Genomic DNA, 57,671 nt, shown 5'->3' with positions numbered 1-57,671 from the left:
GGCCGCGTTGGCGGGAAGCCATGAGATCGTTCGCCTTTTTTTCTATCAAGACGGCGTATACAACGCGTCCGGGGCAATCGTGACGTCTCAGGATGAGACCAATCTTGGCCATGAGTGGACGCGATTCATCGAGTCTAATTCGCTCGACGCCGTCGTCTGTATTGCTGCGGCGCTGAAACGGGGCGTGCTGGATGAAACGGAAGCGCGGCGATATCAGCGCCCCGGTGACGGTGTTGTGAATGTGCCTTGGGCGTTGTCCGGCCTAGGGCAGCTCCACGAAGCCGCCCAGCAAGCAGATCGATTTATCGCATTCGGAGGGTCGTGATGAAATCCATGTTGATCATCAGCCGCCAGTCGCCATGGAGTGGACCAACTGCCCGCGAAGCACTCGATATCGCATTGGCCGGAGGCGCTTTCGATATTCCAATGGCAATCCTTTTCATGGATGACGGTGTTTTCCAGCTTTGCGCTGGGCAACACGCCGCGACGTTGCAGCAAAAGGATCTAACCGCCAACTTGCAAGCGCTGAGCCTGTTCGGCATCGACGATCTTTACGTCGCTCAATCCAGCCTGGCGGCGCGAGCCGTACAGCCTGTAGAAACGCTGTCCGTGAAAAGGGTCAGCGATAGCGAGATTGCGACATTGATAAATCGCTACGACCACACGATTACGCTCTGATGGCTACCCTACATCTACACAGCTTTTCGCCCTTCACCGACACCCGCCTCGCCAGCGGTTTGCGTATCCTGTCCAGCGGTGATGGCGTTCTACTGTGCGGAGATGCGGTGTACGCGCTCCAGCCTGGTTGCGCCATACGTGAGCAACTCGTTGAATTGACGTCAACGTGTGAGGTGATTGCACTTGCCGAGGACCTCGAGTCGCGCGGCATCGACAGCCTGCCTGCGACTATACGCTCGATCGATTACGCTCAATTCGTCGAGGCCTGTGCGCGCTACGACAGGACGAACACCTGGTTATGAGCAATCTAAACGTGCAAGGCCAAGCGATTCCCGTCGATGCTGACGGCTATTTGCTGGACATCAACGATTGGTCCGAAGGTGTTGCCGCAAGTCTGGCCGAGCGTGAAGGCATCTCCCTGAGTCCCGCCCATTGGGACGTCTTGCAGGTGTTGCGTGCATTCTATGACGAATACCAGCTTTCGCCGTCGACCCGGCCTTTGGTCAAGTACGCCGCGCTCAAGCTAGGGGCCGACAAAGGCAACAGCGCGCATCTAAACCGGCTGTTTAACGGTGCCCCGGCGAAGTTGGGCGCCAAACTGGCCGGGCTTCCCAAGCCTGCCAATTGCATCTGACTACGGAGCCCGAAGCAGCCATGAAACTCGTGGTACCCGACGAACATCCCTTTGCGCAGTACATCCGTATTCTCGGCAAAGGCAAACGCGGTGCGCGTGGACTGACCCGCGAGGAAGCGCGTGACGCCATGGGCATGCTCCTTGATGGTGAGACAGAAGAAGCCCAGCTGGGCGCTTTCCTCATGTTGCTCCGGCACAAGGAGGAAACGGCCGAAGAGCTCGCGGGCTTCACTGACGCGGTCAGAGCGCGACTCGCGGTACCCGCAATGTCGGTAGACCTCGACTGGCCGAGCTATGCGGGAAAGAAACGCCACCTCCCCTGGTACCTCCTGGCGATACGCTGCCTGGCACAAAACGGTGTCCGAATTCTCATTCATGGGGGTGGCCCTCACACCCCAGGAAGGCTCTACACCGAGCAGCTGTTGACGCACCTCGACATCCCCTATTGCCAGGATTGGCAGAGCGTAGCCGCGGCTCTGGAGCAACATAGCCACGCGTTCATTCCCCTCGAGGCCTGGATGCCGCGGCTGCAGCACATGATCGATATGCGCAGCGTGCTCGGACTACGCTCCCCTATTCACTCGCTGGCACGCCTATTGAACCCAGCCTCAGCTACCTGCGGGCTGCAGAGCATTTTTCACCCAGGCTACCAGGACGTTCACCGCCAGGCGTCGTCGTTGCTGGGCGACACGGCGGTCGTCGTCAAGGGCGAAGGTGGCGAGATCGAGATCAATCCCGATGCCAACGGCCACCTCTACGGAACGGCGAACGGCCAGAACTGGGATGAGCACTGGCCGAGCCTGACAGAGCAACGCCATGTAAAGCCCTCTACGCTCGACCCCGACTACCTTTTGAAGATATGGCAAGGCAACACCCAGGACAGCTATGGCGAACTGGCCACCGTCGCGACCATGGCCCTGGCGCTCAGAAGCTTGGGCGATGATCGGGAGAACGCTTTCACGCGCGCGCGCTCTTATTGGGACACCCGCCGAATCTGAACGTGGAGCTATCGTGGGACTACTCGTTAAAGGGCAATGGCAGGACCGCTGGTATGAAAATGACGACCGGGGCAGCTTTCAGCGCGAACAGTCCCAACGTCGCCACGCGATCTCCCGCTCAGAAGGCGCGCTCTTTCTCCCAGAGCGTGACCGCTATCACCTCTACGTTTCGCTTGCCTGCCCGTGGGCCCATCGGACACTGATTGCCAGGCGTCTCAAGAACCTCGAATCGATCGTATCGGTATCCGTCGTGAGCTGGCTGATGGCCGAAAACGGCTGGACGTTCGACACCCGCGACGGCTCGACGGAAGATACGTTGGAAGGCGCACACTTTCTGTACGAGCGCTACACCGCTGACGACCCCGAATACACTGGCCGAGTCACAGTCCCAGTGCTTTGGGATCGCAAGGAGCAGCGAATCGTCAATAACGAATCGTCTGACATACTGCGCATCTTCAATGAGGCATTCGATGACCTGACAGGCTCTGACATCGACCTGTACCCCGAGCCGTTGCGCGCGACCATCGATGCGCTAAACGAACGGATCTATCCAACGGTGAACAATGGCGTATACCGGGCGGGATTCGCGACGAGCCAAACGGCTTACGAAGAAGCTTTCGACCAACTTTTCGAAACACTCGATTGGCTGGAGGACCACCTAAGCACGAATCGCTATCTGGCGGGTACGGTCCTGACCGAGGCGGATATACGGCTTTTCACTACCGCCATACGATTCGACCCGGTCTACCACGGGCATTTCAAATGCAATCTCCGGCAGATTGCGGACTACCCTCATCTGGCAAATTGGATGCGCGAGATCTACCAGTGGCCAGGAATAGCCGACACTGTCGATTTCGTGCACATCAAGAACCACTACTACATGAGTCATCGCAATATCAATCCAACCGGCATCGTGCCCAAAGGGCCGGACACCGGGCTGGAGCAACCTCATGATCGTGCTGCCCTTCCAGGCTCCGGCTTGTTCGTGAAAACCGGGCGCTAGGCTCCAGCTATGCCTGGGACTCACTCATGCCCTCGAACCACGCAAGTTTTTCTCGTAGCGTTACGACTTCTCCCACGATCACCAAGGTAGGCGCGTGCACCTCGTGTTGCTCTACCAGAGCAGGCAGATTGGCGAGTGTGCCGCAAAAAACACGCTGATTCGCCGTCGTACCCTGCTGGATCAGTGCTGCCGGGGTGTCAGCCGCCCGGCCATGACGAATGAGCGCCTGGCATATCGTCGGTAGCCCAACCAGCCCCATGTAGAACACGACTGTCTGGCCCTTCGCGACCAGTTCGGACCATGGCAGGTCGAAGCTATTGTTCTTCAGGTGGCCAGTGACGAACCGAACCGATTGCGCGTGATCGCGGTGAGTCAACGGGATGCCTGCGTACGATGCGCAGCCCGACGCTGCCGTGATCCCTGGGACGACCTGAAACGGAATACCCTGTGCCGCGAGCTGTTCGATCTCCTCGCCACCCCGTCCGAAGATGAAAGGATCGCCACCTTTCAGGCGCAGCACGCGCTTGCCTTCGAGCGCAAGTTTTACGAGCAGCGCATTGATCTGTTCTTGCGGTACAGCATGATCCGCACGCCGCTTCCCGACATAGATCCGATCGGCGTCACGACGACACAAATCGACGATAGCCGGCGCCACCAAGCGGTCATAGAGCACAACGTCAGCCTGTTGCATCAGGCGCAAGGCACGGAACGTGAGCAGATCGGGATCACCGGGCCCCGCGCCCACAAGATAAACCTCGCCCCCCGAAAGCGGAGCGGTGCCTGCAAGCGCCGCCTCGAGCAAGCGCTCGGCTTCATCCTGCCGACCGGCAAACACTCGCTCTGCCACGCTCCCCTGAAAGACGCCCTCCCAGAAGATCCGACGCTCACGTACATCTGGGAATCGATTCTTCACGCGGCTACGGAATCGCTGCCCCAATTGCGCCAGGCGGCCGTACGTGGCGGGTAGCCAAGTCTCGATCTTTGCCCGAACCAGGCGGGCCAGAACCGGCGCGTCACCTCCACTGGAGACCGCAACGATCAGTGGTGAACGGTCCACGATGGCGGGGAAAATGACACTACACAACGCAGGCGCATCCACGACGTTCACCGGAATGCCCGACGCCTGAGCCTGCGCCGACACTGCTGAGTTGATCGACTCATCATCGGTCGCGGCAATCGCAAGACAAGTCGATTGCAGGTCTTCGGGCTGATAGCCGCGACGTATGACCTGCCCACCCCCTGCCAACACCAAACCTTCCAATTCCTCTTCGATCTCAGGAGACACGACTGTCAGCACGGCTCCGGCCTCAGCTAACAAGCGCCCTTTGCGAAGGGCAATGTCGCCACCGCCGACCAGCAGCACCTTGCGCCCGCTCAGCTTATGAAAAAGGGGAAGGAATTCCATCGCACTCACCAAACGCCTGATCGAAAAAAGACGAGTCGGCTCCAGGCCGACTCGCATTGACTACCTTGTGACACCTTGTCGCGACTCTCAACCGATCCGGTCGATTCCCGCCATGTAGGGCTTCAACACTTCGGGCACGAGAATCGAACCATCCGCTTGCTGATAATTTTCCAGTACCGCGACCAGCGTTCGGCCTACCGCCAAACCCGAGCCATTGAGTGTGTGCACGAGTTCGGGTTTTCCGGTTTCCGGGTTGCGGTATCGGGCTTGCATCCTGCGCGCCTGGAAATCGCCGCAATTGGAGCAAGACGAAATTTCCCTGTATTTGTCTTGACTGGGGACCCATACCTCGAGGTCGTAAGTTTTCGTGGCGCTAAAGCCCATATCCCCCGTACACAGCGTCAGTACGCGATACGGCAATTCCAGCAATTGCAGAATACGCTCTGCATGGGAGGTCAACTCTTCCAGTGCTTCGAACGATTTACCGGCTTCGACGACCTGTACCATTTCGACCTTATCGAATTGATGCTGGCGAATCATTCCACGCGTATCGCGCCCGGAGGCGCCCGCTTCACTGCGGAAACAAGGCGTGTGAGCGACGAGTTTCATAGGGAGCTGCTTGGCGTCGAGTATGTGCCCCGCTGCGAGATTCGTCAGAGACACTTCAGCGGTAGGAATCAGATAGAAATCCGCTTCGCCTTCGCGGGTGATCTTGAACAAGTCTTCCTCGAATTTCGGAAGTTGTCCGGTCCCCTGCAATGCCGGTGCTTGTACCAGATAAGGTGTATACGTCTCCTCATACCCGTGCTCGGCGGTATGAAGGTTGATCATGAATTGGGCAAGCGCTCGGTGCAGTCGCGCGATAGGCCCGCGCATCACAGCGAAGCGGGCGCCGGACAACTTCGCAGCCGATTCGAAATCCAACCAGCCAAATTGCTCGCCTAGGCTTACATGATCGCGTACGTCGAAATCGAACTGCCGCGGCGTGCCCCACTGACGGACCTCGACGTTTTCTTCTTCGCCTGCGCCTAGCGGAACGCTCTCATCGGGAAGGTTAGGCAAGCTCAGCAGAATGCTGTCGAGTTCGACTTGAATGTCATCAAGCTCACGCTTCCCCGTTTCGAGTTCAGCTGCAAGGCGATCGACATCTGCCATCAGCGGCGCAATGTCCTCGCCCCGCTGTTTCGCCTGCCCGATCGACTTGGAGCGCGCATTGCGTTCGGCCTGTAGCTGCTCCGTCCTGGTTTGAACGGATTTACGCCGCGCTTCAAGCGATTCGATACGCGAAACATCCAGCTCGTAACCCCGAGTGCCTAGTCGAGTGGCTACATCCTGTAATTGGTTGCGTATCAGTTTGGGGTCAAGCATTTTAATTCTCGTATCTAGAGTTTAGTCAGGGACAGACCGATCCAAGTGGCAAGTAAACCGCCTACGACACTCGTTCCAGCGTAAAGCATGGCCAATGGCAGCTGTCCGGTTTCAAGCAAGCGCAGCGTATCTAGGGAAAACGATGAGAAGGTGGTCAAGCCGCCGAGAAAGCCTACCATCATGGCGGACCTGACGATCAGTGGGATTTCGGGACGCAGCATGAATATCCCGTACACGTATCCGATCAACAAGCAGCCGACGATGTTAACGGCCAGCGTTGCGGTGTAGAAATGCTGTGGCCAGTGAGCGTTGACCAAATGGCTGGTCGCAAAACGCAGCAGGGTCCCTAGTGCACCGCCCGCAGCGACGGCGGCGATCATCGCGATCATCTGGGTCGCCTTTGTACAGGGCTGGCTTGGTCTAGTGCGTCGAGATGCCGGAGTTTTTCGCCGATCTTCAACTCAAGGCCCCTCGGAACCGGGCGGTAGTATTGCTGTGGCGCCATTTCTTCAGGGAAATAATCTTCGCCTGCGGCATAGGCGTCCGGCTCATCATGGGCGTAGCGGTATTCGTCGCCGTAACCAAGGGACTTCATCAACTTCGTAGGCGCATTGCGCAGATGCAGCGGGACATCCAGCGAGCCATTGTCAGCTGCATCTCTCATGGCCGTCTTGAAGGCGGTGTACACCGCATTGCTTTTCGGCGCACACGCCAAATAGACGATGGCCTGGGCAACGGCGAGCTCCCCTTCAGGGCTACCGAGACGTTCCTGGACATCCCACGCGGAAATGCACACGGCCAGTGCCCTGGGGTCTGCGTTGCCAATATCTTCACTGGCCATGCGAACGACACGGCGTGCAATGTAAAGAGGGTCGCATCCTCCATCGAGCATTCTTGCGAACCAATATAGAGCGCCGTCTGGATTGGAGCCTCGTACCGATTTATGGAGCGCCGATATCTGGTCGTAGAAGGCTTCGCCTCCTTTGTCGAAACGTCTGCGCGCATCGCCAAGCAGATTACCGAGCAACTCTGCGGAGATGACCCCGCCGTCATCAACGAGGTCAGCCGCGTTTTCCAGTAGATTCAATAGCCGCCGCCCGTCCCCATCGGCCGCAGCGCGAAGCATCTGAAAACTCGCCTCCGGCAACTCCAAGTGACGATCACCTAGCCCTTTCGCCTCCGTCAGCGCTCGCTGCACCAGTTTGCGCATCGCCTCTTCCGTCAGGCTTTTCAACACGTACACCCGGGCGCGTGAGAGCAAGGCGTTGTTCAATTCGAACGACGGGTTTTCCGTGGTCGCACCGATGAAGATCAGCGTTCCGTCTTCGACATAGGGAAGAAAGGCATCTTGCTGGCTCTTGTTGAAGCGATGGACCTCATCCACGAAAAGGATCGTACGGCGCCCATACTGCGCGGCTTGCTGCCGAGCCATTTCCACTGACTGGCGAATTTCCTTTACCCCGGAAAGAACCGCGGAAATCGTCTCGAAATGGGCGTCCGTTACTTGCGCGAGCAAGCGGGCCAGCGTGGTTTTTCCAACCCCCGGCGGCCCCCAGAAAATCATCGAATGCAATGCGCCCTGCTCAAGGGCGTCGCGAAGCGGTTTGCCAGGTGCCAGCACATGCTCCTGTCCGACATATTCGTCCAATGTCGTCGCACGAAGCCTTGCAGCCAGCGGCTGGGCAATTGGACGAGAACCGAACAGGTCCAATGCTAGCCCTCGTTACTCTTGGATAACGTCGGCACCCTCGGGCACCTTGAAGGTGAACTGGGACTGTTCCACAGGCGTGTTGACCTTGAGCCCGCTGAACAGAATGTTCGTGCGTTGCCCAGCGCTGTCGATCAGTTGCATGTCGTTGATCACGCCCTGGCGGAACGACATTCTCAGGCTGTCGAACAAGGTGTCGCGCGCTTTGGGCTTGAGCTCGAAATCCACGACGCCGCTGGACTCCTTATAGGAGATATCGAAGCTGTTGCTTATTTGGGAAACATCACCCGATAGCAACAGCGCTGGAGTATGCGTGAGCCGCTGATCGAGGGCGCGAACGGTTACCTGCTCAAGGTCCGGATCGTAAAGCCACACTTGCTTGCCATCGGAAACAAGTAATTGCTCCATCGGCGCGTCCGTGTGCCAGCGAAACAGCCCCGGTCTTTTCAGCGTCATTTCCCCCGCATTTTCCTGAAGGCTGGTACCCGAGCCATCTAGGGTTAGCTGGGAGAACCGCCCATTCAACGTCTCGACCTTGCCGAGCAATTGCGTGAGGCGTTTGACCGCCGCTTCATCCGCATGCGCGGGCATCAATCCCAAACCCAGGAGACAAAACAAGAGTGTGCGAATCGTACGCATCAAAGATAGCCTCATCGGTTCAATCGCGGATAGGCGCTGGCGCGATAACCTCGCGCGAGCCATTGGTATTCATCGACGTCACGACACCCGCCATTTCCATGGCCTCGATCATGCGTGCGGCCCTGTTATAGCCGATCTTGAGCTTGCGCTGGACAGAGGAAATAGACGCTCGCCGACTCTCTGTCACGAAACGGACCGCTTCATCGTAGAGAGGATCTTCTTCACTCCCTTCGCTGCCCTCACCGCCGCCTTCGGCGCTACCGCCCCCAGAGCCTTCGTCTGCTCCAGCTAAGATATCTTCGATGTAATCAGGCGCCCCACGAAGCTTCCAGGCTTCCACCGTGCGATGCACTTCATCGTCGGAAACGAAGGCGCCATGCACGCGGATGGGCAAGCCTGTGCCGGGCGGCAAGTAAAGCATGTCACCGTGCCCAAGAAGTTGCTCAGCGCCGCCCTGGTCAAGAATCGTTCGAGAGTCAATCTTGCTGGACACCTGAAACGCCATGCGCGTCGGAATGTTCGCTTTAATCAGGCCAGTGATCACGTCCACCGATGGACGCTGCGTCGCGAGAATGAGATGGATGCCTGCCGCCCGCGCTTTCTGCGCGATACGTGCGATCAGCTCTTCTACCTTCTTGCCGACAATCATCATCATGTCGGCGAATTCATCGACGACCACAACGATTGTGGGCAAGGTCTTCAGCAGCGGCGCTTCGTCTTCCATGCTTTCGCGACGATAGAGTGGATCGGTAAGGGGGGTGCCCGCCTCTTCCGCGTCCTTGACCTTGCGGTTGAACCCTGCAAGGTTCCTGACACCCATGGCAGCCATCAGCTTATAGCGTCGCTCCATCTCGGCAACGCTCCAACGTAGAGCATTGGCCGCTTCCTTCATGTCGGTCACAACCGGACATAGCAGGTGCGGAATACCCTCGTAGATAGACAATTCCAGCATCTTCGGGTCGATCATGATCAAACGCGCTTCTTCGGGCGTCGACTTGAAGAGGATCGATAGCAACATTGCGTTCACGCCGACGGATTTACCGGAACCGGTAGTACCCGCCACCAGCAAGTGGGGCATCTTCGCCAGGTCGGCGATGATGGGATTACCCCCGATATCATGGCCCAACGCCAAGGTGACCGGCGACTTCGCGTCATCATAGGCCGACGACTCCAGCACCTCGGAGAACCTGACCATCTGGCGGTCTTCGTTAGGAATCTCGATACCCACCGTCGTTTTACCCGGAATGACTTCAACGACACGAACGCTGATCACCGCGAGCGAGCGAGCGAGGTCTTTCGCCAGATTAGAGATTCGGCTGACCTTTACACCCGCTGCGGGCTGAATCTCGAAACGCGTGATCACTGGCCCTGGGTAAACGCCCTCTACGGTAACCTCGACCCCAAACTCTTTGAGCTTGATCTCGAGCAGGCGGGACATCGACTCCAGAGATTCGGGCGAGTAACTCTTTTGTTTCTTTTCCGCGGGGTCGAGCAAGGAAATGGGTGGGACCGTTCCGTCAATAGCGGCATCCACGAACAGCGGCGTTTGCTTTTCCTTAATCGCACGCTTACTGGGCTCAGCGAGTTTGCTGGGCACAGGGGCGGAAATGACTGGCGCGCTGCGTTTCTCCTTCTCCTTTTCTCGCTCCACAACGGGAAAGGACTCGATCGGTGGCTCCGCCCGCTCGAGGACGGGTTCCTTGGCTCTAGCCGGCTCGTGTTTGGAGGGCTTCGCCGGCATGGGCGGCACATCATCTTCACGCAATTGTGCAAGCATCTGCTTGCGCTCTGAACGCGCACTCCACCAGCGACTAAAGCCGGTCTGGACGAGCTCAACAAGGTCCAACGCGATCTTTCCGGTGAGATCCATTACGCGGAACCAGGAAAGGTCGGCGAAGACCGTCAAGCCAAAGAGGAAAACAGCAAGAAAGACGAGCGTGCTGCCCTGAACGTTAAGCGCGTTGATTGCCACTTGGCCAAGGCTTTGGCCAAGTGCGCCACCTGCCGAGGCAGGCATGCCCGACGCAGAGTGGAAATGAATGAACGCGAGTGCCGAGCCAGACAGAATCAGAAAAACGAGCCCGATCAAGCGCCACGAAAACAGCCAACCGCTCCACTGCCAAGGTTCATGGCGCGCACGGAATACCTGCAGGGTCTTGATCGCCAGTAGCAGCGGGAACACATATGCGAAGTAGCCCAGCACCATGAACAAAATATCGGCGGACCACGCCCCTGCCCTACCGGCTGCGTTGTGCACGTCCTGCACGGCACTGGTGTGTGTCCAGCCGGGATCAGAAGGATTGTAGGTGAGCAGCGCCATCCATAAGTACACACAGAATGCGCCCAGCGCGATCAGAGCGCCTTCTTTCAAACGAACGGTCAGCTGATCGCGCCAGTCCGGCTTACGAGCAGATGCGGTAGAGTTTTTCAAAACGCGGCTTTTCCTGCGCCATAGGCGCTTTCAATTTCATGTGTCTATCGGCGATCGCTATTGTACGGCTTTGACCAAGCGCTGCCCATGTCTGAGCGGATCGGTGAACACAGTAGACCTCTATGCGCCCACTTAGCGATTGCGCCAGGTTCCGTGTAGCATACGTGCCAACCGAAAGTGCTGAATTTGAGCATGCAACCCCTTTAATGACAAAGACTTATGGAGTCTTTCTATGAGCGACGTCAAGCATTCGCAACTGATCATCCTCGGCTCGGGCCCTGCGGGCTACACCGCAGCGGTCTACGCCGCGCGGGCCAACCTCAAGCCGACCATCATCACAGGTATCCAGCCGGGCGGTCAGCTGACCACGACGACCGAAGTCGATAACTGGCCCGGCGACCCAGAAGGGCTGACGGGCCCTTTGCTAATGGAGCGCATGCAAAAACATGCGGAGCGCTTCGATACGGCGATGGTGTACGACCATATCCATACGGCCGAGTTGCAGAAGAGGCCCTTTACACTGAAAGGCGATAGCGGCACCTACACCTGCGACGCGCTGATCATCGCAACGGGTGCATCGGCACAGTACCTCGGCCTCCCCTCCGAGGAGGCGTTCGCAGGCAAAGGTGTGTCGGCCTGCGCAACCTGCGATGGTTTCTTTTATCGCAATCAGGTCGTGTGCGTGATCGGGGGCGGAAACACTGCAGTCGAGGAAGCGCTGTACTTGTCGAATATTGCCCGTGAAGTGCATCTCATCCATCGGCGCGACAAGCTTCGGGCCGAGAAGATTCTCCAGGACAAGCTGTTCGACAAAGCCGCCAACGGCAACGTACGCCTGCACTGGAATCACTCACTGGACGAGGTGTTAGGCGACCAGACTGGCGTCACTGGCGCGCGCATTCGCAATGTGCTGGATAATACGACCACGGATCTTCCGCTCGCGGGCGTCTTCATTGCTATTGGTCACAAGCCGAACACGGATCTGTTCAAAGGTCAGCTGGAGATGCGCGACGGTTACGTAATCGTCAGAGGCGGCGGCGAAGGCGATGCGACAACCACGAGTATTGAAGGCGTCTTTGCCGCGGGCGATGTCGCTGACCATGTCTATCGTCAGGCCATTACGTCGGCGGCAGCAGGCTGCATGGCGGCCCTCGATGCCGAGAAGTTTCTCGATAGCTGATCCCTGTCTCATATGCTCACCTGGCTGAAACGCGATTCACTGGATTTCCCTCCTCTGGAAAGCGCACTACGCGAGCCCAACGGCCTACTGGCCGCGGGCGGGGATCTCTCGCCCGAACGTTTGCTGGAAGCGTATCGCCACGGGTGCTTTCCCTGGTATCAGGACGGCCAACCCATTTTATGGTGGTCTCCTGATCCGCGGACGGTGTTGCTGCCGCATGAGCTTCACGTCTCGAGAAGCCTTAGCAAAGCGTTACGCAAGCATTCCTTTACGCTCTCCTTCGATCGTGATTTCCAAGGTGTCATTCAAGGATGCGCCGCGCCACGTGATTATACGGATGGCACCTGGATCACCACGCCGATGCAGCGTGCGTATCTTTCATTGCATGAGCGCGGCATCGCGCATTCTGTCGAGGTATGGCGAGACGACGAATTGGTTGGTGGTCTCTACGGCCTTGCCATGGGACGACTGTTCTTTGGCGAGTCGATGTTCAGCCGAACGGACAATGCTTCCAAAATCGCGTTCGTGACACTGGTCACCAAACTGCAGGCCTGGGGATTCAGCCTCATCGACTGCCAAATGCCCACCGATCACCTGCAAAGCTTCGGCGCCCGCCCCATTACTCGCCGCGAGTTCGCCGGCTACTTGGGAAAAGACCTCGACGAGCCGACCAGCGCGGACTGGCTGATCTAGGCGATCACTCGACAGCTGGCTACACTGACGGCAGTCGACCCGAGACCTCATCATGACCGAGCTGGCACGCCTTAGGTTTTACGCCACCCAGCCTCATCCATGCAGCTACTTGCCGGACGAACAAGCGACCACGCTGTTCCTGGATCCAAGCCAGCCGATGGATGTGAAGGTCTATGCCGACCTATCGGAAGTCGGCTTTCGCCGCAGCGGCGACCACCTCTATCGTCCTCACTGCCAGCAGTGCAATGGCTGCATTCCGGCACGAATACCCAGCGCGGACTTCCAACCGAACAGGCAACAAAAGCGGATCCTGAAGCGCAACGTAAGCGTTCAGGTGGCGGCAATGAAGCCACGCTTTACCGAAGAGTATTACGCGCTCTATTCCCGCTACATCGAAGAACGCCATGCCGACGGTGATATGTACCCACCCAGCCGAGAACAGTTCTCCACGTTCCTGGTCAGGGATCTGTCTTTTTGCCGCTTCTTCGAGTTCAGGCTCGAGGGACGGCTCATTGCCGTTGCGGTTACGGACGTGTTGCCCAATGGTCTTTCGGCGGTATACACCTTCTACGACCCAGATGAAGAACGTCGCAGCCTGGGGCGCTTCGCAATACTTTGGCAGATCGCGGAAGCCAGACGGCTTGGGCTGAATGCCGTCTACCTGGGCTACTGGATCAAGAACTGCCGGAAAATGAACTATAAGACTGAATATCGCCCCATTGAGCTTCACGTCAATCAGCGTTGGGTCACCCTGACCTGAGGCACTGGCAGCTCTGCGGCTTTTCGGGCACAATATTTGCCGTTTTTGCCCGCGGACATTTACCGCGTGGCCATCCATAAAGATCGAGGGTTTTACTGCATGTCGAAAGAAGACAGCTTCGAAATGGAAGGCACTGTCGTCGACACCCTGCCTAACACCATGTTTCGTGTGGAGTTGGAAAATGGGCACGTCGTTACCGCGCATATCTCCGGAAAAATGCGCAAGAACTACATTCGTATTCTCACTGGCGACAAGGTTCGTGTGGAATTGACGCCGTATGACCTGAGCAAGGGCCGCATTACTTACCGCGCCCGCTGAAGTAGCCGTCAGCCCATACGAAAACGCCCGGAATCCACCGGGCGTTTTGCTTACTACGCAGCGCTAACGATCAGGCCGGCTCGGCAGCCGTGATCTCATAGTCGAATGTCAGCTCGTCGCCTTCGAGATCAATGTGTACCACCCCACCGTGCTCAGCCAATTCCCCGAACAGAATCTGCTCTGCAAGCGGACGCTTGATCTTGTCCTGAATCAAGCGTGACATTGGGCGCGCGCCCATTTGCACATCGTAGCCACGCTCACCCAACCAGCCGCGCGCCGCATCGCTGACCTCGAGCTGCACGTGCTTGTCCTCCAGTTGAGCTTGAAGCTCAACTAGGAACTTGTCCACGATGCTCTTGATCACTTCATGGCTCAGACGACCGAACTGAATGATGGTATCCAAACGGTTGCGGAATTCCGGTGTGAAGCTCTTCTTGATGACTTCCATTGCATCAGTGGAATGGTCCTGATGCGTGAACCCGATTGATGCGCGAGCCGCCGTCTCAGCCCCAGCGTTGGTCGTCATGATGAGGATGACATTGCGGAAATCAGCTTTGCGGCCGTTGTTGTCCGTCAATGTACCGTGATCCATCACCTGCAACAGAAGGTTGAACACCTCTGGGTGCGCCTTCTCGATTTCATCAAGTAGCAAAACGCAGTGCGGAGTTTTGGTGATCGCTTCGGTCAGCAACCCGCCTTGATCGAAGCCAACATACCCCGGCGGCGCACCGATCAAGCGGGACACCGTATGCCGCTCCATGTACTCAGACATGTCAAAGCGCACCAGATCGATACCCAATGCTTTCGAAAGCTGCCTGGCCACTTCGGTCTTGCCGACCCCGGTTGGACCGGCGAACAGGAACGACCCTACAGGTTTGTCGGGCTGCTTCAGGCCCGCTCGGGACAACTTGATGGCCGTCGAAAGCGAATCGATAGCATCGTTCTGCCCGAAGACTGTCAGCTTCAGATCGCGCTCAAGATTGCGCAGAAGCTCTTTATCGGAGCTGCTAACGCTCTTAGGTGGGATGCGCGCGATTTTCGCTACGATGTCCTCCACCTGCTCGACTTCGATACGCTTGACACGCTTGCTTTCTGGCTGAAGCTGTTGGTAAGCGCCCGCTTCGTCAATTACATCAATTGCCTTGTCGGGCATATGACGATCATTGATATAACGAGCTGCCAGCTCTGCCGCGACGCGGAGCGCTTCATCGCTGTATTCGATGTGGTGATGCTGCTCGAAGCGCCCTTTCAAGCCCTTGAGAATTCCGATCGTGTCTTCGACGGAAGGCTCGACGACATCTACCTTTTGGAAGCGTCGTGCGAGCGCGCGGTCCTTTTCGAAAATCCCGCGGAATTCCTGGAACGTCGTGGACCCGATGCAGCGGATTTCCCCAGACGATAGCAATGGTTTGAGCAGGTTGGACGCATCCATCACGCCGCCCGACGCTGCGCCAGCGCCAATGATCGTGTGGATTTCATCAATGAACAGAATTGCGTGAGGCCGCTTGCGCAGCTCGTTCAGTAACGCCTTGAAGCGCTTCTCGAAGTCGCCGCGATATTTCGTTCCCGCGAGCAATGCACCTAAGTCAAGGGAATAAACGACGCTATCGGAAAGGATATCCGGCACCATCCCATCGACGATTCGCTTGGCCAAGCCTTCGGCAATCGCCGTTTTACCAACACCCGCTTCGCCTACTAGCAGCGGGTTGTTCTTGCGCCGACGCGCTAGGATCTGCGCAACACGCTCTACCTCGGACTCACGACCGACCAGCGGGTCGATACGGCCTTGCCGAGCGGCCTCATTCAAATTCGACGCGTATGCCTCCAGAGGCTGGCCAGCTGCCGCGGTCTCACCGCCTTCGTCATCTTGAGCCTCTGGCTCGCTATCGCCTTGCTCGCCGTGGCCCGGCACCTTGGAAATGCCATGCGCGATGAAATTCACGACATCTATACGCGCTACGCTCTGCTGCTTGAGGAGAAATACGGCCTGACTCTCCTGCTCGCTGAAAATTGCCACGAGGACATTAGCCCCTGTGACTTCACGCTTGCCGGAACTTTGGACGTGAAACACGGCGCGCTGCAATACGCGCTGGAACCCCAACGTTGGCTGGGTTTCGCGATCTTCGTCGTGTTGAGGAATGAGAGGAGTCGTCGAGTCGATGAACTCCTGCAGCTCATGCCTCAACTTGTCCAGGCTTGCACCACAGGCGCGAAGCACCGTAGCCGCAGCCTCGTTATCAAGCAGCGCCAATAATAAATGCTCAACCGTCATGAACTCGTGCCGCTTGGCTCGAGCCTCTTTGAAAGCGAGATTGAGAGTGACTTCTAGCTCACGGTTCAACATGCTTCACCTCTTACCAAGCGGTCGCCGCTTTGGAACCTGATCTGGATGGCAACGCCTTGCCACCGAACGCGTCGAGCGACGCACACCTGATCGTACTCGACGAAAACACAAATGCCCGGCGCAACTCAACACTTTGTGGGGGCTCTGCGCTCGAGAATCAAGCGCGTTGTTTAGCCTTCTTTCTCAATTTCGCAGAGCAATGGATGATGGCTTTCCCTAGCATATTGATTGACTTGCTCAGCCTTGGTTTCAGCCACATCTCGAGTAAATGTGCCACACACCGCTTTTCCTTCGGAATGGACCGTCAGCATGACTCGCGTGGCTTGCTCGCGATTCATCGCGAAAATCGACTCCAGCACCTCGACGACGAAATCCATCGGCGTGTAATCATCGTTGAACATTACCACTCTATACATCGGTGGCGCCTTCAACTCTGGCTTGGCTTCCTGGATCGCCAGACCGCTGGAATCGTCTTCGTAGCCATCAGGATGACTCTGATTGGAGATTAGCCGAATCTGGGTAGTAGAGCGCATAAGGTAAAGTCGTTCGCAGGTGGCTATAGATGGAAAATTGTATGGACCCTGGCGAGATACTGCCGAGCGGTCCTTCACATGGCCTTGACACCCGACAAAAGGGTGATAAAACCAATGAACACCCATTGAGGGTTTCGGGTCCCGGCGAAGGCACGGCTTCGTACGGCGACGAAACGGATCATACTCCAGTGATGGGGTCCTTTGCAGAGGGAAGTCGGTATGCTTAGCGGCAAGGTCAAGTGGTTCAACAATGCCAAAGGCTACGGATTCGTGTTGGCTGAAGGTCGGGATGAGGATTTGTTCGCTCATTACTCCGCCATTCAAATGGAGGGCTACAAAACATTGAAAGCCGGCCAACCGGTGAAATTCGAAATCGTGCAAGGCCCTAAGGGCCTACATGCCATCAATATCAGCCCAGTCGTGACAGAAGACACCGTTCCCGCCCAGACTACATCCATTCCACAGGCAGCTACGGCGGAAGCCTGATCTCTCTTTGATGCCAGCCGATCCTCCGCGTGCTGTCTTGTTTTCGACGAGACAGCACGCTCGGGATATCCCGCGCGCACCCACCCGTTCTTTGTTCTCCCCCTACCCTTCGCCGCCATTCGGGTCAATGCGAAACGCTAATGGCGCTGCTATACTCCGCCGCGATCACCAGGCCGGCAGGTTAAGAGATTGCCTCTGACCGGATGGTCCTATTCGGTGCTTCTATGGAGATCGATACCTAGGCGACGAGCCTGCCCAATTGAATTCCGCCGATGAATCTCGAGTTTCACCTGCGCTCATGATGCTCGCCACGCACACCAGCCAAAGCGAGCCGATCAAGATTCGTGCAAATGCTGTGATAAAAGAGGGGTAAACGAAAAACATGTCCACCACGCCGAAAATCATCTATACGCTGACCGACGAAGCGCCTGCTCTCGCGACCTATTCGCTGCTGCCCATCATCAAAGCGTTCACTCGCTCGTCAGGTATCGCTGTAGAGACCCGCGACATCTCCCTGGCAGGTCGCATCATTGCCACCTTCCCAGAACATCTCAGCGAAGATCAAAAGATTTCCGATCACCTTGCCGAACTTGGCGAGCTGGCTACAACCCCCGAAGCGAACATCATCAAGCTTCCAAACATCAGCGCTTCCGTGCCCCAGCTGAAAGCTGCGATCAAGGAGCTACAAGCGCAGGGATACAAGTTGCCGGATTATCCGGATGCCCCGCAAAACGACTCCGAGAAAGACATCAAGGCCCGCTACGACAAGATCAAGGGTAGCGCCGTAAACCCTGTATTGCGCGAAGGTAACTCTGACCGTCGTGCGCCGCTGTCCGTCAAGAATTATGCACGCAAGCATCCACACCGCATGGGTGCCTGGAGTACCGACTCGAAGTCCCACGTCGCGCACATGAGCGATGGCGACTTCTACGGCAGCGAGAAATCCGCCACCGTCGCCAATGCTGGCAATGTGAAGATCGAGCTGATCGGTAAAGACGGCAGCGCTAAGGTTCTCAAGGAAAAAACAGCGGTCAAGGCCGGCGAAATCATCGACGCCGCGGTAATGAGCCGCAAGGCACTGGCCGCGTTCGTTCGCAGCGAAATCGAAGATGCCAAAGCCAAGGACGTGCTGTTCTCCTTGCACCTGAAGGCCACCATGATGAAGGTGTCCGACCCCATCATGTTCGGCATCGTCGTAGACGAGTTCTACAAGGACGTACTGGCCAAGCACGAGCAAACGCTCAAGGGTGCCGGTTTCGACCGCAACAACGGTATCGGCGACCTCTACGCACGACTGCCGGATCTCCCTGAAGCCGTCCAGTCCGAAATCAAGGCGGACATCGACGCGCAATACCAGTCGCGTCCGAAGCTTGCGATGGTGAACTCTGATAAAGGCATCACCAACCTTCACGTACCGAGCGATGTGATCGTCGACGCTTCGATGCCCGCCATGATCCGCGACTCCGGCAAGATGTGGAACGCGCAAGGCGACCTGCAAGATACCAAGGCCATCATTCCGGATCGCTGCTACGCCGGCATCTATCAAGCCGTTATTGACGACTGCAAGAAAAATGGCGCCTTCGACCCTTCGACGATGGGCAGCGTGCCGAACGTTGGCCTCATGGCTCAGAAAGCGGAGGAATACGGCTCGCACGACAAGACGTTCCAGATTCCAATGGACGGTACTGTTCGTGTCACCAACGACAACGGCGACGTGATCTTCGAACAACCCGTCGAAGCGGGCGACATCTGGCGCATGTGCCAGACCAAGGACGCCCCGATTCAGGATTGGGTGAAATTGGCTGTCAATCGCGCTCGCGCCAGCGGCACGCCCGCAGTGTTCTGGCTCGACGCTAACCGTGCGCACGATGCCCAGGTGATCGCCAAGGTTGAAAAGTACCTGAAGGATCACGACACCAACGGCCTCGATATTCGTACGCTGTCGCCTGTAGAGGCAACTCGCTTCTCGCTCGAGCGCATCCGCCAGGGACAAGACACCATTTCCGTCACCGGCAACGTTCTGCGCGATTACCTGACCGACCTGTTCCCGATCATGGAACTGGGCACCAGCGCGAAAATGCTGTCGATCGTACCGCTCATGAACGGCGGCGGCCTGTTCGAAACCGGCGCTGGCGGCTCTGCCCCGAAGCACGTTCAACAGTTCGTTCAGGAAAACCATCTGCGCTGGGATTCACTCGGCGAGTTCCTCGCGCTGGCGGCGTCGCTCGAACACCTGGGTTCGACCTACGACAACGCCAAAGCCAAGGTGCTGGCCGCGACACTGGATAAAGCCAATGGCAGCTTCCTCGACAGCAACAAGTCGCCGTCGCGCAAAGTGGGTGAGCTGGACAACCGCGGCAGCCACTTCTACCTGGCTCTGTATTGGGCTCAGGCGCTGGCTGAGCAATCCGAGGATACAAACCTTCAGAATGAATTCCGCGATATCGCGAAATTCCTGACCGAGAACGAAGGCAAGATCATCGATGAGCTGAACAACGCGCAGGGCAAGCCTGTTGAGATCGGCGGGTATTACCACCCGAACGGCGAACTCGCCAGCAAGGCCATGTGCCCAAGCAACACTTTGAACGACGCGCTAGCGAAGCTCGCTTGATGCGTTCGTAAGCTTGCGGGCCCAACCCGCTATAGCATGATGAAACCCCGGCATCCGCCGGGGTTTCGTTTTTACGCAGCCAACGGAGCGTTTATACTTCTCCACTTTTCGCCACAGGCTCAACGATGAATTGGCATGCACACGTAACCGTCGCCACGGTTATCGAACAGGCCGGCCGCTTTTTGCTCGTCGAGGAAACCAAAGCCGGTCGAAAAGTACTCAATCAACCCGCGGGCCATCTGGAGCCAGATGAGGCGCTAGTGGATGCTGCGGTACGCGAGACCCTGGAAGAAACAGGCTGGCACGTACGCATCGACGGTATCGTCGGGATCGGACTGTACAAGGCACCTTCCAACGGCGTGACCTATTACCGTACGACGTTCCACGCGACGCCCCTCGCGCACGACCCCGCGTACGAACTCGACGCCGATATCGATCGTGCGCTCTGGCTAAGCCTGGACGAGATTCGTGCCGAGTCATCCCGCTTACGCAGCCCCATGGTGCTCGAAGCAATCGAACAGTATCTGACAGGGCATCGCTATCCCCTGTCGATGATCATGAAATGAAGAGGCGCTACCCTTGAACGGCAAACACGTCATTGTCGGAATGTCCGGCGGTGTGGACTCCTCAGTCTCGGCCTTGCTTCTGCAACAGCAGGGCTACCACGTCGAAGGCCTGTTCATGAAGAACTGGGAAGAGGACGACGGCACCGAATATTGCACTGCGAAAGAGGACTTAGCGGACGCTCAGGCGGTCGCCGACCGACTCGGAATCAAGCTACACACCGCCAACTTCGCAGCCGAGTACTGGGACAACGTCTTCGAACACTTCCTCGAGGAATATCGGGCCGGGCGTACACCTAACCCCGACATCCTTTGCAATCGCGAAATCAAGTTCAAGGCCTTTCTAGACTACGCACTTGGTCTGGGCGCCGACCTTATCGCCACCGGGCATTATGTTCGTCGTCGAGACAGCGAAGGCGTGAGCCAACTACTCAAAGGGCTCGACGCCAATAAAGATCAAAGCTATTTCCTGCACGCAGTGGGCGGACAGCAAATTGCGCGGACGCTTTTTCCAGTAGGTGAGCTGGAGAAGCCAGCCGTCCGAACGCTGGCAGAACAGCACGGCCTCGCCACTGCAAGAAAGAAGGATTCCACTGGCATCTGCTTTATCGGAGAGCGACGTTTTAGCGATTTCCTGAAGCAATATCTGCCGTCCCAACCAGGCGACATCATCGATACGGATGGCGAGATCATCGGCCGCCACCACGGCTTGATGTACCACACGATCGGCCAACGTCAGGGTCTGGGTATTGGCGGCATGAAGGATGCTGGCGACGAACCATGGTATGTGCTGGAAAAGGACCTGAGCCGCAACGTACTCATCGTCGGCCAGGGGAATGAACATCCGTGGCTTTACTCGAGCGCCCTGTCGGTCTCCGAAGTGCTCTGGGTCAACCCACAATCGATCACGACCCCCAGAGCACTTACGGCCAAAGTCCGCTATCGCCAGAGCGATCAAACCTGCACGCTGCATCAGACCGATAAAGGCTATCGCGTCGAATTCGACGAACCGCAGCGCGCCGTTACCCCTGGACAATCCGTCGTGTTCTACGACGGTGAGGTTTGCTTGGGCGGCGGCGTCATTGAGAAAGCTGAACGCGAAGGCATGAAGGAGTCTGCCGCATGAACCGGACGCAGGAGCAATTAGTCGCACTAGGCGGCGTTTTTCAAGCAGCCGTGCTGGTCGACCTTGTCGCAAGGACTGGACAGGTAAATGAACGGGCCCTTTCATGCATGATTTCCAGCCTGCTCATACGCGACCCCGGCGCAACGCTCGACGTCTATGGCGGTGATGACACCGAGCTTCAGGAGGGCTACAAGGCGCTTGCCGGAGCACTCGAGCGCGAGCCCGGCGGTGTCCAGCGTGAACCCCTGCGCTATGCGCTATCTCTCGTCGGGCTGGAACGCCAGCTTTCGAAACGAGGCGACATGCTTGACACCATTGGCAACCGGTTGGGCCAAATTCAGTCGCAGGCCGAGCATTTCGGTATCACCCACGAAAACGTGCTTGCGTCCTGCGGTGGCCTGTACGAAGACACCATCAGCACGTTTCGCCAGCGTATTCAGGTACAAGGCGACATGCGCTTTTTGCAACAGAGCGCCAATGCCGCGAAAATCCGCGCCCTTCTGCTTTCCGGCATCCGCTCCGCTCTCCTTTGGCGACAGCTTGGCGGACACCGCTGGCAGCTGGTGTTCAGCCGTCGCAAGCTTTTGAAAGAACTCTATCCACGCATGCGCAGGTGAGCGGACGGTCCGTTCGACGCTTCATACAGCACCGGTAGGCTGTGTATAATCTGCGCCCTTTTTAACGCCCGATCGCCAGAGAACGCCCTCATGCAGCTTTCCTCGCTCACCGCGGTTTCCCCCGTCGATGGCCGCTACGCCAGCAAAACGAGCGCTCTGCGCACCATCTTCAGTGAATACGGCTTGATCCGCTTCCGCGTTCAGGTCGAAGTTCGTTGGCTGCAGCGGCTCGCTAATCACGCTGGCATTCCCGAGGTACCCGCTTTTTCCACTGAGGCGAATGCGCTGTTAAATCGTTTGGCGGAAAATTTCGAGCTCGCCCACGCCGAACGGGTAAAAGAATTCGAGCGCACGACCAACCACGACGTGAAAGCGGTCGAGTACCTGCTCAAAGAACAGGCGAAAGCGCTGCCAGAGCTCGCGGCGGTGAACGAGTTCATCCACTTCGCTTGCACGAGCGAAGACATCAACAACCTCTCCCATGCCTTGATGCTGCAAGAAGGCCGTGAGCAGGTACTGCTGCCGCTGATGCGCCAAATCGCGGAGTCGATCAGAACCCTCGCCGTGCAGTTCGCTGATGTTCCCATGTTGTCCCGCACCCATGGCCAGCCAGCCTCGCCAACCACGCTCGGCAAGGAACTGGCAAACGTGGTCCATCGCCTGGAACGACAAATTGCTCAGGTTGCTGCGGTACCACTACTTGGAAAAATTAACGGCGCGGTGGGTAACTACAACGCCCACCTGTCTGCGTACCCTTCGGTCGACTGGGAAGCCAATGCGCAAGCATTCGTAGAGCAGGACCTTGGACTGAAGTGGAACCCCTACACCACGCAGATCGAACCTCACGACTACATCGCCGAGCTGTTCGATGCCATCGCACGCTTCAATACGATTCTGATCGACTTCGACCGTGATATCTGGGGCTACATTTCTCTGGGCTACTTCAAGCAGAAAACTGTGGCAGGCGAAATCGGCTCCTCGACCATGCCGCACAAAGTCAACCCTATCGACTTCGAGAACTCCGAAGGCAACCTTGGCATCGCCAACGCCTTGCTGCAGCACCTTGCGAGCAAGCTGCCAATCTCGCGCTGGCAGCGGGACCTTACCGATTCGACTGTATTGCGCAATCTCGGTGTCGGGATCGCGCATAGCGTCATTGCCTACGAAGCGTCACTCAAAGGCATTGGCAAGCTCGAGCTTAATCAACAGCGCATCGCCGAAGACCTTGACGCTTGCTGGGAAGTGTTGGCCGAGCCAATCCAGACGGTCATGCGCCGTTACGCTATCGAGAACCCGTACGAAAAACTGAAAGAATTGACGCGCGGCAAGGGCATCAGCCCTGACGCACTGAAGACCTTCATCGATTCGCTCGACATGCCGGCAGACGCGAAAGCCGAGCTGCATCGTTTGACGCCGGCGAGCTACATCGGCAACGCGGCCGACCAGGCAAAACGCATCTAGCCGGAACCGCCTCCCACGCCCGGCTCTGCCGGGCGTTTTTGTTTTTGGGTATCACCTATTCATCAAGGCCTTAGCAATGAATTCTGATCTACCAGTTCAGCTTCTTGGCGGTATCACCCCACGTGAATTCCTGCGCGACTACTGGCAACGCAAGCCGCTGCTCATTCGCCAGGCCATCCCCGACTTCGAAAGCCCTATCTCTGCAGACGAGCTAGCCGGCCTTTCCCTGGAAGAAGAAGTCGAGTCACGCATCATCGTCGAGCACGGCGAGCGCCCTTGGGAGCTACGCCGTGGACCGTTTGCAGAAGACGCGTTCAGCACGCTGCCCGAACGGGATTGGACGCTGCTGGTACAAGCCGTCGACCAATTCGTCCCCGAAGTCGCCACATTGCTCGAGCAGTTTCGCTTCCTGCCAAGTTGGCGAATCGACGATGTGATGGTCAGCTACGCAGTGGCGGGTGGCGGTGTCGGCCCGCACTTTGACAATTACGACGTATTCCTGCTGCAAGCCCAAGGCACACGCCGTTGGAAAGTCGGACAAATGTGCAGCAGCGAAGAAACCATGCTCGAACACGCCGACCTGCGCATTCTCGCGGATTTCGCCGAAAGCGAAGAGTGGGTATTAGAGCCCGGCGACATGCTTTACCTGCCGCCACAGCTCGCCCATTTCGGTATCGCTGAAACGGAATGCCTCACCTACTCGATCGGCTTCCGCGCACCGAGCGCCGCCGAAGTGCTGACGCACTTCACTGATTTCCTGGCCCAGTTTCTTAGCGACGAGGAACGCTATACCGACGCCGGCCTTGCACCTGCGAATGACCCGCATGAAATCCAAAAGGACGCGCTGGATCGGTTGAAGTCGCTGTTGTCCGAGCACATGAACGACGAGCGCCTGTTACTGACATGGTTTGGCCAGTTCATGACCGAGCCACGTTACCCAGAGCTCGTGAGTGGCGAATCGATCGATGTCGACCAGCTTCGCGAGGCGCTGACCGACGGTGCCATTCTGGTTCGCAACCCCAGCGCACGCATGGCATGGAGTGAAGTCGATCTCGGTGTGCTGCTATTCGCGAGCGGCCAGAGCCGGCTGTTGCCAGCTCGTCTGAAAGACTGCCTCAAACTCATCTGCGCAGCGGAAGCCCTGCATCACGATAATCTGTCCGTCTGGCTGGATGACGAAGACGCCTGCAACCTGCTGTGCGAACTTCTGATCCAGGGAAGTCTGGCCTTCGCGGATGAATAGAATCGAAGTTCGCATGGCGGACTGGCTTGCAGATTATGCAGAGCTAAGCCGCATACGCGAAGCCGTGTTCGTCATTGAGCAATCCGTCCCCGCAGAACTCGAATGGGATGGCGAGGACAGCGAGGCAATCCACTTCCTTGCGTGCGAGGACGGCTACCCCGTCGGCACGGCGCGCCTGCTGAAGGACGGTCACATCGGCCGCGTGGCGGTACTTAAGGATTGGAGAGGCCTGAAGGCGGGCGAGCAACTGGTTTCAGCGGCGGTGAAAGAAGCGGAACGTCTTGGCTTCACGCGGCAATACCTGAGCGCCCAGGTTCACGCCAAACGCTTCTACGAACGGCTAGGCTTTCAGGCAGAAGGTGCCGAATATCTCGATGCCGGGATTCTGCACGTCGACATGTTCCGAGACAGCGAGTAGCGATAATGACCGACGAGCGCGATTGGCAGCCAGACCCAGATCTTCCTCCAATCGTGTTCGAGGCCACACGCGCCCTCCCTACTGCCTCCGATGTCCATCCTCCAAGCGATGGCGAAACAAAAACAGCCGAATCTGCAGCCTTGCTTCAGAAGGATGTACGGGAGCGCGCTCATACGCTGCTAGGTGCAGCCAAGCGCTCCATTTGCATCTGCAGCATTAATCTGGATCCTTGGCTTTACGACAGCGATGAGGCCTTAGACGCCTGCATCAAGTTGCTGGCTCATCAATCACGCAGCCGACTCAGGATACTGGTGAAAGAAACGCAGCATCTCGAACGTCACCGTCTGATCAAACTGGCGCAGCGTCTTACTAGCAACTGCAGCATTCGGCAGCTGAATCCAGACCACCCGTTCGAGCGCTCGGGCTATCTGATCGTCGATGACCGACTCCTGTTCGTTCAGCACCTAAGCGCTCAAGATACCGACGCCGAGCGTGTAAACGCGCGCCTGATCCAACGGAGCTTCGACCATGCGTGGGACCACAGCATCGACGCCCCTAATTTGCGGAGCTTCATCTTATGAATGTTCGTCCATTGACGATCGCGCTCCTCTCCCTCACGACGTGCTCGGCATCTGCCGCTACCGAAGTCATCCCACTCAACCACCGCCTGGCTGCAGACGTGCTGCCTATCGTGCAATCAATCCTGGGCAACCAAGGCAAGGCGGATGCCTACGGCAGCCAGTTGATCGTTAATACGACGCCAGCCAAGCTCGCTGAAATCAGGGGCGTCATGAATCAGTTGGATCAAGCACCTCGCCAACTGCTGATCAGTGTCGACACCAGCGACTCTGCGACGACGCGACAAGACGGTTACTCGATCAATGGCCAAGTGGGTGGACGTGACATCCAGCTTCGCTCCGACGGTGAAGGCCCTGATGGCGTGACCATTATCCGAAGAAGTACTGAAAGCCAGGATGCAGGCGTGCAGCAAGTGCAAGCGACCGAGGGCTATCCCGCCATGATCCAGGTGGGACAGAGCGTGCCATTGTCGACGAATGATATCGATCGCTATGGACAGACGTATCAAGGCACGCAATACCGGGATGTGACTAGAGGCTTTTACGTGACAGCAAGCCTTACAGGCGACACGGTTCACCTAGTACTCAGCAGCAATCGCGATCGTGTATCGGCAGGTTCTAACCAAGTTATCGAGTTGCAAAGCGCTGATACCCGTGTGTCCGGCAAAATCGGCGAATGGATACCCGTCGGCAGCGTGGGCGGCAGCTATTCCCAAGGGCAAAGCGGACTGCTCAAGCGCTACGAAACCGACGGCCGAAATGACATGAGCCTGCGCGTGAAAGTCGATTTGCTCAACTGAGACACCGCCTACGACTTTTGTAGTGCCTTCCTATATTTCACTACAAAACGCATTGACGGCCGATTTCAATAGCGGCAGATTAGCGCTCGAACCCGCTTTTATCGGCTCACCCAACGCATTAAAGTGAATCTTTCCGGTATGTTCGATATTTTTGTTGTGAATAACTTCATTCACTACACAGAACGAATGCTTTCGTTTGGATATATCGGAATGCAGGTAGGCACACCAGAATGCAGCGAAGGACTGAGTGGAAACTGCCGCGCACAGCAGTGATATGGCACCGGCACGAAAAGCGGGGAAATCGCGCCCAACCATCAGCCGCAAAGGATGTCGTCATGCTCAACTACCAGCAAGAAGTTGCAGCCGCCCAGCACCTCACGGAAACCGCAGGTCAGTCTTGGAGTGCGATCAATCCGGAATACGTTGCCCGCATGCGGATACAAAACCGCTTCAAAAGCGGGCTCGACATCGCCAGGTATACCGCCGCCATCATGCGTCGGGATATGAACGAATACGACGCCGACCCCTCCCGTTACACTCAATCTCTCGGTTGCTGGCATGGATTCATTGGCCAGCAGAAGCTCATCTCGATCAAGAAGCATCTGCACACTACGAACAAACGCTACCTCTATCTTTCGGGTTGGATGATTGCAGCACTGCGTTCCGAGTTCGGCCCGCTGCCTGATCAATCGATGCATGAGAAGACTGCGGTACCTGCTTTAGTCGAGGAGCTATATACATTTCTCCGGCAGGCGGACTCGCGCGAACTCGGCGGGCTGTTCCGGGAATTCGACGCAGCGACCGCAGCCGACGAAAACGCCAAGGCAACCGCAATCCTGAAAAAGATCGAGCAACACGAGACCCACGTCGTACCCATCATTGCCGATATCGACGCAGGTTTTGGGAATGCCGAAGCGACTTATCTGCTAGCGAAAAAAATGATCGAAGCCGGTGCCTGCTGCATTCAGCTGGAAAACCAGGTATCGGATGAAAAGCAGTGCGGACATCAGGATGGGAAGGTTACGGTCCCACACGAAGACTTTCTGGCGAAAATCAATGCCGTGCGCTACGCCTTCCTCGAACTCGGTGTCGACCAAGGTGTAATCGTGGCGCGGACTGACTCGCTCGGCGCAGGTTTGACGAAACAGATCGCGGTCAGCAAGCAACCGGGCGACCTGGGCGATCAGTACAATCGGTTTCTCGACTGCGAAGAGGTTGCGCCTGAAGCGCTTACCAATGGCGACGTTGTTATCAATCGGGACGGGGCATTGCTGAGGCCAAAGCGTCTTGCCAGCGGCCTGTTCCAATTTCGCCCGGATTCTGGCGAAGACCGCGTAGTGCTGGACTGCATCACATCGCTGCAAAATGGTGCAGATTTGCTATGGATCGAGACTGAAAAGCCGCATGTCGGGCAGATCGCCAAGATGGTCAATCGCATCAAGCAAGCCGTTCCGAACGCTAAGCTTGTCTATAACAACAGCCCATCGTTCAACTGGACACTTAACTTCCGGCAGCAGGTATTCGACACGTGGCAGGCGGAAGGGATAAACGTCTCGACCTACGATCGCGCGAAATTGATGAACGTCGAATATGACCAGACCGAGCTTGCGAAGGTGGCGGACAATAACATCCGGTCGTTCCAGCGTGATGCTTCTCGCGAAGCCGGCGTGTTCCACCACCTTATTACATTGCCGACCTACCATACCGCCGCCTTGTCTACCGACGCCCTAGCGGAAGGTTACTTCGGCGATCTAGGCATGCTGGCCTACGTAAAAAACGTACAGCGCGCAGAAATCCGCCGCGGCATCGCCTGCGTGAGGCATCAAAACATGGCGGGCTCTGACATTGGCGATGACCACAAGGAGTACTTCGCTGGCGAAGCGGCGTTAAAAGCAGGAGGGAAGGACAACACGATGAATCAATTCAACTAATGATCCCGTGCTGGACATCAACAGACTCGGCTATTCCCACTAAATAACTCGGATTTATTTCCCTGCAGCGCTCCTTTATTGGGGCGCCATCCGCACACTTAGTTAATGATATTTATTATCATTAACTAAGTGTCATTTTCTCCGCAGAAGGCCCTGTTTACGTGGCCTGTAGCGCGTTACACGATCCTGCGCAAAGTATTAATGCCTCCGATTAAAAAATTTTACTTACACCAATTTGAAGCATAGACTTCGCGAACTAGCCCACTTCGGTGCAGGCGCATAACCTTAATTAAGCCGTCCTGATGGGAGTTTCTGAATGCCGGAAGCTGTATCCACTATTTCGCATAACTGGGCCTTCGCCATCTTCCTTATTGGCGTGTTCGGTCTTTGTGCGTTCATGATCGGAGCTTCCCGCTTTCTAGGCAGCCGAGCAATCGGTCGCGCGAAGAACGACCCTTTCGAATCAGGCGTCGTTTCTACTGGAGGCGCCCGTCTGCGTCTCTCTGCCAAGTTCTATCTCGTCGCGATGCTTTTCGTGATCTTCGATGTCGAAGCCCTCTTCTTGTTCGGCTGGGCCACTTCCGTTCGCGAAAGCGGATGGTTCGGGTTCGCCGGAGCAGCCGTTTTCATAGCAATTCTGTTCGCGGGTCTTGTCTACGAGGCAGCCAGCGGTGCACTTGATTGGGCACCAGAAGGCCGTCGCAATCGGCAAGCGAAGCTAAAACAATGAGGCTTTGGCAATGCAATACAAACTCACCAGGATCGATCCGGAGGCGACCTCGGATCGCTATCCGATCGGTGAGCGGGAGATCGTCGATGACCCTCTGACCGAGGATCAGGTCAACCGCAGCGTTTACATGGGCAAACTGGAAGACGTACTGAATGGTGCGGTCAACTGGGGACGTAAGAATTCCCTTTGGCCATACAACTTCGGCCTTTCCTGCTGCTACGTGGAAATGACCACCGCTTTTACTGCACCACACGACATCGCGCGTTTCGGCGCCGAAGTTATTCGAGCGTCACCCCGTCAGGCGGACTTCATGGTCATCGCCGGGACGCCGTTCATCAAGATGGCGCCGGTGATCCAACGCCTGTATGAACAGATGCTCGAGCCCAAGTGGGTCATCTCGATGGGTTCATGCGCCAATTCCGGCGGCATGTACGACATCTATTCGGTCGTCCAGGGCGTGGACAAATTCTTGCCCGTTGACGTGTACGTACCCGGCTGCCCTCCTCGACCTGAAGCTTTCCTACAAGGGCTGATGCTCCTGCAGGAATCGATAGGCCAGGAGCGTCGACCGCTTTCGTGGGTCGTTGGCGATCAAGGCGTGTACCGCGCCGAGATGCCGTCGCAGCGGGAAGCGAATCGCGAAAGACGGATACAGGTTACCAACCTGCGCAGCCCAGACGAAGTGTGACCGAAGGTCGCAGGCCCTGAAACCGGGACCTGCAGCGATTCGATACACCGCCACGTTGACCGATAGCGACCGAGAATCATGACGGCAGACACCGCTCTGTACATCCCGCCCTACAAGGCTGACGACCAGGATGTGGTCGTCGAACTGCGCGCCCGCTTTGGCGAAGGTGCCTTTACCGCACAGGACACCCGCACCGGCATGCCCGTACTGTGGGTGGCCCGCCAGCAACTTATCGACGTGCTGCGTTTCCTTCGCGAAATGCCTAAGCCCTATGTGATGCTGTACGACCTGCATGGCGTCGACGAGCGTCTGCGTACGCACCGTCGCGGCTTACCGGATGCCGACTTCACCGTGTTCTACCACCTGATGTCGATCGAGCGTAACAGCGACGTCATGATCAAGGTCGCGTTGAAAGAAGGCGACCTCAATCTGCCTACCTGTACCTCGATTTGGCCGAACGCCAATTGGTATGAGCGCGAAGTCTGGGACATGTACGGCATCACCTTCCAGGGGCACCCACACCTGGCGCGCATGTTGATGCCGGCGTCCTGGCAGGGCCATCCCCTCCGCAAGGACTACCCGGCCCGGGCGACCGAGTTCGATCCCTACGCACTGAACGCCGCCAAGCAGGATCTCGAACAGGAAGCACTGCGCTTCAAGCCCGAAGAATGGGGCATGAAGCAACACGGTGAGCATGAGGACTTCATGTTCCTCAACCTCGGCCCGAACCACCCTTCCGCACACGGGGCCTTCCGCATCATTCTGCAGCTCGACGGCGAAGAGATCGTCGACTGTGTGCCTGAGATCGGCTACCACCACCGTGGTGCCGAGAAGATGGCCGAGCGCCAGAGTTGGCACAGCTTCATTCCCTACACCGACCGTATCGACTACCTCGGCGGGGTGATGAACAACCTGCCCTACGTGCTCTCGGTCGAGAAACTGGCCGGGATCAAGGTTCCGCAGCGTGTGGATGTCATTCGGATCATGATGGCGGAGTTCTTCCGCATCCTGAACCACTTGCTCTACCTCGGCACGTACATTCAGGACGTAGGCGCAATGACGCCCGTGTTCTTCACCTTTACCGACCGTCAGCGTGCCTACAAGGTTGTCGAAGCCATTACCGGCTTCCGCCTGCACCCGGCGTGGTATCGCATCGGCGGCGTTGCCCACGACCTGCCACGCGGCTGGGACAAGCTGGTCCGCGAGTTCCTCGACTGGATGCCCAAGCGTCTGGACGAGTACGAAACTGCGGCGCTCAAGAACAGCATCCTCAAGGGCCGGACGATCGGAGTCGCCGCTTACAACACCAAAGAAGCGCTCGAATGGGGCGTGACGGGTGCGGGCCTGCGAGCGACAGGGCTGGACTTCGACCTGCGCAAAGCGCGCCCGTATTCCGGCTACGAGAACTTCGAATTCGAAGTGCCGCTGGCCGCGAACGGCGATGCCTATGACCGCTGCATGGTGAAAATGGGTGAGATGCGCCAAAGCCTGCGCATTATCGAGCAGTGCCTGAAGAACATGCCCGAAGGCCCATACAAGGCCGACCATCCGCTGACCACGCCGCCGCCGAAAGAGCGCACGTTGCAGCACATCGAAACGCTGATCACGCACTTCCTGCAGGTGTCGTGGGGTCCGGTGATGCCGCACAACGAGGCCTTCCAGATGATCGAGGCCACCAAGGGCATCAACAGCTATTACCTGACCAGCGACGGCAGCACCATGAGCTACCGCACGCGCATCCGGACGCCGAGCTTCCCACATCTGCAGCAAATCCCTTCGGTGATCAGGGGCAGCATGGTCGCCGACTTGATCGCGTACCTGGGCAGTATCGACTTCGTCATGGCTGACGTGGATCGCTGAGGAGAAAACGATGAGCAATGCAGCCTTGATCCAGACCGATCGTTTCCAACTCAGCGAAACCGAGCGCTCGTCGATCGAACACGAAATGCACCACTATGAGGACCCACGCGCCGCGTCCATCGAGGCCCTCAAGATCGTCCAGAAAGAACGCGGCTGGGTACCGGACGGCGCGATCTACGCGATCGCTGATGTGCTCGGTATTCCCGCCAGTGACGTGGAAGGTGTCGCCACCTTCTATAGCCAGATTTTCCGTGTACCCGTAGGCCGTCACATCATTCGTGTGTGCGACAGCATGACCTGCTTCATCGGGGGCCACGAGTCGATTCTTGAAAGCGTGAAGAGTCAGCTGGGCATCGTGCCTGGCCAGACCACGGCGGACGGACGCTTCACCCTGCTTCCCGTCTGCTGCCTTGGAAACTGTGACAAGGCGCCCGCGATGATGATCGACGACGACACCTTCGGCGATGTGCGCGCGGACGGCGTTGCCGGACTGCTAGAGGCTTATTCATGAGCAAACGCCTGACATCCTTCGGCCCGATCAACAGCATCGCGCGCACCGAAGAAACCCATCCGCTGACCTGGCGCCTGCGCGACGACGGAGAGCCTGTTTGGCTCGACGAGTACCAGCAAAAGAATGGCTACGCTGCGGCCCGCAAGGCACTGACGGACATGGCCCAAGCGGACATCGTCCAGCAGGTCAAGGATTCTGGCCTGAAAGGTCGGGGCGGCGCAGGCTTCCCGACTGGCGTGAAGTGGGGCCTGATGCCGGCGGACGAATCGCTGAACATCCGCTACCTGCTGTGCAACGCGGACGAGATGGAGCCGAACACCTGGAAGGACCGCATGCTGATGGAGCAGCTGCCGCACCTGTTGGTGGAAGGCATGCTTATTAGCGCGCGCGCCCTTAAGGCCTATCGCGGCTATATCTTCCTGCGTGGCGAGTATGTCGATGCCGCGCGTAATCTCAATCGCGCGATCGATGAAGCCAAAGCCGCCGGCTTGCTTGGCAAGAACATCCTAGGCAGCGGCTTCGACTTCGAGCTGTTCGTTCACACCGGTGCTGGCCGCTATATCTGCGGTGAAGAAACGGCACTGATCAACTCCCTGGAAGGTCGCCGCGCCAACCCTCGTTCGAAGCCACCCTTTCCCGCCGCTGTCGGCGTATGGGGCAAGCCTACCTGCGTCAACAACGTCGAAACGCTGTGCAATGTCCCCGCCATCGTCGGTAACGGCATCGACTGGTACAAATCGCTCGCCCGCGAAGGCAGTGAAGACCACGGCACCAAGCTGATGGGTTTCTCCGGCAAGGTGAAGAATCCTGGCATCTGGGAGCTGCCTTTTGGCGTTACCGCCCGTGAGCTGTTCGAGGACTATGCCGGTGGCATGCGCGACGGCTTCACGCTGAAAGCCTGGCAGCCCGGCGGCGCCGGTACCGGATTCCTGCTACCTGAGCATCTCGAGGCACAGATGTATGCGGGCGGCATCGGCAAGGTCGGCACCCGTATGGGTACTGGGCTTGCGTTGGCCATCGACGACAGCGTCAACATGGTTTCGCTACTGCGCAACATGGAAGAGTTTTTCGCCCGTGAGTCCTGCGGCTGGTGTACGCCTTGCCGCGATGGCCTGCCCTGGAGCGTGAAGATTCTTCGCGCCCTAGAGCTCAAGCAAGGTACGACGGAAGACATCCAGACCCTGCTGGGACTGGTGAATTTCCTCGGCCCAGGCAAGACGTTCTGTGCCCATGCACCTGGCGCCGTCGAACCCCTAGGCAGTGCGATCAAATATTTCCGGGAAGAATTCGAAGCAGGCGTGGTTCGTGCGCCGGTTGAGCCGCGACCTACCGTCGTCGAGACGCCCATTTGACCCAGGCACGGTGAAAGCCGTGTCGAAAATAAGGCCTGCGGGCGTAGCGCGATGAAGGATGTTGGCAATGCCATTGCCCTTCAGCGCCGTGAAGCTTGCGGGTCACACAATGAATTCCATTAGCCAAATCCGTTTCGGCGGATAAGAAGAAAACCGTATGGCCACCATCCACGTAGACGGCAAAGCGTACGAAGTCGACGGTGCGGACAACCTGCTACAGGCTTGTCTGACTCTCGGCCTCGACATCCCCTACTTCTGCTGGCACCCGGCGCTGGGAAGCGTCGGCGCCTGCCGCCAATGCGCGGTCAAGCAGTATGCGGACGAGAACGATACTCGCGGTCGCCTCGTCATGTCCTGCATGACACCCGCCACCGATAACTCCTGGATCGCCATCGAAGACGAGGAAGCGAAGCAGTTTCGCGCCAGCGTCATCGAATGGCTGATGACCAACCACCCGCACGACTGCCCAGTCTGCGAGGAAGGCGGTCACTGCCACCTCCAGGACATGACGGTGATGACTGGGCATAACGCCCGCCGCTATCGCTTTACCAAACGTACCCACCAGAACCAGGAACTCGGCTCGTTCATCGCGCATGAAATGAACCGCTGCATTGCCTGCTACCGCTGCGTCCGCTACTACAAGGACTACGCAGGCGGCACCGACCTCGGCGTCTACGGTGCGCATGACAACGTGTACTTCGGACGCGTTGAAGATGGGCCGCTGGAAAGCGAATTTTCCGGCAACCTCACCGAGGTCTGCCCAACTGGCGTCTTCACCGACAAAACTCACTCCGAGCGCTACAACCGGAAGTGGGACATGCAGTTCGCCCCAAGCATCTGCCATGGCTGCTCATCAGGCTGCAACATCAGCCCCGGCGAACGTTACGGCGAGCTCCGCCGCATCGAGAACCGTTTCAATGGCTCGGTGAATCATTACTTCCTCTGCGACCGCGGTCGCTTCGGCTACGGCTACGTCAACCGCAAGGATCGCCCTATCCAACCGCTGCTTGGATCGCAGGCGCTCGGTATCGATGCCGCGCTCGACAAGGCCGCGGAGCTGCTCGCCGGCAAACGCGTGATCGGTATCGGTTCGCCACGCGCCAGCCTCGAGAGCAACTTCGCTCTACGTGAACTCGTCGGTGTCGATAACTACTTCAGCGGGATTGCCGAAACCGACCTGTCGAACATCCGCCTAATTCGCGACATTTTGCAAAACGGCCCGCTGCCGATCCCCTCGATTCGCGAAATCGAGGATCACGACGCCGTTTTCATTCTCGGCGAAGACCTCACGCAAACAGCCGCGCGCGTTGCGCTGGCCGTTCGCCAGGCTGCGAAAGGTAAGGCCACCGAAATCGCCGCGTCGATGAAGGTTCAGGGCTGGCATCAAGCAGCTATCGAGAACGTTGCCCAAGGTGCGCTGAATCCGGTCTACATCGCCAGCCTGGATGAGACTCGCCTCGACGATATCGCTGAGCAGAGCGTGCACGCCGCACCTGACGACCTGGCGCGCCTCGGTTTTGCCGTTGCTAACCTAATCGATGCAAGCTCGCCTGCCGTATCCGGTCTTGAGCAAGATGCTCTGGAATTGGCACAGAAGATCGCTGACGCGCTGCTGAACGCCAAGCGCCCACTGGTCATCGCTGGGGCCTCGCTGGGCTCACGCGCCCTGATCGAAGCCGCAGCCAACATTGGCCAGGCGCTGAAGAACCGCGAAAAGTCCGCCTCGTTGAGCCTCGTTGTACCTGAGGCCAACAGCATGGGCCTTGCGCTCTTCGGTGGTGACTCGCTCGACGCCGCACTGGAGCGCCTCAGCAGCGGTGCAGCCGATGCGGTCGTCGTGCTGGAAAACGATCTTTACCGCCGCGCGCCGCAAAGCAAGGTCGACGCCGCGTTGAATGCCGCGAGCGCCGTCATCGTCGCAGACCATCAGCAGACCGACACCACTGCGCGTGCACATCTGGTGCTGCCGGTTGCCAGCTTCGCCGAAGGCGACGGCACGCTTGTCAGCCAGGAAGGCCGCGCACAACGCTTCTTCCAGGTGTTCGAGCCGACTTACTACAACGCCGACAGCATGGTCCGCGAAGGCTGGCGCTGGCTGCATGCCTTGCACAGCACGATCAACGGCAAAGCCCTCGACTGGACCCAACTCGATCACGTCACCGATGCCTGCGCCAGCAGTGCTCCAGGGCTCGCCGGCATTCGTGATGCGGCGCCGTCCGCAGGCTTCCGTATCAAGGGCCTGAAACTGGCACGCGAGCCTCACCGCTACAGCGGTCGTACTGCCATGCGTGCGAATGTCAGCGTCCACGAGCCGCGGCAACCGCAGGACATCGACAGCGCCTTCGCCTTCTCCATGGAAGGCTATGCCGGCAGCAAAGAAGCGCGTCAGCAAATTCCGTTTGCCTGGTCCCCAGGCTGGAACTCCCCACAGGCCTGGAACAAATTCCAGGATGAAGTGGGCGGTCACCTGCGTGCGGGCGACCCGGGCATTCGGCTGATCGAGCCAAGCGGTACGGCGTTGAATTGGTTCAGTGCGCCAGCGGCCTTCAACCCTGGACAGGGCAATTGGCAGGTCGTGCCTTACCACCATCTGTTCGGCAGCGAGGAAACCTCCTCCCGTGCAGCGCCAGTACAGGAGCGCATCCAGCCCGCCTACGTAGCACTGGCGAAGCAGGAAGCCGACCGTCTCGGTGTGAATGACGGCGCCATGCTCAGCCTGACGATCGACGGACAAAGCCTGCGCCTACCGTTGCGCGTCAGCGAGTCGCTCGGCGTAGGCCTCATTGGTCTGCCCGTTGGTTTTGACGGCGTCCCTGCGGGAATCATTGGCGCGAATGCCACCGGATTGCAGGAGACCGCCCAATGAGTTGGCTCACTCCTGTCGTCATCGAAACGATCATCGCAGTCCTAAAAGCCATCGTGATCTTGCTAGCTGCGGTCGTGTCCGGCGCGCTGTTGAGCTTTGTCGAACGTCGGCTGCTGGGCTGGTGGCAGGATCGGCACGGCCCTAACCGCGTCGGTCCGTTCGGCATGTTCCAGCTCGGCGCGGACATGGTGAAAATGTTCTTCAAGGAGGACTGGACACCGCCCTTCGCCGACAAGCTAATCTTCGTGCTCGCGCCCGTCGTAGCCATGAGCGCGTTGCTGATCTCGTTCGCGGTCATTCCCATCACGCCGACGTGGTTCATCGCCGACCTGAATATTGGCCTGCTGTTCTTCTTCGCCATGGCCGGCCTGACCGTCTATGCGGTCCTGTTCGCCGGCTATTCCAGCAACAACAAGTTCGCCCTGCTCGGTAGCCTGCGTGCCTCGGCCCAGACGATTTCATACGAAGTCTTCATGGGTCTTGCACTCATGGGTGTCGTGGCACAGGCCGGTTCGTTCAACATGCGCGACATCGTTGAGTATCAAGCGCAAAACCTGTGGTTCATCATCCCGCAGTTCTTCGGCTTCTGTACCTTCTTCGTTGCCGGTGTTGCGGTGACTCACCGCCACCCCTTCGATCAGCCGGAAGCCGAGCAAGAGCTCGCGGACGGCTACCACATCGAATACGCAGGCATGAAGTGGGGCATGTTCTTCGTCGGCGAGTACATCGGCATCGTGCTCGTTTCCGCATTGCTGACAACCCTGTTCTTCGGCGGCTGGCACGGCCCGTTCGACTTGCTGCCGCAGATCCCCTTCATCTGGTTCGCGCTGAAAACTGGCTTCTTCATCATGATCTTCATCCTGTTACGCGCCTCGATCCCACGGCCGCGTTATGACCAGGTCATGTCGTTCAGCTGGAAGTTCTGCCTGCCGCTGACTCTGATCAACCTGCTCGTGACCGGCGCGCTCGTGCTGGCCATGCAGTAAGGAGAGTTCACATGTTCAAATACATTCTCGACGTTATCGTCGGTACCTACACGCAGCTGCGCAGCCTGGTAATGATCTTTGGTCACGGCTTCCGCAAACGCGACACGTTGCAGTATCCCGAGGAGCAGGTGTACCTGCCGCCACGTTATCGCGGCCGTATCGTCCTCACTCGCGATCCGGATGGCGAAGAACGTTGCGTGGCGTGCAACCTCTGCGCGGTCGCCTGCCCTGTTGGCTGCATTTCGCTGCAGAAAGCCGAGACCGACGACGGTCGCTGGTATCCGGAGTTCTTCCGAATCAACTTTTCGCGCTGCATCTTCTGCGGCCTGTGCGAAGAAGCGTGCCCAACGACCGCGATCCAGCTCACGCCGGATTTCGAAATGAGCGAGTTCAATCGCCAGGAACTCGTCTATGAAAAGGACGACCTGCTGATTTCGGGCCCCGGCAAGTATCCGGATTACAACTTCTATCGCGTAGCGGGCATGGCCATTGCCGGAAAACCGAAAGGTGCCGCGCAGAATGAGGCTGAACCCATCAACGTGAAAGGCCTGTTGCCCTAAGGAGACTCGAGGCATGGAAATCGCTTTCTATCTCGCCGCGGGGGTCGCAGTGGCTTCGACCTTCCGGGTGATCACGCACACCAATCCGGTGCATGCGCTGCTTTACCTCATCGTTTCACTGTTGGCCGTGTCGATGTGCTTCTTCGCCCTCGGCGCACCGTTTGCGGGTGTGCTCGAGATCATCGTGTACGCTGGCGCGATCATGGTCCTGTTCGTCTTCGTCGTGATGATGTTGAATCTGGGCAGTGACGCCATCGAGCAGGAACGCAAGTGGATGACCCCGGGCATCTGGACCGGACCGTCGATTCTCTCCGCCGTCCTGCTCGCGCAGTTGCTCTATGTCCTGTTCGGGCATTCGACAGGCGCGGCAATCGGCCAGACCACGATCGAGCCCAAGGCCGTCGGCATATCTCTTTACGGTCCTTACATCCTGGCTGTGGAATTGTCTGCCATGTTGCTGCTGGCAGCACTGGTCGCTGCCTTCCACCTCGGTCGTCGCGAGGCACATGACTGATGAGCGCTATCCCTCTGGAACATGGGCTGGCCCTGGCTGCCGTCCTCTTCGCCCTCGGCCTTGTCGGCCTGATGGTGCGCCGCAATATCCTGTTCGTACTGATGAGTCTTGAAATCATGATGAACGCGACTGCGCTCGCCTTCATCGTGGCAGGTGCTCGCTGGGCCCAAGCCGACGGTCAGGTGATGTTCATCCTGATCATTACCCTTGCCGCGGCCGAAGCGAGCATTGGCCTGGCGATCCTGCTGCAGCTCTATCGCCGCTTCAATACCCTCGATGTCGACGCTGCCAGCGAGATGCGCGGATGAACCTACTATTCCTCACTTTCGTTTTCCCGCTGATTGGCTGGTTCATCCTGTCCTTCTCCCGCGGGCGCATGACCGAAAACACGTCGGCGCTCGTAGGCGTTGGCTCGGTAGGCCTTTCTGCGCTAACCGCGGCCTGGGTCATTTGGCAGTTCAACCTCGCGCCACCCGAGGGCGGGGTTTACACCCAGGTGCTTTGGCAGTGGATGAGCGTCGATGGCTTCGCCCCAAGCTTCACCTTGTACCTTGATGGCCTGTCCGTCACGATGCTCGGCGTAGTCACCGGCGTAGGTTTCCTCATTCACCTGTTCGCCTCTTGGTACATGCGCGGTGAATACGGCTATGCGCGCTTCTTCTCCTACACCAACCTGTTCATCTTCAGCATGTTGCTGCTGGTTCTCGGCGACAACCTGCTGTTCCTGTACTTTGGTTGGGAAGGCGTGGGCCTTTGCTCCTATCTGTTGATCGGCTTCTATTTCTCCGAGCGCAAGAACGGGAATGCCGCACTGAAGGCTTTTATCGTCACCCGCATCGGCGACGTGTTCATGGCCATCGGCCTGTTCATCCTGTTTATGCACCTTGGCACGCTTAACATTCAGGAACTGATGGTTCGCGCACCGGAGCAATACGCTGCTGGTGACAGCTGGCTGTGGATCGCTACGCTGATGCTGCTAGGCGGTGCGGTGGGTAAATCCGCTCAGCTCCCGCTGCAGACCTGGCTGGCCGACGCGATGGCAGGCCCGACGCCTGTCTCCGCGCTGATCCACGCAGCAACGATGGTGACTGCGGGTGTCTACCTGATCGCGCGGACTCACGGCCTGTTCCTGCTGACGCCGGAAATCCTCGAACTTGTTGGTATCGTCGGCGGTGTCACGCTCGTCCTGGCGGGCTTCGCCGCGCTGGTCCAAACGGACATAAAGCGCATCCTCGCCTATTCCACCATGAGTCAGATCGGCTACATGTTCCTGGCGCTGGGTGTCGGTGCCTGGGACGCTGCAATCTTCCACCTGATGACCCACGCCTTCTTCAAGGCGCTGCTGTTCCTCGCCTCGGGCGCCGTGATCCATGCGTGCCACCACGAGCAGAACATCTTCAAGATGGGTGGCCTCTGGAGGAAACTGCCGCTGGCCTATGCAAGCTTCATCGTAGGTGGCGCTGCGCTGGCCGCGCTGCCGCTGATCACTGTGGGCTTCTATTCGAAGGACGAGATTCTCTGGGAAGCGTTCGCGAGCGGGAATACCGGTTTGCTATACGCAGGCTTGGTCGGTGCCTTCATGACATCGATCTACACGTTCCGTCTGATCTTCGTCGCCTTCCACGGCGAAGCGAAAACCGACGCCCACGCCGGACACGGCCTCGCGCACAACGTGCCGCTGATGGTGTTGATCGTACTGTCCACGTTTATCGGTGCCTGGATCACCCCACCATTGGCAGGCGTGCTTCCCGAAAGCGTCGGCCACGCCGGTGGTGAAGCCAAACACAGCCTGGAAATCGCTTCGGGTGCTATCGCCCTGGCGGGCATCCTGTTGGCCGCGATGCTGTTCCTTGGCAAACGCCGCTTCGTCAGTGCGATCGCCAACAGCGCTCCCGGACGCCTGCTTTCGGCCTGGTGGTTCGCCGCCTGGGGCTTCGACTGGATCTACGACAAGCTCTTCGTCAAACCCTATCTGTTCGCCTGCCGCCTGCTTGGCCGCGACCCGATCGACAAGACGCTGGGCCTGATTCCGCTTTTGGCGCGTGGCGGTAACGCCGCGATGAGCCGCAGCGAAACGGGACAACTGCGCTGGTACTCGGCCTCCCTTGCGGGTGGCGCGGTGCTGGTGTTCGTCATCGTTCTGCTGACCTGATTATGCGAATTTGCGAAAGGAATTGAGCCCGTCATGATTCTGCCCTGGCTAATCCTGATCCCCTTCATCGGCGGCTTGCTGTGCTGGCAAGCCGAGCGACTCGGCAATGTGGTGCCGCGCTGGATCGCCCTGCTTACGATGACCTTGCTGTTCGTCCTCGGCCTATGGCTGTGGTCAACCGCCGACTTCTCCCTGGCGCCGGCACCCGGTACAGCGCCTCAGTGGGCCGCCGAGTTCCAAGTACCCTGGATCGCGCGTTTCGGCATCAGTTTCCACCTGGCCCTGGACGGCCTTTCGATTTTGATGATCGTCCTGACCGGCCTGCTTGGTGTGCTGTCGGTACTCTGTTCCTGGAACGAGATCGACAAGCGCATCGGCTTCTTCCACCTCAACCTGATGTGGATTCTTGGCGGCGTCGTTGGCGTGTTCCTCGCCATCGACCTGTTCCTGTTCTTCTTCTTCTGGGAAATGATGCTGGTACCGATGTACTTCCTCATCGCCCTGTGGGGACACAGCGGCAGCCCAGGCAAGAGCCGCATCACGGCAGCGACCAAGTTCTTCATCTTCACCCAGGCCAGCGGCCTGGTGATGTTGGTCGCCATCATCGCGTTGGTGCTCATCCACTACAACCAGACTGGCATCCTGACGTTCGCTTACGCCGACCTACTGAACACTCAGCTATCCGCTACCGCTGAATACTTACTGATGCTGGGTTTCTTCATCGCCTTCGCGGTGAAGTTCCCGGTGGTCCCGGTCCATTCCTGGTTGCCGGATGCTCACGCCCAGGCACCCACCGCGGGCTCTGTGGATCTTGCCGGCATCCTGCTGAAGACTGCGGCGTACGGCTTGATGCGATTCGCCCTGCCCTTCTTCCCGGATGCCTCGGCTGAATTCGCGCCGATCGCCATGTGGCTCGGCGTTTTCGCCATCATCTACGGCGCGCTGCTCTCGTTCGCCCAGACTGACATCAAGCGACTGGTGGCCTACTCCAGCGTTTCACACATGGGGTTCGTGCTGATCGCCATCTACTCCGGTAACCAGATCGCATTGCAGGGTGCCGTGGTGCAGATGATGGCGCACGGCCTCTCCGCGGCGGCGCTCTTCATCCTTTGCGGGCAGCTCTACGAGCGCCTGCATACGCGGGACTTCCGCGAGATGGGCGGCTTGTGGAAGCGCATGCCATGGTTACCGGCTTTGAGCCTCTTCTTCGCCGCCGCCGCGTTGGGTCTGCCCGGCACCGGTAACTTCGTCGGTGAATTCCTGATTCTGGTCGGTAGCTTCCAGGTGGCGCCCTGGGTCACCGTCATCGCCGCAACAGGCCTTGTCTTCGGTTCGGTCTACTCGTTGATCATGATCCACCGCGCGCACTTCGGGCCCGCGCAGTCGGATACGCCGATCGAAGGGCTCAAGCCTCGCGAGCTGGGCATGATCCTGACCCTCGCGGCCTTGCTGATCCTGCTTGGCGTCTACCCGCAACCGGTGCTGGACACCTCCCATGCGAGCATGCAAGGCGTGCAGCAGTGGATGAGCGCCGCCCTCAATCAACTTGCATCGGCCCGGTAGTCTTATGGAACCTCTTGCCGTGGAAATCACATCCACCCACTTCATGGCCATGTTGCCGCTGCTGATCACCGCCATCACGACCATCGTGGTCATGCTGGCGATTGCCCTGCGCCGCAACCATGCGCTGACTTTCATCCTGACCGTGATTGGTCTGAACGCCGCGTTGATATCCGTCATCCCCGCGCTGGGCGTCACGCCCATCGAAGTGACGCCATTGATGGTGATCGACCGCTTTGCCTGCTACTACGTTGCCCTCGTCCTGATCTCGACTCTCGCCTGCGCAACGCTCATGCATGCTTATCTGGGCGATCACCGAAACCCAAAGGTGGGCTATCCAGGCAATCGCGAGGAGATGTACCTCCTGCTGCTCCTGGCCTGCCTCGGCGGCCAGGTACTCGTCAGCGCGCAGCATCTGGCGGGGCTATTCATCGGCCTCGAACTGCTCTCCGTTCCGACGTATGGGATGGTGGCCTACGCCTTCTTCAACCGTCACTCGCTCGAAGCCGGCATCAAGTACATGGTGCTTTCCGCCGCGGGCAGCGCGTTCCTGCTGTTCGGCATGGCATTGCTGTACGCCGATGCAGGCACCATGAGCTTTAGCGGCCTGGGCGTGAGCCTGGCGACCATGGGTGAAAATCTGCTGGTTCAGGCCGGCATCACCATGATGCTCATCGGCCTGGCATTCAAACTGTCGCTGGTACCGTTCCACCTTTGGACGCCGGACGTCTACCAAGGGGCGCCAGCGCCGGTCGCGGCGTTCCTCGCGTCTGCGAGCAAGGTTGCGGTCTTCGCAGTGCTGCTGCGTTTGTACGAGATTTCACCGGCAACCGATGGCGGCTGGATGAACGGTGTGCTGACGGTCATCGCGGTGGCCTCGATCCTCATTGGCAACCTGCTCGCGCTGATGCAGAGCAATTTGAAGCGTCTGCTGGGTTACTCCTCCATCGCCCACTTCGGCTACCTGCTCGTTGCCCTGGTCGCCAGCGAAGGTTTGGCTGTCGAAGCCATTGGTGTGTACCTGCTGACCTACACCATCACCAGCCTTGGTGCCTTCGGCGTCGTAACCTTAATGTCCACGCCCTTCCAGGAGCGCGATGCCGACGGCTTGTACCAGTACCGCGGCCTGTTCTGGCGGCGCCCGTACCTGACCGCCGTATTGACCGTCATGATGCTGTCTTTGGCGGGTATTCCGCTTACAGCAGGCTTCATCGGTAAGTTCTACGTGCTGGCCGCCGGCGTCGAAGCGCAGAAGTGGCTGCTCGTCGGTTCGGTCGTGGTGGGTAGTGCGATCGGTCTGTTCTACTACCTACGCGTCATGGTGACACTGTTCCTCGTCGAGCCAAACCTGCAACGCCAGGATGCACCGTCGAACTGGGGGGCGCGCGCTGGTGGTGTCATGCTGCTTGCGATCACCGCGCTGGCCTTCGTGCTCGGTGTTTACCCGCAGCCTTTGCTGGCCTTGGTGCAGGGCTCCGTGCTTGGCTGATTCCTCCAGACATAAAAAAAGCCCCTTATGGGGCTTTTTTTATGTCTGTCGCATTTATGTATGTAAGGGCGGCGGGGCGGCCATCCGCTTTAGCCAACAAGGCGACTGAAGTCGCCCCTACACCCTACAGATGAAGCACAGCACGCCCAATCTCCGCAGACTCATGCAGTTCTCATCCTGTAGGGGCGACTTTAGTCGCGTAGGCGACTGAAGCGGATGGCCGCCCCGCCGCCCTTGCAAACGTAAGCCCACCTGATCAGGACGTGCCTCACTCGGTCTTATCTACGCGCGATGTTTCGTCCATAACCACTTCTTTAGGTTCGCTCGGCTGCGGCTCCTCGACCGACATACGTGCACCTCCGTCGCTCAGCGGCCGGCTGAACATCGCCCAGGACGAAATGAACAACGCAGCGATCAGCGGCCCGATTACGAAGCCGTTCAAGCCGAACAGCGACAACCCCCCCAAGGTGGAAACCAGAACGACGTAGTCCGGCATCTTGGTGTCTTTGCCGACGAGAATCGGGCGGAGAATGTTGTCGACAAGGCCGATCACGACAATGCCGTACACCGTCAGGATGATGCCCTGTACGACCGAGCCCGAAAACATGAAGTAAAGGGCAACCGGCCCCCAGATGAGCCCTGCCCCGACGGCAGGGAGCAGCGACAGGAAGGCCATCAACACCCCCCAAAGTAGCGCACTAGGGATGTCTAAGATCCAGAAAATGATGCCGCCCAGTGCGCCTTGGGTAACGGCAACCACGATGTTGCCTTTCACCGTGGCCCGTACGACGCGGGTGAATTTGCTGAAAAGTCGGCGCTTTTGTGCATCGCCCAGCGGGATGGCCTTACGGATCTGCGCCACTAACTGCTTGCCGTCCCGAATGAAGAAGAACAGCAGGTACAGCATCACACCAAACCCGATCAGGAACTCGAACGTACCCTGACCGAAACTGAATGCCTTCGTCGCAAGATACTGGCTGCCCTGCTTCGCATAGCCAGACAGGCTGTCACGCAGGCTGGCCGGATCGGCGATCCCAAAACGATCCAATTGCTCCTGAATGAACGGCGGCATCGCCTCTCTGAAACGGGTGACATAGCTCGCGACGTCAAACTGCCCACCCTCGATACGGTTGTAGAGGTTGGCCCCTTCCTGCACCAACAGGCCAGTGATGAAGATCACCGGCAGGACGGCCACGGTTAGCGTGACCAGCGTCGTGAGCAATGCGGACAGCGTTTGACGGTTACCCGTCGAACGCAGCAAGCGCCGTTGCAGCGGCGTGAACAGGATGGCAAGTACCACCGCCCAGAAGACTGCCGCATAGAACGGCATCAGTATCCAGCCGAAGGCAAGAGACACCACGAGAATCAGGCCGAGAAAGACCTTTTGTTCCAACTTCGAATTGATCATGTCGCTCCATGCTTAATCGCAGTCAATCAGGACGTGCATTCGCGATTAGAAGCGACTGTGCGGCGCAAAGCAAAGCTTGCAGCGACTCGCTCGAACGAATGAACACATTCGTTAGGCAACGCCCTGTTACCCAAGTGCTATTCAACTGCGAGGAAGTGATGGAATGAAAAAAGGATTGAAGATAGCGCAACGACGTAACAAGCATGACTCGGTGAATGCACGGTCCTGTGTAGGAGCCAGCTTGCTGGCGATCAGCGGTGTTTGATCTATCTGATCGCCAGCAAGCTGGCTCCTACAAAAAAAGCGTCAGGCTCCATACTTGGAATTACGTGTAACGACGGTTACTCAAATACGGAACTGCCCCACCAATGCCCGCAACCGCTCGCCCAGGTGACTAAGATCACGGGTCGTCCTGGCACTCTGTTGCGTTTCGTCAGCAACGTTGTCCACCGCCACCGCAATCTGGTGGACGCTGCGGTTGATCTCTTCGGCCACCGCCGTTTGCTCTTCTGCGGCGCTGGCGATCTGCGCGTTCATCGCATTGATGGTGGCAATCAACCGCGCGATGGCGTCCAGCGATTGGCCCGCCTGGTTCGCTTGTATGCTGGTAGCTTCGCCCGCCTCACCGGAGCGGCGCATCGCCTCCACCGCGTTGCGGGTGCCAGTCTGCAGGCGATCGATCATGCCCTGGATTTCCTGCGTACTTTGCTGCGTACGGCTGGCCAGTGCACGGACCTCGTCCGCTACCACGGCAAACCCGCGGCCCGCTTCGCCCGCTCGCGCGGCCTCGATCGCGGCGTTAAGTGCCAGCAGGTTGGTCTGCTCAGCAATGGACCGAATGACATCCAGCACGCTAACGATCGACTGCACATCCTGCTGCAAGGAGTCGAGCGAAACACCACTGTCGCGAATGTCGCCAGCCAGGGCATGGATACGCTGAATGCTGACATCGACGACCTGCTTCGCAGACTGGCCTTCTTCGTCGGTTTCTTGCGCGGCTTCTGCGGCGCCCTGGGCACTCTTAGCGACTTCTTGCGCGGCAGCGGACATTTCGTTGATTGCCGTGGCCACTTGATCGGTCTCGTGGCGCTGCCGCTCCATTGCCTCTTCCGAACGCTGGGCCTGGCTCGACACCTGGCCCACCAATCCGGCGAGCTGTTCGGTAATGTCCACGACTTGCTTGATCAGGCCGTGAATCTTGTCGGCAAAGCGGTTGAACGACCCCGCCAGTTCGCCAAGCTCGTCCTTGCTGTTCACTTGCAACCGGCGCGTAAGGTCGCCCTCGCCCGCCGCGATGTCATCGAGGTTCGCACGAATCACAGCCAACGGTCGGACGATCGAGTTGCTGAGCCACACGCCAACGATCCCGAACACAGCCAACGACACCAGCGCGATGACGATAATCCACTGGAGGATCGAATCGATACGCGCCTGAAGATCCTGCCGCGTCTGCGCCAGCTGGGCTTCAATACCATCGAGGTTGATGGCAGTACCCACGACCAAGTCCCACTTAGGCAGGTAGAAGGTGTACGACATCTTTGGCACTTGCACCGCCTCATTACCCGGCAAGGGCGATGAGTATTCGACGTAGTGCGTACCGTTCTTCGCGACGTTGACGAGCTCTTCGTTCAACAGAACGCCATTCGAATCCTTTCGGCCCTTGAAGCTTTTGCCGATGTCCGTCGGACTGTCCCCACGAAACAGGCGCACGACCTCGGAGTCGTAGCCAAACAGGTACCCGTCTTTGCCGTACTTGACCTTCGACAAACTGGCAATGGCTTGCGCGCGCGCGTCCATGTCGCCTTGCGCCGACGTCTCATACAGCGCCTGAACGCTGCCAAGGCCGATCTGCACATAATGCTGCAGTTGTGCCTTGCTCTCTTCCATGAGGCGCTGCCGGTTCTGCGCCAGCTCCTCTTCCATCAGGCTGCGCAACATGCCCGCCGACACCGAGGCAAGTACCACTGCGAACAGGACCATGGGCACCAAGGCCAGCAGAATGACTTTTGATTTGAGGGTAAGGCGCATCACGAAAGGCTCGTCGAAAATGAGACAACCCTCTTATCGGCTGCTTGCCAGAAGACTTGATCGGCGCCCGCAGGACGCGACGGGTGGACTCTGCCTAGGCTTTCGCCGGCATAGCCTTTGGCGGCAGCCAGACGCAGACGCGTAGCCCCCCTAGTGGGCTGTCTTGCAGCGCCATATGACCTGCGACGTTATCGACGATGTCCTTGACGATACCTAATCCCAAGCCGTGCCCTGCCGTCTGCTCGTCCAGACGAATGCCCCTGGCCATTACCTGTTCTCGGGAGTCCTCATCGATACCGGGGCCGTCGTCATCAACCCAGATCAAATAGCCTTCATCGGTTTGCTTCATCGTCAAATGCACGTGCTGGCGCGCCCATTTGCAGGCGTTATCCAACAGGTTTCCGAGTAGTTCCAGCAGGTCCTCCCGGTCCCACGGCAAGCGAAGATCACCGTCAGCCGTCCAGGCCATGTTCTTTCCGCTGCTGTGGACGATGCGCAACGTCTCGAACAATGAGGGCAACTCGTCGGCGCATACGAAGTAGGTCCGCGGCAGCGCCTCCCCTGCCAGGCGCGCGCGCCCGAGATCCCGTCCCAGCCGTTCCTGGATCTGCTGCAACTGCTCGAGGAACGTCGAGCGCAGCGCTGGATGCTGCTCCCACTCCGCGCGGTTAGCCAGGCTAACGAGAACGGCGAGCGGCGTTTTCAATGCGTGGCCCAGGTTGCCGATGGCGACCCGGGAACGCTTGAGATTTTCCTCGGTGTGCGCCAGTAGCCGGTTGATTTGATGAACCAGCGCGTCCAACTCTTCGGGGACCGTGGCGTCCAGCTCGGCTCGCCGTCCCTTCTGCAGCTGGGCGACCTGCTGCCGTACGCTTTCCAACGGACGAAGTGCTCTGCGTACTGCCAGGCGCTGTGAAATAAGCAACAGGGCTAGCGCAAGAACGCCAAGCCCTATCCCGTACCAGCGCACGCGGCTGAACTGATCGAGCAAAGGCGTGTAGTCCTGAGCAACCGTTATAGCGATGGTTTGGCCGAGACGGCGGTAGTCGGCCCGATACGTCAATAGCTGTTGGTGGCCGGGACCATCGGCCAGGCCGGCTTGGAGTCCCGGCGTCGGCGGGGCTGGCATCAAGCTGTCCCACAGTGAGCGCGAGCGCCAGCGATGATCGCCAATCTCGATGATGAAGTAACGACCGGAGAACGGTCGCTCGTACGCCGGATGCGTGCGTTGCTCGTCCAGCTGCAAGCCGTCGGGTCCACGGACGATAGCGACCAGCAGGCCTTCGGTTTCCGCGACAAGACTGTCTCGCAAATATTGGCGCAGACCGTTTTCGAACAGCCAGAATCCGATCTGCACGAACGCCAATCCGACAATCAATGCCGTAGTGAACAACCCGAGGCCAAGCCGCCGCTGGATCGATCTCAAGCAACGGCCTCGTTACCGGCGAATCGATATCCCTGGCCGCGACGTGTTTCGATCACGCACTTTCCCAACTTACGGCGAAGGTGGTTGACGTGGACCTCGATAACGTTTGAATCGCGCTCGGACTCTCCGTCATACAAGTGATCCGACAAGTGCCCCTTCGACAGAATTTGCCCCGCATGCAGCATGAAGTAACGAAGCAACCGAAACTCCGCCGCGGTCAGTTCGATATCGGTGCAGTCGGCCCCGACGACACATTGCCGCTCTTCATCCAGCTGAATGCCCGCCACGGCCAACAGGCTTTGGTTGACCAATCCCTTCGATCGGCGAAGCAAACCCTGGATGCGCAACTGAAGTTCTTCCGGGTGAAAGGGTTTGGTCAGATAGTCATCCGCACCGGCTTTCAATCCGTCGACCCGTTCACTCCATGAACCGCGAGCAGTCAAAATCAGCACGGGCGTCGCTAATCCATTCAAGCGCCACTCTTGTAAAACATCCAGCCCTGAGCGCCCGGGTAACCCCAAATCCAGAATGATCAAATCATAGGGCTCGACGGCACCTTGGTAAGCGGCATCTCGGCCATCGGCCAGCCAATCGATCGCGTATCCCTGGCGTGTGAGGCTGGCCGTCAACTCATCAGCCAGCGCCACACTGTCCTCAACCAGCAAAAGACGCATCAGTCGTCTTCCTCATCCTTCAATATTTCACCGGTGGAGCCATCCAGCTCCAACTCCCTCGCGACACCGTCCCCGGTCAGCAGCTCTACCTCATAGATGTAGACGCCATCGTCGACCTCGAGCTCAGCTTCCAGCAACCGTGAACCCGGGTAGCGTGAAAGCGCTTTCTGCAGGAGCATTTCCAGCGGCATGATCACGCCTTCCTTGCGCAGCTCTAGCGCTTCGTCCTGATCTAAATCACGAGCGCCGCCCACCGATACGGTGAGCGCGCTCGCTAGCAATACAGACAGCGTCAGAAGGTGTTTGGCATTCATTAGTCGTCCTGATGATTCTTCAATACCTCACCCGTCTTGGCGTCGATCGCCAGATCCCACTCAACGTTCTTCGCGTCTCGCAGTTCGACCTCGTATACGAACCGGCCATATTCCTCTTCCAGCTCGGTGTCGGTGATCTTCGCGCCTGGGTGGGCCTTGACGGCGATGTCGTTCAATTTTTCGAAAGACTGGATGGTACCAGCATCCCGTAAGCGCAGCGCTTCATCCGGGCCAAGGTCGCGGGCCTGGACAACGCCAGCAGCGGAAACGAGGGTGGCAGCAGCGAGCATGGAAGTCAGCAGTTTCATGGAGGTTCTCCTAAGGGGTTATTGCTTTCGACGGAACCTACATTACGACGGGTGACTTAACTGAAGCTGAAAAGCCATCATCCTGGGCAACACTGCGCAAGACTAGTGGTGATCTATTATGCCGAGGATGATTATTTCTTGAAGCGAACTATATGGCTCTGTGAAATCTGGGAGATCGCATTAACGTAACGATCTGATCGCCCATAAATGCGCTCCTACAGAAAAGCTCATTGCAACCCGTAGGAGCCCATTTATGGGCGATCGCTCTTTGTAGCTTTAGTTGACCGATCAACGCCCCAAAAAAAAAGCCCCGCTGGGATCACCAGCGGGGCTTTTTATCTGCCGCATCGGAGCATGCGATCAGTCTTCGCGATACCGACGCAGCTTCAGGGATTTGCCGGCGACACGCGTGTCCTTGAGCTTGCCCAGAAGGCGATCCAGCCCTTCTTCCGGCAATTCGACAAGGCTGAACGTCTCACGAATCTGAATACGGCCGATGGCGTCACGCGCCAAACCACCCTCGTTAAGAATCGCGCCGAGCAGATTCTTCGCAGCGATGCCATCACGCGCGCCCAGGGCGGTACGGCAACGGACGCGACCTTCCGCCAACGGCTGTGGAGCACGACGTTCGCGACGCTCATGATCACCACCCTCACGGTCACGGCGCTCGCGCTGCGGGCCGGAATTCGGCACCAGCGGCTGCTCACGCTCGATTTCGGCGAGATTGAGCGCTTGGCCGTTAGTGGCTTTTACCAGCAACGCAGCGGCCAGCGCACGCGGCTCACAGCCAAGTTCGGTGGTGAGGCGATCGAGCAATTCACCGTGGCTTGCTTCTGCAGTCGCAAGCAGCGGTTGAAGCGCCTTGGTCAAGCGTCTAATGCGGGAATCCAGGACTTGCTTGGAATCCGGCAGTTTGACCTCGGTCACTTTCTGCCCAGTCACGCGTTCGATGACCTGCAACATGCGCCGCTCGCGAGGAGTCGCAAGCAGCAGTGCACGACCTTCGCGACCGGCACGGCCGGTACGGCCAATGCGGTGAACGTAGGACTCAGGGTCATACGGCATGTCCACGTTAAATACGTGGGTGATACGTGGAACGTCGATGCCGCGCGCGGCGACGTCAGTGGCGACGACGATGTCTAGGCGACCGTCCTTGAGGAATTCGATCACACGCTCGCGCTGGTTCTGCGCAATGTCACCGTTCAATGCTGCGGCTTTGTAGCCCTTGGCCTCCAACGCCGCAGCGAGATCCAGCGTCGCCTGCTTGGTACGCACGAAGGCGATGAGCGCGTCGAAATCTTCCACTTCCAGCAAGCGCAGAACAGCAGCGGCCTTCTGGTCCGCGTGCACCATTAGGTAGGCCTGTTCGATCTTGGCGACCGTCTGGGTCTTCGCCGCGATTTTGATGTGCTTGGGTTCGCGCAGGTGCTTTTCCGCGATACCGCGGATCGAAGCTGGCAGAGTTGCGGAGAACAGAACACTCTGACGGGACTCGGGCAGCGCCTCGAAAATGACGTCCAGATCGTCCATAAAGCCAAGCTTCAACATTTCATCCGCTTCGTCGAGGACGAGGTGGCGAACGGTGTTCAGCAGCTTTTCATCACGACGCAGGTGATCGCACAGGCGGCCTGGCGTCGCCACGACGATCTGCGCGCCCTGACGCAGCGCCTTGAGCTGCGGCCCCATGGGCGCGCCGCCGTACACGGCTACGACCTTAACGCCAGGCAGGTTGACGGAGTAGCTTTCGAATGCCGTGGCGACCTGCAGCGCAAGTTCGCGCGTTGGCGCCAGGATAAGCGCCTGCGGCTCGCGTTTGGCCGGGTCGATCAGCGACAGGATTGGCAGCGCGAATGCCGCGGTCTTGCCCGTACCGGTCTGTGCCTGACCGATGAGGTCGTGACCAGCAAGAATCTGGGGAATAGCTTGAGCCTGGATAGGAGAAGGCTCTTCATAGCCAACCGCAGTGATAGCGGTCAGTACATTGGGATGAATACCGAGAGCGGCGAAGCCGCCGGTTTCCTGGGTCATGGGTCTGCCTCGTGTGCATCCGCAAAGACCCATTTCCAAAGCTGCGCATGCCGTGAAGGACCTTTTGGGTCGCCCTGGCAGCCTGGTCGGCGGGGATTTGCGAAAACAGGGTGGATAAGAAGATGGACCGCGGGGGCGGGCCGAAGTCGAGCACGGGTCTCGAAAAGCTCACAGCGCGAGGGCCGCGCCCGGTCGGTATCTCGAACGGGCCGGCACTATACCTGATTTTCCTTTGCCTGTAAGGCTTTATAAGGGGCGACCGACGAATCGCCTGTCCATCGGGTCAAGTCGCTGTGCGTAAATCCTGGAGCAACGGCAACAGTGAGTAACCCAGGTCGGATTCCAACGCTTCGCAACGTCGCGTCAACTCTGCCATGTCCAAGGGCTGGTCAAGGCTCGCCGGCACCATGAGCACGACATTTCCCTCCTTGACCGGGCATTCCCAGTAGTGCCGGTGATACAAACCGCGCAGAAGCGGTGCCCCCAGCGGCTTGCCTTCATCGTTCGCCCACTGATTGATGATCAGCCAACCATCCGGGTTCAGATGCTCCTGACAAGCCAACAGGAAATTCCAAGCGAGATGCCCGACTCCGGGGCCGACGTCGGTATAGAGATCGACAAAAATGAGGTCGGCTTTTTCTGCCGTGTTCAACAGCTCTACGGCGTCGCCAATACGAATGGTCAAACGCGGGTCATCCTGTAACCCGAGGAACTCCATCGCCAGCCGGGGAACATCGGGCCGCAGCTCGATGACTTCCACGTCATCCAGCGGCAGAAACTTGAGGCAGGCCTGCGTCAGGTTGCCCCCACCCAGGCCAAGGAAAAGCGCGCTTTCGGGCGCCTTGTGGCACAGCGCACCCAGCAACATCGCGCGGGTGTAATCGTACTCGAGCCATGCAGGATCGCTAATGAACGTGCAGCTCTGTTCGATCGCATCGCCAAATTCGAGGAACCGATAGGGACCGACCTCCAACACCCGGATCAAGCCAAAAGTGTCGTGCACTTCCGCGATGATCCGCTCTTCCTTTTCCATGCCTAATCTCCATCGAGGCGCGCGTAATGACCGTTAGCCCAGCCAGGGGCGCAAGCGATTTGCAAGGCCGCTCGGGCACCCAAGCTGTATCTGTTGAAGCCCCAGCCAGGCGGCCAACGCCTGCAATTGTCCTGCGAGAGCATTGAGCGCCGCATCATCCTCCAACCCTCGGCGCTCCTCGTGAACCGCGTGGACGACGAGGCGGTTGTTGGCCCGCTCTGCACGCAGATCGACTCGCCCTACCAGGCGTTCATTGTGCAGGAACGGCAACACGTAATAGCCGAAGATGCGTTTGTGCGAAGGCGTGTAGATTTCCAACCGGTAGTGAAAGTCGAAGAGCCGCTCCGTACGCGCCCGCTCCCAGACGAGCGAATCGAACGGTGATAACAACGCGCTCGCCTTCACCCTGCGCAGCGCAGGTCCCGCTTCCACGCAATAGGCAGGTTTATCCCAGCCACGCACGTTTGCAGTGATCAGATCGCCCGCTTCCACCAATTCGGCCAAGCGCATACGGGTATCGACCGGGTCGAGCCGAAAGTAGTCGCGCAGGTCTTTTTCCGTGGCCACACCCAGGGCTCGGGCGGAGAGGCGTAACAGTGCCCGCTGCGCATCGGCCTCTTCCAACGCGGGCAGATTCAAGACGTCTGCAGGAATGACGCGCTCGGTCAGGTCGTAGATTCGCTCGAAGCCTCGACGGGTGGATACGCTCAATTCGCCCGCGGCGAACAGCCATTCCAGCGCGAGCTTTTCCGGGCTCCAATCCCACCAAGGCCCCGCGCGTTCGGTACGCGAATTGAGCGCGCCGGCGCCGAGCGGGCCTTGGGACGCAATGGTGCCGCGAACCCCCTGAATGACGTCCTGCCGCTCCCTGCCGAACTGCGCCAGCATGCGGTAAATGCCCTGCCCATTCGCGGCTCTTTCCATCCGCCAACGCATGGCCGGATACAGCGACAGTGGCAGCAATGACGCCTCGTGCCCCCAACATTCGAACAGCTGGCGATAACGCAGCGGCCCCCAGGCAAGCCGTTCGAGATCGGTACGCGCGTACGGCCCTAAACGGGAGAACATCGGCAGATAATGAGACCGGACCACGGCATTCACCGAGTCGATCTGCACCACGCCTATCTGCTCCATCACTGACCGCAGATGGGTAGATCGCACCTCGCCGCGCGGCACACGACCGAACCCTTGAGCCGTCAGCGCCAGCCGTCGCGCCTGCAACTGGGTCAGCCCCAATGCACCTGGTGTACTCACGCGGCAACGTGCCCTGGCTGGTGTCGGGCGTTCCCCTTGGCACCGACGATCACGACGTCGGACAACGCCAACGCTGCCCCTACGACGAAACAGGAATGCAGCGGTTCATCCCGTCCCCATGTGCCAAAAGTCGTACTTAAGATTGCCACCTTGAGCCGCGGACACGACATACCGACCACCCGGTACCAATGCCGCAAGAACTGGAGCAGATACGCCAGTCGCAGCGAGCGTCCATTCGTATGTTTCCAAAGGCTCATGCAGGTCCCAGGGCCGAGAAGTTGGAGATACCGTTAAGTGGCGAGACGGGACGCCAATGCCGTAGGCAGAAACTGCCCTGCTCACTCACGCGACGGATGGTCTCAAAACGACGCCCGTTGCTCCAGTATTCGAGTCGCAGGAGAAACTCCACCGAACCCGGTCACTTCAAATACAACGCCACCGCACAGATCGCGAGGAACCCGCAGAACAATCCGCGCAGCAGGCGTTCCGGCAACGTGTGGGCAAGCTTCACCCCCCAACTGATGCTCAGGAGGCCGCCGATTGCTAGTGGGACACCGAGCATCCAGTCCACCTGGCCGTGCCATGCATACACGATCAGCGTTACGCAGGTACTCGGGAGTGCGAGCGCTAGCGAGAGCCCCTGCGCAACCACCTGTGACGCGCCGAAGATGCCCGTCAAGCCAGGTGTTGCCACGACGGCGCTGCCCACCGCCATCAGGCCACCCATGACGCCCGCCACCGCACCTAGCGCGGCAAGCGCCGGCAATCCATGACGCAACGTCGTACCGCCCGTGGCGGAACCGCGCAGGAGACGAATGAGCATGTAGACAGCCAGCGCCAAGAGGAAGAAAGCGAAGCCGATGCGCATCAAGTCCGGAGGCAGATTCACCGCCCATTGAGAGCCGAAATAGGCGCAGATGAAACCCGGAACCGCGAGGGCCGCGGCATGGGTCAAATCGATGCGGTTGTGTTGGTTATAACGCCATACAGCGAGCACCACGTTGGGTACGACCATCACCAACGCGGTGCCTTGCGCCATCTGTTGATCCAATCCGAAGAACAAGCCCAGGATCGGAATGGCGATCAGGCCACCGCCGATTCCGAACAGCCCGCCCGTCACCCCGAGTACGACACCCAACAGCAGGTCCAGTACGAAACTCAACACACTCATGTCAATCGACTCGGGGAAAGATGGCGGCATTCTACAGAGGATTACTCAGCCAGCGTTTTCATCTCCGCGTAAAGCGCCGACTTGGCCTCGAAGCCGACACCTGGAATGTCCGGCAAACCGACATACCCGGATTCAACCCGGATGCCATCGGCAAAACCACCGAACGGCTGAAAGACGTCCGGATAGGATTCGTTACCGCCCAGGTGCAGGCCAGCCGCGATGTTCAGCGACATTTGATGCCCGCCATGCGGGACCACCCGGCGCGAGGACCAACCCAATTCCTCCATGACTTCGAGCGTGCGCAGATACTCCACCAGCCCGTAGGACAGTGCGCAGTCGAACTGCAGGTAATCACGGTCCGGGCGCATACCGCCGTAGCGCAGTAGATTGCGTGCATCCTGATGGGAGAACAGGTTTTCGCCGGTCGCCATTGGCCGGTCGTAGTGATTGGCAAGTTCGGCCTGCAAGGCGTAGTCCAGCGGATCGCCTGCTTCCTCGTACCAAAAGAGGTCGTAGGCTTTCATCGCTTCTGCATAGGCAACTGCCGTGTCCAGATCGAAGCGTCCGTTCGCGTCCACGGCCAAGCGCTTGCCGCTGCCGACGACGTCGATAACCGCCTCGATCCGAGCCAGGTCTTCCTGCAAGGAGGCTGCGCCGATCTTCATTTTCACCACGTCGTAGCCACGGTCGAGGTAGCCGCGCATCTCATCCTGCAATTTCGAGTGGTCTTTGCCGGGGTAGTAATAGCCGCCGGCGGCATACACCCAAACCTTATCGTCCGCCACGCCACCGCGATAACGGTCGGCGAGGACGCGATACAACGGCTTGCCCGCAATCTTCGCGACGGCATCCCAGACCGCCATGTCGATGGTGCCGACTGCGACCGAACGCTCACCGTGACCGCCGGGCTTTTCGTTCTTCATCAGGGTTTTCCAGATTGCGAACGGGTCGAGGTTGTCGTTTTCCCTGTCAATCAGGGTCTCGGGGTCAGCCTCGCGAATGCGATCGAGAAAACGGTCGCGCATCAGGGCGCCTTGCCCATAGCGGCCATTGGAATTGAAGCCGTAGCCAATGACGGGTTTGCCGTCCCGGATGACATCCGTAACCACAGCGACAACCGAGCAGGTCATCTTGGAAAAGTCGATGTAGGCGTTGGCAATGGGTGACGCGATGGAAGCCGTCTTCTCGCGAATGTCGACGATGCGCATGGGCGTGTTCCTCTTGTTTTCGATGAAGCCACGGTAGACTCGCGCGCCGGATGCGACCAATGCTAAATATGCGCCACCCCATGCCCATACGGCATGACCTTGCCCTCGATAAGACCGACACTCATGGAACTGATCTGGCTGGAAGATCTCGTTGCGATCGCCGAACACGGCAGCTTTTCACGCGCCGCCGAAAGTCGACATGTCACGCAGCCGGCGTTCAGTCGCCGCATACGGGCGATGGAAACTTGGATAGGTACCGCTCTGTTCGAACGCACGCCGCAGGGTGCCGTACCGACCGAAGCCGGCCGGCATGTGTTAGCCGGCGCGCGGGACATGGCGCGGCGCCTACATCAGATTCGCAGTGAAGCACAGGAAATCGCAGGCAAATCCTCCCGCACGCTGCGCTTTGCTGCCACGCATTCACTGTCGTTCATTTTCTTCCCGCGCTGGATTCGGGAAATCGAGCGAAATGCGCCCCTCGAAGCGGTCCGTCTGCTGTCGGACAACATGCAAGAATGCGAACGCCTGCTCGAGCACGGCCAAGCGCAGTTTCTGCTCGGCTATCACCATCCCGACGTCGCGCCCTCGTTGCCGGACAACCAATTCACCAGTCGCGTCATCGGAACGGATCTCGTCCTACCGCTATGCGCAACGCAATGGACCATGCCAGCCAATGCCATCCCGTATTTGGGTTACAGCCCCGAATCCGGCTTGGGCCGCATCATCGAATCCACGCTTTCGAGCGACCGTGAACGACTGATGCTGGAACGCCGCTTCGAGAGCCACCTTGCGACGGTACTGATGTCGATGGCGCTGGAAAGCAAGGGAATCGCCTGGTTGCCCCTGAGCCTGGCCGAGCAAGAGCTACGCGACGGCCGTCTATGTCGTGCGCTGGACGAATCTTGGGATGTTCCGGTGCAAATTCGGATCATGCGGGCGCGTACGCGCTTGAGCCCGTTTGCCGAAGCGTTTTGGGAACGGCTGAATACTTGAAGAGCGCCTGGCGAATGGGCGTTGTTCAGGCG

At 58.6% G+C, this 57,671-nt stretch carries 55 protein-coding genes (1 of these 55 only partly in view); 35 read left to right on the top strand and 20 right to left on the bottom strand.

The features are described from left to right. The 6 genes in view from tusD to IEY47_RS04015 are tightly spaced (at most 20 nt apart) and all read left to right on the top strand, a layout consistent with a single transcriptional unit that may run on beyond the window. Positions 1-325, top strand: partial view of a sulfurtransferase complex subunit TusD gene (gene tusD, locus IEY47_RS04040; protein WP_188981884.1) — the 3' portion only. It extends 71 nt beyond the left edge of the window; the window shows 325 of its 396 coding nt (coding positions 72-396); its start codon lies off the left edge, out of view; the stop codon is at positions 323-325. Next, complete coding sequence (gene tusC, locus IEY47_RS04035) at positions 322-678, top strand: sulfurtransferase complex subunit TusC (RefSeq protein WP_188981883.1); 357 nt, start codon at positions 322-324, stop codon at positions 676-678. The genes tusD and tusC overlap by 4 nt, the downstream gene beginning before the upstream one ends. Next, positions 678-980 carry a sulfurtransferase complex subunit TusB gene (gene tusB, locus IEY47_RS04030; RefSeq protein ID WP_188981882.1) on the top strand — a complete coding sequence of 101 codons (303 nt, stop codon included), beginning with the start codon at positions 678-680 and terminating at the stop codon, positions 978-980. The genes tusC and tusB overlap by 1 nt, the downstream gene beginning before the upstream one ends. Then, positions 977-1,312, top strand: a complete 336-nt coding sequence (locus IEY47_RS04025; RefSeq protein ID WP_188981881.1) for a TusE/DsrC/DsvC family sulfur relay protein — start codon at positions 977-979, stop codon at positions 1,310-1,312. The genes tusB and IEY47_RS04025 overlap by 4 nt, the downstream gene beginning before the upstream one ends. A 20-nt stretch (positions 1,313-1,332) precedes the next feature. Next, positions 1,333-2,310 carry a glycosyl transferase family protein gene (locus IEY47_RS04020; RefSeq protein ID WP_188981880.1) on the top strand — a complete coding sequence of 326 codons (978 nt, stop codon included), beginning with the start codon at positions 1,333-1,335 and terminating at the stop codon, positions 2,308-2,310. 13 nt (positions 2,311-2,323) lie between these two features. Further along, on the top strand, positions 2,324-3,313 hold the full coding sequence (locus IEY47_RS04015) for a glutathione S-transferase family protein (RefSeq protein ID WP_188981879.1): 990 nt from the start codon (positions 2,324-2,326) through the stop codon (positions 3,311-3,313). 7 nt (positions 3,314-3,320) lie between these two features. Here IEY47_RS04015 and cysG read toward each other — a convergent pair whose 3' ends face one another. The 6 genes from cysG to ftsK form a co-directional block, all read right to left on the bottom strand. Further along, positions 3,321-4,718: a siroheme synthase CysG gene (gene cysG / locus IEY47_RS04010; protein WP_188981878.1), complete on the bottom strand. Its 1,398-nt coding sequence runs from the start codon at positions 4,716-4,718 to the stop codon at positions 3,321-3,323. 87 nt (positions 4,719-4,805) lie between these two features. Further along, a complete protein-coding gene (gene serS / locus IEY47_RS04005) occupies positions 4,806-6,086 on the bottom strand; it encodes a serine--tRNA ligase (RefSeq protein WP_188981877.1) in 1,281 nt (426 codons plus the stop codon). A 14-nt stretch (positions 6,087-6,100) separates the two neighbouring features. Beyond that, positions 6,101-6,475 carry a fluoride efflux transporter CrcB gene (crcB, locus tag IEY47_RS04000; RefSeq protein WP_188981876.1) on the bottom strand — a complete coding sequence of 125 codons (375 nt, stop codon included), beginning with the start codon at positions 6,473-6,475 and terminating at the stop codon, positions 6,101-6,103. After that, on the bottom strand, positions 6,472-7,797 hold the full coding sequence (locus tag IEY47_RS03995; protein WP_188981875.1) for a replication-associated recombination protein A: 1,326 nt from the start codon (positions 7,795-7,797) through the stop codon (positions 6,472-6,474). Before IEY47_RS03995 ends, crcB begins: the two co-directional genes overlap by 4 nt. 12 nt (positions 7,798-7,809) lie before the next feature. Next, positions 7,810-8,433: an outer membrane lipoprotein periplasmic chaperone LolA gene (lolA, locus tag IEY47_RS03990; RefSeq protein ID WP_188981874.1), complete on the bottom strand. Its 624-nt coding sequence runs from the start codon at positions 8,431-8,433 to the stop codon at positions 7,810-7,812. Positions 8,434-8,452: 19 nt separating this feature from the next. Further along, positions 8,453-10,864 carry a DNA translocase FtsK gene (ftsK, locus tag IEY47_RS03985; RefSeq protein ID WP_188981873.1) on the bottom strand — a complete coding sequence of 804 codons (2,412 nt, stop codon included), beginning with the start codon at positions 10,862-10,864 and terminating at the stop codon, positions 8,453-8,455. A gap of 232 nt (positions 10,865-11,096) precedes the next feature. On the opposite strand from ftsK, the gene trxB reads away from it, so the two are divergent. From trxB to infA, 4 genes are all read left to right on the top strand, one after another. After that, a complete protein-coding gene (trxB, locus tag IEY47_RS03980) occupies positions 11,097-12,044 on the top strand; it encodes a thioredoxin-disulfide reductase (RefSeq protein ID WP_188981872.1) in 948 nt (315 codons plus the stop codon). Positions 12,045-12,056: 12 nt separating this feature from the next. Beyond that, positions 12,057-12,737 (top strand): leucyl/phenylalanyl-tRNA--protein transferase, encoded by a 681-nt coding sequence (gene aat, locus IEY47_RS03975; RefSeq protein ID WP_188981871.1) that lies wholly within the window; start codon positions 12,057-12,059, stop codon positions 12,735-12,737. A gap of 52 nt (positions 12,738-12,789) precedes the next feature. Next, positions 12,790-13,497 carry an arginyltransferase gene (locus tag IEY47_RS03970; protein WP_188981870.1) on the top strand — a complete coding sequence of 236 codons (708 nt, stop codon included), beginning with the start codon at positions 12,790-12,792 and terminating at the stop codon, positions 13,495-13,497. Between the two features lie 99 nt (positions 13,498-13,596). After that, positions 13,597-13,815, top strand: coding sequence for a translation initiation factor IF-1 (infA, locus tag IEY47_RS03965; protein ID WP_002553999.1), 219 nt, complete (start codon positions 13,597-13,599; stop codon positions 13,813-13,815). 70 nt (positions 13,816-13,885) lie between these two features. Here the strand turns inward: infA and clpA are convergent, their stop codons facing one another. Together clpA and clpS are read right to left on the bottom strand one after the other, a co-directional pair. Next, complete coding sequence (clpA, locus tag IEY47_RS03960; RefSeq protein WP_188981869.1) at positions 13,886-16,159, bottom strand: ATP-dependent Clp protease ATP-binding subunit ClpA; 2,274 nt, start codon at positions 16,157-16,159, stop codon at positions 13,886-13,888. Positions 16,160-16,329: 170 nt separating this feature from the next. Continuing rightward, positions 16,330-16,692, bottom strand: a complete 363-nt coding sequence (clpS, locus tag IEY47_RS03955; protein ID WP_188981868.1) for an ATP-dependent Clp protease adapter ClpS — start codon at positions 16,690-16,692, stop codon at positions 16,330-16,332. A gap of 219 nt (positions 16,693-16,911) precedes the next feature. On the opposite strand from clpS, the gene cspD reads away from it, so the two are divergent. The 24 genes from cspD to nuoN all read left to right on the top strand — a co-directional run bounded on the left by cspD (position 16,912) and on the right by nuoN (position 43,794). Continuing rightward, positions 16,912-17,178 (top strand): cold shock domain-containing protein CspD, encoded by a 267-nt coding sequence (cspD, locus tag IEY47_RS03950; protein WP_373293513.1) that lies wholly within the window; start codon positions 16,912-16,914, stop codon positions 17,176-17,178. A gap of 382 nt (positions 17,179-17,560) precedes the next feature. Beyond that, positions 17,561-19,789 (top strand): NADP-dependent isocitrate dehydrogenase, encoded by a 2,229-nt coding sequence (locus IEY47_RS03945; protein WP_188981867.1) that lies wholly within the window; start codon positions 17,561-17,563, stop codon positions 19,787-19,789. A 125-nt stretch (positions 19,790-19,914) separates the two neighbouring features. Beyond that, on the top strand, positions 19,915-20,355 hold the full coding sequence (locus IEY47_RS03940; RefSeq protein ID WP_188981866.1) for an NUDIX hydrolase: 441 nt from the start codon (positions 19,915-19,917) through the stop codon (positions 20,353-20,355). A 13-nt stretch (positions 20,356-20,368) separates the two neighbouring features. Beyond that, positions 20,369-21,478, top strand: coding sequence for a tRNA 2-thiouridine(34) synthase MnmA (gene mnmA, locus IEY47_RS03935; RefSeq protein WP_188981865.1), 1,110 nt, complete (start codon positions 20,369-20,371; stop codon positions 21,476-21,478). After that, positions 21,475-22,095 (top strand): high frequency lysogenization protein HflD, encoded by a 621-nt coding sequence (hflD, locus tag IEY47_RS03930; RefSeq protein ID WP_188981864.1) that lies wholly within the window; start codon positions 21,475-21,477, stop codon positions 22,093-22,095. The genes mnmA and hflD overlap by 4 nt, the downstream gene beginning before the upstream one ends. Before the next feature lie 90 nt (positions 22,096-22,185). Next, positions 22,186-23,556, top strand: a complete 1,371-nt coding sequence (gene purB, locus IEY47_RS03925) for an adenylosuccinate lyase (RefSeq protein WP_188981863.1) — start codon at positions 22,186-22,188, stop codon at positions 23,554-23,556. A gap of 76 nt (positions 23,557-23,632) precedes the next feature. Further along, on the top strand, positions 23,633-24,799 hold the full coding sequence (locus IEY47_RS03920) for a ribosomal protein uL16 3-hydroxylase (protein WP_188981862.1): 1,167 nt from the start codon (positions 23,633-23,635) through the stop codon (positions 24,797-24,799). Next, the gene (locus IEY47_RS03915; protein ID WP_188981861.1) at positions 24,792-25,217 is read left to right on the top strand and encodes a GNAT family N-acetyltransferase; all 426 of its coding nucleotides are present in this window, start codon (positions 24,792-24,794) and stop codon (positions 25,215-25,217) included. Before IEY47_RS03920 ends, IEY47_RS03915 begins: the two co-directional genes overlap by 8 nt. Positions 25,218-25,222: 5 nt before the next feature. Continuing rightward, on the top strand, positions 25,223-25,798 hold the full coding sequence (locus IEY47_RS03910) for a DUF7931 domain-containing protein (protein WP_188981860.1): 576 nt from the start codon (positions 25,223-25,225) through the stop codon (positions 25,796-25,798). Continuing rightward, positions 25,795-26,595: a secretin N-terminal domain-containing protein gene (locus tag IEY47_RS03905; protein WP_188981859.1), complete on the top strand. Its 801-nt coding sequence runs from the start codon at positions 25,795-25,797 to the stop codon at positions 26,593-26,595. Before IEY47_RS03910 ends, IEY47_RS03905 begins: the two co-directional genes overlap by 4 nt. Positions 26,596-26,930: 335 nt before the next feature. Then, positions 26,931-28,526, top strand: a complete 1,596-nt coding sequence (locus IEY47_RS03900) for an isocitrate lyase (RefSeq protein WP_188981858.1) — start codon at positions 26,931-26,933, stop codon at positions 28,524-28,526. Between the two features lie 316 nt (positions 28,527-28,842). Next, complete coding sequence (locus IEY47_RS03895) at positions 28,843-29,256, top strand: NADH-quinone oxidoreductase subunit A (RefSeq protein ID WP_188981857.1); 414 nt, start codon at positions 28,843-28,845, stop codon at positions 29,254-29,256. A 10-nt stretch (positions 29,257-29,266) separates the two neighbouring features. Further along, positions 29,267-29,944 carry an NADH-quinone oxidoreductase subunit B gene (locus IEY47_RS03890; protein WP_188981856.1) on the top strand — a complete coding sequence of 226 codons (678 nt, stop codon included), beginning with the start codon at positions 29,267-29,269 and terminating at the stop codon, positions 29,942-29,944. Between the two features lie 78 nt (positions 29,945-30,022). Next, a complete protein-coding gene (gene nuoC, locus IEY47_RS03885; RefSeq protein ID WP_188981855.1) occupies positions 30,023-31,804 on the top strand; it encodes an NADH-quinone oxidoreductase subunit C/D in 1,782 nt (593 codons plus the stop codon). A gap of 10 nt (positions 31,805-31,814) precedes the next feature. Beyond that, the gene (gene nuoE, locus IEY47_RS03880) at positions 31,815-32,315 is read left to right on the top strand and encodes an NADH-quinone oxidoreductase subunit NuoE (protein WP_188981854.1); all 501 of its coding nucleotides are present in this window, start codon (positions 31,815-31,817) and stop codon (positions 32,313-32,315) included. Beyond that, positions 32,312-33,667 carry an NADH-quinone oxidoreductase subunit NuoF gene (gene nuoF / locus IEY47_RS03875; RefSeq protein ID WP_188981853.1) on the top strand — a complete coding sequence of 452 codons (1,356 nt, stop codon included), beginning with the start codon at positions 32,312-32,314 and terminating at the stop codon, positions 33,665-33,667. The genes nuoE and nuoF overlap by 4 nt, the downstream gene beginning before the upstream one ends. A gap of 157 nt (positions 33,668-33,824) precedes the next feature. Then, positions 33,825-36,533, top strand: a complete 2,709-nt coding sequence (gene nuoG / locus IEY47_RS03870; RefSeq protein ID WP_188981852.1) for an NADH-quinone oxidoreductase subunit NuoG — start codon at positions 33,825-33,827, stop codon at positions 36,531-36,533. Next, on the top strand, positions 36,530-37,519 hold the full coding sequence (gene nuoH / locus IEY47_RS03865) for an NADH-quinone oxidoreductase subunit NuoH (RefSeq protein WP_188981851.1): 990 nt from the start codon (positions 36,530-36,532) through the stop codon (positions 37,517-37,519). Before nuoG ends, nuoH begins: the two co-directional genes overlap by 4 nt. A gap of 11 nt (positions 37,520-37,530) precedes the next feature. Continuing rightward, positions 37,531-38,079 (top strand): NADH-quinone oxidoreductase subunit NuoI, encoded by a 549-nt coding sequence (nuoI, locus tag IEY47_RS03860; RefSeq protein ID WP_188981850.1) that lies wholly within the window; start codon positions 37,531-37,533, stop codon positions 38,077-38,079. Between the two features lie 13 nt (positions 38,080-38,092). Continuing rightward, a complete protein-coding gene (gene nuoJ / locus IEY47_RS03855) occupies positions 38,093-38,593 on the top strand; it encodes an NADH-quinone oxidoreductase subunit J (protein ID WP_188981849.1) in 501 nt (166 codons plus the stop codon). Then, the gene (gene nuoK, locus IEY47_RS03850; protein WP_188981848.1) at positions 38,593-38,901 is read left to right on the top strand and encodes an NADH-quinone oxidoreductase subunit NuoK; all 309 of its coding nucleotides are present in this window, start codon (positions 38,593-38,595) and stop codon (positions 38,899-38,901) included. Before nuoJ ends, nuoK begins: the two co-directional genes overlap by 1 nt. Continuing rightward, on the top strand, positions 38,898-40,745 hold the full coding sequence (gene nuoL / locus IEY47_RS03845) for an NADH-quinone oxidoreductase subunit L (RefSeq protein WP_188981847.1): 1,848 nt from the start codon (positions 38,898-38,900) through the stop codon (positions 40,743-40,745). Before nuoK ends, nuoL begins: the two co-directional genes overlap by 4 nt. Before the next feature lie 33 nt (positions 40,746-40,778). Then, entirely contained in the window at positions 40,779-42,308 is a 1,530-nt protein-coding gene (gene nuoM, locus IEY47_RS03840; protein WP_188981846.1) for an NADH-quinone oxidoreductase subunit M, read from the top strand. Between the two features lie 19 nt (positions 42,309-42,327). Beyond that, entirely contained in the window at positions 42,328-43,794 is a 1,467-nt protein-coding gene (gene nuoN / locus IEY47_RS03835) for an NADH-quinone oxidoreductase subunit NuoN (protein ID WP_194492372.1), read from the top strand. A 268-nt stretch (positions 43,795-44,062) separates the two neighbouring features. On the opposite strand, the gene IEY47_RS03830 is transcribed toward nuoN, so the two are convergent. The 12 genes from IEY47_RS03830 to IEY47_RS03775 all read right to left on the bottom strand — a co-directional run bounded on the left by IEY47_RS03830 (position 44,063) and on the right by IEY47_RS03775 (position 56,646). Then, entirely contained in the window at positions 44,063-45,202 is a 1,140-nt protein-coding gene (locus IEY47_RS03830; RefSeq protein WP_188981844.1) for an AI-2E family transporter, read from the bottom strand. Between the two features lie 345 nt (positions 45,203-45,547). Beyond that, on the bottom strand, positions 45,548-47,182 hold the full coding sequence (gene ctpM / locus IEY47_RS20870; protein WP_505909238.1) for a methyl-accepting chemotaxis protein CtpM: 1,635 nt from the start codon (positions 47,180-47,182) through the stop codon (positions 45,548-45,550). 142 nt (positions 47,183-47,324) lie between these two features. After that, positions 47,325-48,656 carry an ATP-binding protein gene (locus IEY47_RS03820; RefSeq protein WP_188981843.1) on the bottom strand — a complete coding sequence of 444 codons (1,332 nt, stop codon included), beginning with the start codon at positions 48,654-48,656 and terminating at the stop codon, positions 47,325-47,327. After that, positions 48,653-49,330: a response regulator transcription factor gene (locus IEY47_RS03815; RefSeq protein WP_188981842.1), complete on the bottom strand. Its 678-nt coding sequence runs from the start codon at positions 49,328-49,330 to the stop codon at positions 48,653-48,655. The genes IEY47_RS03820 and IEY47_RS03815 overlap by 4 nt, the downstream gene beginning before the upstream one ends. Next, positions 49,330-49,644 carry a PepSY domain-containing protein gene (locus IEY47_RS03810; protein ID WP_188981841.1) on the bottom strand — a complete coding sequence of 105 codons (315 nt, stop codon included), beginning with the start codon at positions 49,642-49,644 and terminating at the stop codon, positions 49,330-49,332. The genes IEY47_RS03815 and IEY47_RS03810 overlap by 1 nt, the downstream gene beginning before the upstream one ends. Then, on the bottom strand, positions 49,644-49,952 hold the full coding sequence (locus IEY47_RS03805; RefSeq protein WP_188981840.1) for a PepSY domain-containing protein: 309 nt from the start codon (positions 49,950-49,952) through the stop codon (positions 49,644-49,646). The genes IEY47_RS03810 and IEY47_RS03805 overlap by 1 nt, the downstream gene beginning before the upstream one ends. A 360-nt stretch (positions 49,953-50,312) precedes the next feature. Further along, positions 50,313-51,980: a DEAD/DEAH box helicase gene (locus IEY47_RS03800; RefSeq protein WP_505909237.1), complete on the bottom strand. Its 1,668-nt coding sequence runs from the start codon at positions 51,978-51,980 to the stop codon at positions 50,313-50,315. 283 nt (positions 51,981-52,263) lie between these two features. After that, positions 52,264-53,013 carry a spermidine synthase gene (locus tag IEY47_RS03795; protein WP_188981838.1) on the bottom strand — a complete coding sequence of 250 codons (750 nt, stop codon included), beginning with the start codon at positions 53,011-53,013 and terminating at the stop codon, positions 52,264-52,266. Between the two features lie 33 nt (positions 53,014-53,046). Next, positions 53,047-54,267 carry a winged helix-turn-helix domain-containing protein gene (locus IEY47_RS03790; protein ID WP_229779179.1) on the bottom strand — a complete coding sequence of 407 codons (1,221 nt, stop codon included), beginning with the start codon at positions 54,265-54,267 and terminating at the stop codon, positions 53,047-53,049. After that, complete coding sequence (locus IEY47_RS03785) at positions 54,264-54,524, bottom strand: hypothetical protein (RefSeq protein WP_188981837.1); 261 nt, start codon at positions 54,522-54,524, stop codon at positions 54,264-54,266. Before IEY47_RS03785 ends, IEY47_RS03790 begins: the two co-directional genes overlap by 4 nt. Before the next feature lie 161 nt (positions 54,525-54,685). Beyond that, a complete protein-coding gene (locus tag IEY47_RS03780) occupies positions 54,686-55,432 on the bottom strand; it encodes a sulfite exporter TauE/SafE family protein (protein ID WP_188982301.1) in 747 nt (248 codons plus the stop codon). 47 nt (positions 55,433-55,479) lie between these two features. Next, entirely contained in the window at positions 55,480-56,646 is a 1,167-nt protein-coding gene (locus tag IEY47_RS03775; RefSeq protein ID WP_188981836.1) for a mandelate racemase/muconate lactonizing enzyme family protein, read from the bottom strand. A 123-nt stretch (positions 56,647-56,769) separates the two neighbouring features. Here IEY47_RS03775 and IEY47_RS03770 point away from each other — a divergent pair, with 123 nt between their 5' ends. Next, complete coding sequence (locus tag IEY47_RS03770) at positions 56,770-57,639, top strand: LysR family transcriptional regulator (protein WP_188981835.1); 870 nt, start codon at positions 56,770-56,772, stop codon at positions 57,637-57,639. Positions 57,640-57,671: the final 32 nt, after the last annotated feature.

The sequence above is a fragment of the Pseudomonas matsuisoli genome, from assembly GCF_014647635.1.
Classification (GTDB): domain Bacteria; phylum Pseudomonadota; class Gammaproteobacteria; order Pseudomonadales; family Pseudomonadaceae; genus Pseudomonas_P; species Pseudomonas_P matsuisoli.
Note: the sequence above shows the minus strand (reverse complement) of the source record. Positions and strands in the feature narration are given on the sequence as shown.

Excerpts from the sequence above, each read along its gene's own strand:
- nuoE (WP_188981854.1), top strand. The coding sequence starts at position 31,815 with ATGAGCAATGCAGCCTTGATCCAGACCGATCGTTTCCAACTCAGCGAA.
- nuoG (WP_188981852.1), top strand. The coding sequence starts at position 33,825 with ATGGCCACCATCCACGTAGACGGCAAAGCGTACGAAGTCGACGGTGCG.
- IEY47_RS03895 (WP_188981857.1), top strand. The coding sequence starts at position 28,843 with ATGCCGGAAGCTGTATCCACTATTTCGCATAACTGGGCCTTCGCCATC.
- IEY47_RS04025 (WP_188981881.1), top strand. The coding sequence starts at position 977 with ATGAGCAATCTAAACGTGCAAGGCCAAGCGATTCCCGTCGATGCTGAC.
- IEY47_RS03770 (WP_188981835.1), top strand. The coding sequence starts at position 56,770 with ATGGAACTGATCTGGCTGGAAGATCTCGTTGCGATCGCCGAACACGGC.
- IEY47_RS03910 (WP_188981860.1), top strand. The coding sequence starts at position 25,223 with ATGACCGACGAGCGCGATTGGCAGCCAGACCCAGATCTTCCTCCAATC.
- nuoI (WP_188981850.1), top strand. The coding sequence starts at position 37,531 with ATGTTCAAATACATTCTCGACGTTATCGTCGGTACCTACACGCAGCTG.
- IEY47_RS03915 (WP_188981861.1), top strand. The coding sequence starts at position 24,792 with ATGAATAGAATCGAAGTTCGCATGGCGGACTGGCTTGCAGATTATGCA.
- purB (WP_188981863.1), top strand. The coding sequence starts at position 22,186 with ATGCAGCTTTCCTCGCTCACCGCGGTTTCCCCCGTCGATGGCCGCTAC.
- IEY47_RS03905 (WP_188981859.1), top strand. The coding sequence starts at position 25,795 with ATGAATGTTCGTCCATTGACGATCGCGCTCCTCTCCCTCACGACGTGC.
- IEY47_RS03945 (WP_188981867.1), top strand. The coding sequence starts at position 17,561 with ATGTCCACCACGCCGAAAATCATCTATACGCTGACCGACGAAGCGCCT.
- nuoJ (WP_188981849.1), top strand. The coding sequence starts at position 38,093 with ATGGAAATCGCTTTCTATCTCGCCGCGGGGGTCGCAGTGGCTTCGACC.
- IEY47_RS03810 (WP_188981841.1), bottom strand. The coding sequence starts at position 49,644 with ATGAATGCCAAACACCTTCTGACGCTGTCTGTATTGCTAGCGAGCGCG.
- IEY47_RS03795 (WP_188981838.1), bottom strand. The coding sequence starts at position 53,013 with ATGGAAAAGGAAGAGCGGATCATCGCGGAAGTGCACGACACTTTTGGC.
- IEY47_RS03775 (WP_188981836.1), bottom strand. The coding sequence starts at position 56,646 with ATGCGCATCGTCGACATTCGCGAGAAGACGGCTTCCATCGCGTCACCC.
- crcB (WP_188981876.1), bottom strand. The coding sequence starts at position 6,475 with ATGATCGCGATGATCGCCGCCGTCGCTGCGGGCGGTGCACTAGGGACC.
- IEY47_RS03920 (WP_188981862.1), top strand. The coding sequence starts at position 23,633 with ATGAATTCTGATCTACCAGTTCAGCTTCTTGGCGGTATCACCCCACGT.
- IEY47_RS03830 (WP_188981844.1), bottom strand. The coding sequence starts at position 45,202 with ATGATCAATTCGAAGTTGGAACAAAAGGTCTTTCTCGGCCTGATTCTC.
- clpA (WP_188981869.1), bottom strand. The coding sequence starts at position 16,159 with ATGTTGAACCGTGAGCTAGAAGTCACTCTCAATCTCGCTTTCAAAGAG.
- tusB (WP_188981882.1), top strand. The coding sequence starts at position 678 with ATGGCTACCCTACATCTACACAGCTTTTCGCCCTTCACCGACACCCGC.
- IEY47_RS03800 (WP_505909237.1), bottom strand. The coding sequence starts at position 51,980 with ATGACCCAGGAAACCGGCGGCTTCGCCGCTCTCGGTATTCATCCCAAT.
- trxB (WP_188981872.1), top strand. The coding sequence starts at position 11,097 with ATGAGCGACGTCAAGCATTCGCAACTGATCATCCTCGGCTCGGGCCCT.
- nuoK (WP_188981848.1), top strand. The coding sequence starts at position 38,593 with ATGAGCGCTATCCCTCTGGAACATGGGCTGGCCCTGGCTGCCGTCCTC.
- hflD (WP_188981864.1), top strand. The coding sequence starts at position 21,475 with ATGAACCGGACGCAGGAGCAATTAGTCGCACTAGGCGGCGTTTTTCAA.
- infA (WP_002553999.1), top strand. The coding sequence starts at position 13,597 with ATGTCGAAAGAAGACAGCTTCGAAATGGAAGGCACTGTCGTCGACACC.
- clpS (WP_188981868.1), bottom strand. The coding sequence starts at position 16,692 with ATGCGCTCTACTACCCAGATTCGGCTAATCTCCAATCAGAGTCATCCT.
- IEY47_RS03900 (WP_188981858.1), top strand. The coding sequence starts at position 26,931 with ATGCTCAACTACCAGCAAGAAGTTGCAGCCGCCCAGCACCTCACGGAA.
- IEY47_RS03970 (WP_188981870.1), top strand. The coding sequence starts at position 12,790 with ATGACCGAGCTGGCACGCCTTAGGTTTTACGCCACCCAGCCTCATCCA.
- nuoL (WP_188981847.1), top strand. The coding sequence starts at position 38,898 with ATGAACCTACTATTCCTCACTTTCGTTTTCCCGCTGATTGGCTGGTTC.
- nuoH (WP_188981851.1), top strand. The coding sequence starts at position 36,530 with ATGAGTTGGCTCACTCCTGTCGTCATCGAAACGATCATCGCAGTCCTA.
- IEY47_RS03940 (WP_188981866.1), top strand. The coding sequence starts at position 19,915 with ATGAATTGGCATGCACACGTAACCGTCGCCACGGTTATCGAACAGGCC.
- IEY47_RS03890 (WP_188981856.1), top strand. The coding sequence starts at position 29,267 with ATGCAATACAAACTCACCAGGATCGATCCGGAGGCGACCTCGGATCGC.
- lolA (WP_188981874.1), bottom strand. The coding sequence starts at position 8,433 with ATGCGTACGATTCGCACACTCTTGTTTTGTCTCCTGGGTTTGGGATTG.
- nuoM (WP_188981846.1), top strand. The coding sequence starts at position 40,779 with ATGATTCTGCCCTGGCTAATCCTGATCCCCTTCATCGGCGGCTTGCTG.
- nuoC (WP_188981855.1), top strand. The coding sequence starts at position 30,023 with ATGACGGCAGACACCGCTCTGTACATCCCGCCCTACAAGGCTGACGAC.
- serS (WP_188981877.1), bottom strand. The coding sequence starts at position 6,086 with ATGCTTGACCCCAAACTGATACGCAACCAATTACAGGATGTAGCCACT.
- IEY47_RS03805 (WP_188981840.1), bottom strand. The coding sequence starts at position 49,952 with ATGAAACTGCTGACTTCCATGCTCGCTGCTGCCACCCTCGTTTCCGCT.
- cspD (WP_373293513.1), top strand. The coding sequence starts at position 16,912 with ATGCTTAGCGGCAAGGTCAAGTGGTTCAACAATGCCAAAGGCTACGGA.
- cysG (WP_188981878.1), bottom strand. The coding sequence starts at position 4,718 with ATGGAATTCCTTCCCCTTTTTCATAAGCTGAGCGGGCGCAAGGTGCTG.
- ctpM (WP_505909238.1), bottom strand. The coding sequence starts at position 47,182 with ATGGTCCTGTTCGCAGTGGTACTTGCCTCGGTGTCGGCGGGCATGTTG.
- IEY47_RS03815 (WP_188981842.1), bottom strand. The coding sequence starts at position 49,330 with ATGCGTCTTTTGCTGGTTGAGGACAGTGTGGCGCTGGCTGATGAGTTG.
- aat (WP_188981871.1), top strand. The coding sequence starts at position 12,057 with ATGCTCACCTGGCTGAAACGCGATTCACTGGATTTCCCTCCTCTGGAA.
- nuoF (WP_188981853.1), top strand. The coding sequence starts at position 32,312 with ATGAGCAAACGCCTGACATCCTTCGGCCCGATCAACAGCATCGCGCGC.
- IEY47_RS03785 (WP_188981837.1), bottom strand. The coding sequence starts at position 54,524 with ATGAGCCTTTGGAAACATACGAATGGACGCTCGCTGCGACTGGCGTAT.
- IEY47_RS04020 (WP_188981880.1), top strand. The coding sequence starts at position 1,333 with ATGAAACTCGTGGTACCCGACGAACATCCCTTTGCGCAGTACATCCGT.